The 57671-nt window shown below is 48.3% G+C and carries 58 protein-coding genes (2 of these 58 running past the window's edge); 23 read left to right on the top strand and 35 right to left on the bottom strand.

Annotated features, from left to right (window positions below):
• A protein-coding gene (locus CF168_RS04535; protein ID WP_089067123.1) for an NAD(P)/FAD-dependent oxidoreductase crosses the window boundary here: on the top strand, positions 1-946 show its 3' portion. 530 nt of this gene lie to the left of the window's left edge; the window shows 946 of its 1476 coding nt (coding positions 531-1476); the start codon falls outside the window, past its left edge; it ends in the stop codon at positions 944-946.
• 82 nt (positions 947-1028) lie between these two features.
• On the top strand, positions 1029-1394 hold the full coding sequence (locus CF168_RS04540; protein ID WP_164717890.1) for a hypothetical protein: 366 nt from the start codon (positions 1029-1031) through the stop codon (positions 1392-1394).
• Here CF168_RS04540 and CF168_RS04545 read toward each other — a convergent pair.
• The 7 genes from CF168_RS04545 to CF168_RS04575 all read right to left on the bottom strand — a co-directional run bounded on the left by CF168_RS04545 (position 1391) and on the right by CF168_RS04575 (position 6839).
• Positions 1391-1732 (bottom strand): DUF2956 domain-containing protein, encoded by a 342-nt coding sequence (locus tag CF168_RS04545; protein ID WP_086902707.1) that lies wholly within the window; start codon positions 1730-1732, stop codon positions 1391-1393. The two genes, CF168_RS04540 and CF168_RS04545, sit on opposite strands and share 4 nt — an antisense overlap.
• Before the next feature lie 82 nt (positions 1733-1814).
• Positions 1815-2633: a heme ABC transporter ATP-binding protein gene (locus CF168_RS04550; RefSeq protein WP_089067125.1), complete on the bottom strand. Its 819-nt coding sequence runs from the start codon at positions 2631-2633 to the stop codon at positions 1815-1817.
• An 11-nt stretch (positions 2634-2644) separates the two neighbouring features.
• Positions 2645-3661 carry a FecCD family ABC transporter permease gene (locus CF168_RS04555; RefSeq protein WP_089068898.1) on the bottom strand — a complete coding sequence of 339 codons (1017 nt, stop codon included), beginning with the start codon at positions 3659-3661 and terminating at the stop codon, positions 2645-2647.
• Positions 3662-3678: 17 nt separating this feature from the next.
• On the bottom strand, positions 3679-4602 hold the full coding sequence (locus CF168_RS04560; protein ID WP_089067126.1) for a hemin ABC transporter substrate-binding protein: 924 nt from the start codon (positions 4600-4602) through the stop codon (positions 3679-3681).
• A gap of 91 nt (positions 4603-4693) precedes the next feature.
• A complete protein-coding gene (locus CF168_RS04565; protein ID WP_089067127.1) occupies positions 4694-5131 on the bottom strand; it encodes an ExbD/TolR family protein in 438 nt (145 codons plus the stop codon).
• The gene (locus CF168_RS04570; RefSeq protein WP_167373554.1) at positions 5128-5865 is read right to left on the bottom strand and encodes a MotA/TolQ/ExbB proton channel family protein; all 738 of its coding nucleotides are present in this window, start codon (positions 5863-5865) and stop codon (positions 5128-5130) included. Before CF168_RS04570 ends, CF168_RS04565 begins: the two co-directional genes overlap by 4 nt.
• 83 nt (positions 5866-5948) lie before the next feature.
• Complete coding sequence (locus CF168_RS04575; protein WP_240520060.1) at positions 5949-6839, bottom strand: energy transducer TonB; 891 nt, start codon at positions 6837-6839, stop codon at positions 5949-5951.
• Between the two features lie 248 nt (positions 6840-7087).
• Between CF168_RS04575 and CF168_RS04580 the strand changes: the two genes are divergently transcribed.
• The 4 genes from CF168_RS04580 to CF168_RS04595 all read left to right on the top strand — a co-directional run bounded on the left by CF168_RS04580 (position 7088) and on the right by CF168_RS04595 (position 12440).
• Positions 7088-9175, top strand: a complete 2088-nt coding sequence (locus CF168_RS04580; RefSeq protein ID WP_089067129.1) for a TonB-dependent hemoglobin/transferrin/lactoferrin family receptor — start codon at positions 7088-7090, stop codon at positions 9173-9175.
• Between the two features lie 21 nt (positions 9176-9196).
• Positions 9197-9751 (top strand): heme utilization cystosolic carrier protein HutX, encoded by a 555-nt coding sequence (gene hutX / locus CF168_RS04585; RefSeq protein WP_089067130.1) that lies wholly within the window; start codon positions 9197-9199, stop codon positions 9749-9751.
• 30 nt (positions 9752-9781) lie between these two features.
• Positions 9782-10339, top strand: coding sequence for a heme utilization protein HutZ (gene hutZ, locus CF168_RS04590; RefSeq protein ID WP_089067131.1), 558 nt, complete (start codon positions 9782-9784; stop codon positions 10337-10339).
• Positions 10340-10652: 313 nt separating this feature from the next.
• On the top strand, positions 10653-12440 hold the full coding sequence (locus CF168_RS04595) for an ABC transporter ATP-binding protein/permease (RefSeq protein WP_089067132.1): 1788 nt from the start codon (positions 10653-10655) through the stop codon (positions 12438-12440).
• 101 nt (positions 12441-12541) lie between these two features.
• Here CF168_RS04595 and CF168_RS04600 read toward each other — a convergent pair whose 3' ends face one another.
• The 6 genes from CF168_RS04600 to CF168_RS04625 all read right to left on the bottom strand — a co-directional run bounded on the left by CF168_RS04600 (position 12542) and on the right by CF168_RS04625 (position 19828).
• Positions 12542-14146, bottom strand: coding sequence for an AMP-binding protein (locus CF168_RS04600; protein WP_089067133.1), 1605 nt, complete (start codon positions 14144-14146; stop codon positions 12542-12544).
• 236 nt (positions 14147-14382) lie between these two features.
• Positions 14383-15165 carry a type I methionyl aminopeptidase gene (gene map, locus CF168_RS04605; protein WP_089067134.1) on the bottom strand — a complete coding sequence of 261 codons (783 nt, stop codon included), beginning with the start codon at positions 15163-15165 and terminating at the stop codon, positions 14383-14385.
• Positions 15158-15382 carry a ParD-like family protein gene (locus CF168_RS04610; RefSeq protein WP_011621680.1) on the bottom strand — a complete coding sequence of 75 codons (225 nt, stop codon included), beginning with the start codon at positions 15380-15382 and terminating at the stop codon, positions 15158-15160. The genes map and CF168_RS04610 overlap by 8 nt, the downstream gene beginning before the upstream one ends.
• A 330-nt stretch (positions 15383-15712) precedes the next feature.
• Positions 15713-17143, bottom strand: a complete 1431-nt coding sequence (ccoG, locus tag CF168_RS04615) for a cytochrome c oxidase accessory protein CcoG (RefSeq protein WP_089067135.1) — start codon at positions 17141-17143, stop codon at positions 15713-15715.
• A gap of 161 nt (positions 17144-17304) precedes the next feature.
• Positions 17305-18771, bottom strand: a complete 1467-nt coding sequence (locus CF168_RS04620; protein WP_089067136.1) for a sigma-54 interaction domain-containing protein — start codon at positions 18769-18771, stop codon at positions 17305-17307.
• Positions 18772-19282: 511 nt separating this feature from the next.
• Complete coding sequence (locus CF168_RS04625) at positions 19283-19828, bottom strand: thioredoxin family protein (protein ID WP_089067137.1); 546 nt, start codon at positions 19826-19828, stop codon at positions 19283-19285.
• 203 nt (positions 19829-20031) lie between these two features.
• Between CF168_RS04625 and CF168_RS04630 the strand changes: the two genes are divergently transcribed.
• Entirely contained in the window at positions 20032-21582 is a 1551-nt protein-coding gene (locus tag CF168_RS04630) for a S10 family peptidase (RefSeq protein WP_240520061.1), read from the top strand.
• 86 nt (positions 21583-21668) lie between these two features.
• Positions 21669-22283: a LysE family translocator gene (locus CF168_RS04635; protein WP_089067139.1), complete on the top strand. Its 615-nt coding sequence runs from the start codon at positions 21669-21671 to the stop codon at positions 22281-22283.
• A 119-nt stretch (positions 22284-22402) separates the two neighbouring features.
• Here the strand turns inward: CF168_RS04635 and CF168_RS04640 are convergent, their stop codons facing one another.
• Positions 22403-22720 carry a DUF3144 domain-containing protein gene (locus CF168_RS04640; RefSeq protein WP_089067140.1) on the bottom strand — a complete coding sequence of 106 codons (318 nt, stop codon included), beginning with the start codon at positions 22718-22720 and terminating at the stop codon, positions 22403-22405.
• Positions 22721-23115: 395 nt separating this feature from the next.
• Here CF168_RS04640 and CF168_RS04645 point away from each other — a divergent pair, with 395 nt between their 5' ends.
• The gene (locus tag CF168_RS04645) at positions 23116-23550 is read left to right on the top strand and encodes a hypothetical protein (RefSeq protein WP_011627030.1); all 435 of its coding nucleotides are present in this window, start codon (positions 23116-23118) and stop codon (positions 23548-23550) included.
• A gap of 299 nt (positions 23551-23849) precedes the next feature.
• Complete coding sequence (gene ung / locus CF168_RS04650) at positions 23850-24509, top strand: uracil-DNA glycosylase (protein WP_011621688.1); 660 nt, start codon at positions 23850-23852, stop codon at positions 24507-24509.
• A 50-nt stretch (positions 24510-24559) separates the two neighbouring features.
• Here the strand turns inward: ung and CF168_RS04655 are convergent.
• Together CF168_RS04655 and ispB are read right to left on the bottom strand one after the other, a co-directional pair.
• Positions 24560-25788 (bottom strand): IS3 family transposase gene (locus CF168_RS04655; RefSeq protein ID WP_089067141.1). Its coding sequence is split into 2 segments (ribosomal slippage): positions 24560-25437 and positions 25437-25788, totalling 1230 coding nucleotides; the frame shifts between segments, so codons are not numbered across the junction.
• Between the two features lie 99 nt (positions 25789-25887).
• Complete coding sequence (gene ispB / locus CF168_RS04660) at positions 25888-26859, bottom strand: octaprenyl diphosphate synthase (protein WP_041408978.1); 972 nt, start codon at positions 26857-26859, stop codon at positions 25888-25890.
• A 273-nt stretch (positions 26860-27132) separates the two neighbouring features.
• Between ispB and rplU the strand changes: the two genes are divergently transcribed.
• The 7 genes from rplU to CF168_RS04695 all read left to right on the top strand — a co-directional run bounded on the left by rplU (position 27133) and on the right by CF168_RS04695 (position 31472).
• On the top strand, positions 27133-27444 hold the full coding sequence (gene rplU / locus CF168_RS04665) for a 50S ribosomal protein L21 (RefSeq protein WP_011621690.1): 312 nt from the start codon (positions 27133-27135) through the stop codon (positions 27442-27444).
• A gap of 14 nt (positions 27445-27458) precedes the next feature.
• Positions 27459-27713 (top strand): 50S ribosomal protein L27, encoded by a 255-nt coding sequence (gene rpmA, locus CF168_RS04670; RefSeq protein WP_007650346.1) that lies wholly within the window; start codon positions 27459-27461, stop codon positions 27711-27713.
• Positions 27714-27925: 212 nt separating this feature from the next.
• Positions 27926-29092, top strand: coding sequence for an Obg family GTPase CgtA (cgtA, locus tag CF168_RS04675; RefSeq protein WP_011621692.1), 1167 nt, complete (start codon positions 27926-27928; stop codon positions 29090-29092).
• A 27-nt stretch (positions 29093-29119) separates the two neighbouring features.
• Positions 29120-29881 (top strand): threonine/serine exporter family protein, encoded by a 762-nt coding sequence (locus tag CF168_RS04680; protein WP_011627027.1) that lies wholly within the window; start codon positions 29120-29122, stop codon positions 29879-29881.
• On the top strand, positions 29878-30351 hold the full coding sequence (locus tag CF168_RS04685) for a threonine/serine exporter family protein (RefSeq protein ID WP_011621694.1): 474 nt from the start codon (positions 29878-29880) through the stop codon (positions 30349-30351). The genes CF168_RS04680 and CF168_RS04685 overlap by 4 nt, the downstream gene beginning before the upstream one ends.
• A gap of 22 nt (positions 30352-30373) precedes the next feature.
• Positions 30374-30856 carry a type 3 dihydrofolate reductase gene (folA, locus tag CF168_RS04690; protein WP_089067142.1) on the top strand — a complete coding sequence of 161 codons (483 nt, stop codon included), beginning with the start codon at positions 30374-30376 and terminating at the stop codon, positions 30854-30856.
• A gap of 202 nt (positions 30857-31058) precedes the next feature.
• Positions 31059-31472 (top strand): DUF3718 domain-containing protein, encoded by a 414-nt coding sequence (locus tag CF168_RS04695; protein ID WP_011621696.1) that lies wholly within the window; start codon positions 31059-31061, stop codon positions 31470-31472.
• A gap of 252 nt (positions 31473-31724) precedes the next feature.
• On the opposite strand, the gene CF168_RS04700 is transcribed toward CF168_RS04695, so the two are convergent.
• The 7 genes from CF168_RS04700 to lptD form a co-directional block, all read right to left on the bottom strand.
• Positions 31725-33746, bottom strand: coding sequence for a methyl-accepting chemotaxis protein (locus CF168_RS04700; RefSeq protein WP_089067143.1), 2022 nt, complete (start codon positions 33744-33746; stop codon positions 31725-31727).
• 96 nt (positions 33747-33842) lie between these two features.
• The gene (locus CF168_RS04705) at positions 33843-34667 is read right to left on the bottom strand and encodes a symmetrical bis(5'-nucleosyl)-tetraphosphatase (protein ID WP_089067144.1); all 825 of its coding nucleotides are present in this window, start codon (positions 34665-34667) and stop codon (positions 33843-33845) included.
• Positions 34668-34688: 21 nt separating this feature from the next.
• A complete protein-coding gene (gene apaG, locus CF168_RS04710; RefSeq protein WP_011621699.1) occupies positions 34689-35069 on the bottom strand; it encodes a Co2+/Mg2+ efflux protein ApaG in 381 nt (126 codons plus the stop codon).
• Positions 35070-35124: 55 nt separating this feature from the next.
• The gene (gene rsmA, locus CF168_RS04715; protein WP_011627022.1) at positions 35125-35931 is read right to left on the bottom strand and encodes a 16S rRNA (adenine(1518)-N(6)/adenine(1519)-N(6))-dimethyltransferase RsmA; all 807 of its coding nucleotides are present in this window, start codon (positions 35929-35931) and stop codon (positions 35125-35127) included.
• A 14-nt stretch (positions 35932-35945) separates the two neighbouring features.
• Positions 35946-36932 carry a 4-hydroxythreonine-4-phosphate dehydrogenase PdxA gene (gene pdxA / locus CF168_RS04720; RefSeq protein WP_089067145.1) on the bottom strand — a complete coding sequence of 329 codons (987 nt, stop codon included), beginning with the start codon at positions 36930-36932 and terminating at the stop codon, positions 35946-35948.
• A gap of 6 nt (positions 36933-36938) precedes the next feature.
• Positions 36939-38243 (bottom strand): peptidylprolyl isomerase SurA, encoded by a 1305-nt coding sequence (gene surA / locus CF168_RS04725; RefSeq protein WP_089067146.1) that lies wholly within the window; start codon positions 38241-38243, stop codon positions 36939-36941.
• Positions 38244-38463: 220 nt separating this feature from the next.
• Positions 38464-40761: an LPS assembly protein LptD gene (gene lptD / locus CF168_RS04735; protein ID WP_089067147.1), complete on the bottom strand. Its 2298-nt coding sequence runs from the start codon at positions 40759-40761 to the stop codon at positions 38464-38466.
• A 115-nt stretch (positions 40762-40876) separates the two neighbouring features.
• On the opposite strand from lptD, the gene CF168_RS04740 reads away from it, so the two are divergent.
• The 5 genes from CF168_RS04740 (at position 40877) to CF168_RS04760 (ending at position 45210) form a co-directional block, all read left to right on the top strand.
• Positions 40877-41968, top strand: a complete 1092-nt coding sequence (locus CF168_RS04740; protein WP_089067148.1) for an aminoglycoside phosphotransferase family protein — start codon at positions 40877-40879, stop codon at positions 41966-41968.
• Positions 41965-42633, top strand: a complete 669-nt coding sequence (murU, locus tag CF168_RS04745; protein ID WP_089067149.1) for an N-acetylmuramate alpha-1-phosphate uridylyltransferase MurU — start codon at positions 41965-41967, stop codon at positions 42631-42633. The genes CF168_RS04740 and murU overlap by 4 nt, the downstream gene beginning before the upstream one ends.
• A gap of 89 nt (positions 42634-42722) precedes the next feature.
• A complete protein-coding gene (djlA, locus tag CF168_RS04750; protein WP_011621706.1) occupies positions 42723-43511 on the top strand; it encodes a co-chaperone DjlA in 789 nt (262 codons plus the stop codon).
• A gap of 55 nt (positions 43512-43566) precedes the next feature.
• Complete coding sequence (locus CF168_RS04755; protein WP_086904240.1) at positions 43567-44211, top strand: outer membrane beta-barrel protein; 645 nt, start codon at positions 43567-43569, stop codon at positions 44209-44211.
• 45 nt (positions 44212-44256) lie between these two features.
• On the top strand, positions 44257-45210 hold the full coding sequence (locus tag CF168_RS04760; protein ID WP_089067150.1) for a D-2-hydroxyacid dehydrogenase: 954 nt from the start codon (positions 44257-44259) through the stop codon (positions 45208-45210).
• Positions 45211-45954: 744 nt separating this feature from the next.
• Here the strand turns inward: CF168_RS04760 and CF168_RS04765 are convergent.
• The 12 genes from CF168_RS04765 to purT form a co-directional block, all read right to left on the bottom strand.
• Entirely contained in the window at positions 45955-46314 is a 360-nt protein-coding gene (locus tag CF168_RS04765; RefSeq protein ID WP_089067151.1) for a DUF6559 family protein, read from the bottom strand.
• A gap of 154 nt (positions 46315-46468) precedes the next feature.
• Entirely contained in the window at positions 46469-46951 is a 483-nt protein-coding gene (locus tag CF168_RS04770; protein WP_089067152.1) for a tetratricopeptide repeat protein, read from the bottom strand.
• 535 nt (positions 46952-47486) lie between these two features.
• Positions 47487-47867 (bottom strand): energy transducer TonB, encoded by a 381-nt coding sequence (locus tag CF168_RS04775; protein WP_089067153.1) that lies wholly within the window; start codon positions 47865-47867, stop codon positions 47487-47489.
• A 111-nt stretch (positions 47868-47978) separates the two neighbouring features.
• Positions 47979-48599 carry a hypothetical protein gene (locus tag CF168_RS04780; RefSeq protein ID WP_089067154.1) on the bottom strand — a complete coding sequence of 207 codons (621 nt, stop codon included), beginning with the start codon at positions 48597-48599 and terminating at the stop codon, positions 47979-47981.
• Between the two features lie 94 nt (positions 48600-48693).
• Positions 48694-49065, bottom strand: coding sequence for a hypothetical protein (locus tag CF168_RS04785; protein ID WP_011627594.1), 372 nt, complete (start codon positions 49063-49065; stop codon positions 48694-48696).
• Between the two features lie 137 nt (positions 49066-49202).
• On the bottom strand, positions 49203-49550 hold the full coding sequence (locus CF168_RS04790; protein ID WP_089067155.1) for a hypothetical protein: 348 nt from the start codon (positions 49548-49550) through the stop codon (positions 49203-49205).
• Positions 49551-49661: 111 nt separating this feature from the next.
• Complete coding sequence (locus CF168_RS04795) at positions 49662-49955, bottom strand: hypothetical protein (RefSeq protein ID WP_089067156.1); 294 nt, start codon at positions 49953-49955, stop codon at positions 49662-49664.
• 78 nt (positions 49956-50033) lie between these two features.
• A complete protein-coding gene (locus CF168_RS04800) occupies positions 50034-50348 on the bottom strand; it encodes a hypothetical protein (protein ID WP_089067157.1) in 315 nt (104 codons plus the stop codon).
• A gap of 180 nt (positions 50349-50528) precedes the next feature.
• The gene (locus CF168_RS04805) at positions 50529-50822 is read right to left on the bottom strand and encodes a hypothetical protein (protein ID WP_089067158.1); all 294 of its coding nucleotides are present in this window, start codon (positions 50820-50822) and stop codon (positions 50529-50531) included.
• Between the two features lie 683 nt (positions 50823-51505).
• Positions 51506-53785, bottom strand: coding sequence for a tetratricopeptide repeat protein (locus CF168_RS04810; RefSeq protein ID WP_089067159.1), 2280 nt, complete (start codon positions 53783-53785; stop codon positions 51506-51508).
• On the bottom strand, positions 53775-55283 hold the full coding sequence (locus tag CF168_RS04815; protein ID WP_089067160.1) for a DUF3142 domain-containing protein: 1509 nt from the start codon (positions 55281-55283) through the stop codon (positions 53775-53777). Before CF168_RS04815 ends, CF168_RS04810 begins: the two co-directional genes overlap by 11 nt.
• Positions 55284-55497: 214 nt before the next feature.
• The gene (purT, locus tag CF168_RS04820) at positions 55498-56673 is read right to left on the bottom strand and encodes a formate-dependent phosphoribosylglycinamide formyltransferase (RefSeq protein WP_011623765.1); all 1176 of its coding nucleotides are present in this window, start codon (positions 56671-56673) and stop codon (positions 55498-55500) included.
• A gap of 498 nt (positions 56674-57171) precedes the next feature.
• On the opposite strand from purT, the gene CF168_RS04825 reads away from it, so the two are divergent.
• Positions 57172-57671 carry the beginning of an AAA family ATPase gene (locus CF168_RS04825; RefSeq protein ID WP_089067161.1) on the top strand. It continues 988 nt past the right edge of the window, so the window shows 500 of its 1488 coding nt (coding positions 1-500); its start codon is at positions 57172-57174; its stop codon lies off the right edge, out of view.

Here is a 57671-nt window from a genome sequence, read left to right on the forward strand (position 1 = left end):
GGCACTTTTTACTCCCCATTGCGCGCGAATACATCCGGCGAAACTCGTCTGTGGTTTGGCTGACTTGGTGCAAGGCTTAGGGGTGAAGATCTACGAGCACACCCCAGTAAATCACATGGCGCATCTTGGTGATGCACAAACCCTATTGCAAACACCAAAGGGACGAGTTCGTGCGGCGATTGTGGTGCCCGCAGTGGAAGGTTATCTGCGTCAGCTCAGTGGACTGGGGCGATTTACCTTACCCGTGCAGAGTCTACTTATCGCCACCGAGCCGTTAACGGATGCCACATGGGATGCAATTGGCTTAGCCAATCGCGCGACCTTTAGTGATGCCAGCCGCATAGTGACTTATGGCCAGCGTAGCCCTGATAATCGGCTGATATTTGGTGCCCGTGGCGGCTATGGCTTTGGCGCAAAAATACGCACCGAATTTGGTTTTGACCCTAAACTGTTTAATGGGAAATTTCCTGCAAATCAAAGCCCACCTCAGCGTGCCTTCGAGGGCGAATTTGGCTTTCGTTATCAATTATTATTGGCGTTATTTCCACAACTTAAGGGCGTGCAAATTACCCATGGTTGGGGCGGAACGTTAGCCTTGGCGAGGCGTTTTGCTCCCCATGCCATTTTTGATAAGAGCCTGGGTTTAGGTCTGATTGGCGGCTATGGTGGGGAAGGTGTCGGGGCGGCAAATCTATTTGCCCGCACGCTGGTGGACCTGATATTAGGGCGTGATACACAGCTTGTGTCTATGCCTTGGGCGTTTGATGCTCCAGTCCAACAGGTATTAGCACCCTGGGAGCGCGAGCCTTTACCTTGGCTCGCATACCATGGCATGAATAAGATTTTTGCGTGGGAAGATAGGCTCTACAGTCAGCCAAAGAGTGCGGCTTGGCAAAAAGGCTTAGCTAAGCGGATCGCGAATCGATTAGAAGGCTTAATGAGTTAATCTACTTATAAACCAGTGAGTTAATCTGGCCATTACCGATTTATTTTTATTCACAGACGATAACTACTTTGATGATCCGATTATGTTAACCGAACAGTTTTTTCTACAGGGCCGCTTTAAGCTGGAGACCATTCCCCATGAAATGCGCATGTCCCATTGGGTATATGCGCCGAGAGTAACCGACACGCAAAGCGGGCAAGTGCTGCTCGACCTTGTCGGCCAATGCTGGGATTGTCAGTCTGCCATTGAGCGGGACAATACGCTTTGTCTAACACTCGATGGCTACCCCGACAGAGCCAACTGGCTCGAGTTGGCCTTTTTACCCGAGACGGGGCGAGTCCAGCTAAAGGCTGGCAATATCAATGCTAAGGCGCTAATTGCACAAGCGTTTTTGCCTCAGGAGCTGACTAGCTACCTTGATAGGTTACGCGCGAATATCCTCAGTTAAAGGAAGATATAAGCCCCAAAGCCCAGCCAACTGAGGAGTAACAAGGCGATGGCTGCCCAAGCAACAGGAGTAAATTGAGTCTGCGGCAGCGAAAAATCTTCGCCGTCATCCATCTCGTCGGCCGCGCTGGCTTGTTGGTTTCTAGCTCTTAGCTGTTGTTTTCTTAGTTTATCGCGCTCACGGGCCTTGGCTTTTTGGCGTTTTTTGTATTCGGCAATGCCTTTTTCAATCCCCTGCGCGATAAGCTTAGTCTGTTCCTTCGTTTGCCCCGGTTTTTGCGTGGCTTTGGCAATGCTTAAGGCGTCTTGCTGTGTCTCTGTGGAAATCGTGGTTTTCATCTGCTCAATGTCATGGCGATATCGATTGGCCCGATTATACCCTCAACTTTAAGTGAAAAAGCTTAGCGAGTTTGATTTCGGATTAAAAAATCAATGGATAACCGCCCTGTGGTGCAGGAATAAACTCAGGTTCATAATCCCACACCTGCCGAATTATCTCGGCCGATAAAGCTTCCTTTGCCGAGCCTTCACTGACGATTTCACCCTGCTTGAGGACGATAACTCTATCGCTGTAACGGGCGGCCTGATTGAGATCGTGTAGTACCACAATCACTGTGTAGGCGTGCTTGTGGGCGAGATTTTTTGCCAGCGCTAATACCTTGTGTTGCTGCGCCAGATCCAGTGCCGAGGTAGGTTCATCGAGCAGTAAAATCGGCGGGAAAGGAGATTGGCTCAACTGAGTTAATACCCGCGCCAGTTGCACCCTTTGTTTTTCGCCGCCCGAAAGGGTGGGGTAACTACGCTGTGCCAAGTGCAATATCTCCACCTCAGTGAGCCATTTGGTCACGAGATTCTGTCCCGCCTGTTGGCTCAGCGTGAGCGGATACAGGCCCATGGCGACCACTTCATTCACCTTAAAGGGAAAGGTTAAACTCGCGTGCTGTGGTAGCACCGCGAGCGATTTTGCCAGTTCAGCCCTTGGCCAATCAACAAGCGGGCTGTGTCCAAGCCGGATGCTGCCGCGCGCGGCGGGGATCTCTTGGCACAGTGCCTTTAACAGTGTGGACTTACCCGCGCCATTCGGCCCTAAAAGTGCGGTGACACTGCCCGGTTGAAATTGCACACAAATGTCTTTTAACACCGCCTTATCGCCGATAGCGTAGCTGAGTCTATCAACGCTTAATTGGGTACGTTCAAAATGTTGTTTAGCGACGGGCGCAGCCGATAAGCTCATAGCCATGGAGTTCTCGCTTAGATTAATTTGCTGCGTTGTTGCAGGAGTAAAAAGATAAAGAATGGTGCGCCAATGAGCGCTGTCACTAAGCCAACGGGGAGTTCCGCAGGGGGTAAAAAGGCGCGCGCGCCAATATCGGCAAGTGCCAACAAGGCGGCACCTAACAGAGCGCTCATGGGGAGGAGACGTTGATGATCTGGCCCCAGCAACATACGCACTAAATGGGGTACCACTAAGCCAATAAAACCGATAATGCCCGTTGCCGCAACACTGACGCCGACCCCTAAGGCGCAGAGCAGTATGAGTCTCAGCTTGAGTGAATCAACATCAATCCCTAAATGCCTAGCCTCGGCTTCACCGAGTAGCAGGGCATTAAGCGCCTTAGCATCACGATTAAATTGCCAGCTGAGCAGTGCCAGCACGACTAAACACAAGCCCACATATTGCCATTGTGCGCCGGCAATACTGCCCATTTGCCACAGGGTTAAGTCCCTGAGCGCCATATCATTGGCTAAATAGGTGAGCACACCAATCCCAGCTCCGGCGAGCGCGGCAACGGCGACACCTGATAAGAGCAATAACACGACCGATGTGCCTAAAGCGCTGCTGGCAAGACGATAGACGATAAGAGTAGTGATTAAACCAGAGGCAAAAGCACTGACAGAAATCATGACCGATTCGGCGTGGGGGAATAGCACTATGCAGATGGCCGCACCTAATGCCGCGCCGGATGACACGCCAATAATCCCTGGATCCGCCAAGGGGTTACGAAACAACCCCTGCATCACCGCACCGCATTGGGCCAACATAGCCCCAACGGCAAGGGCGAGTAAGGTGCGAGGTAAGCGGACATTGCTGACAACCAGTTGCTCGTGGGGCGCGAGATTGCCAATATTTTGTTCCGTGGCCCAATTAAATACCGCGCTGAGGGAGTCGATAAGGCTGATATTCACTGGCCCAACACTGACGGAAAGCAAGCTGCTGAGGAGTAGCAGCATTGCCATGGTGGGCCATAGCCAGCGAGGTTGTAACATACTCATCAGCTCTAACATTATTGATCTTGCTTGAGCAAAGTGGCGGCCAAGTCTTCAGCCGCTCCGATAGCGCTAATGCCTAATCCGCCGAGTAAGGCTTGCGGCGCAAGGGTTTGGATATGGCCATTTTTGCCTGCGGGAGTATGGGCGAGTAATGGCATTTCCTTTAACAGTGCTTGCGCGGTTTGTTCATCCGTTTGTGGATCGCTTTGCTCGCTGCGCTTAGAGAGTAAAATCACATCGGGCTGGAGTGAGAGTATGCCCTCTTGGGATAGACTCTTGTAACCTTCAAAGTCGGCAATATTTTTCGCCCCCGCGAGCGCGATAATGGTATCGGCCGCAGTGCCTTTACCGCCGACGCGGGCGCCGCGTCCTTCCTGTAATAACATAAACAGGATTTTCGGCTGGGTCTGCTGTTGGCTCAATTGCTGTTGCTGTTTATTTAGTCCTTCAAGTTTTTGATGTAAATCTTGTTTTAACTGTGTTGCTTGGTCTGTGCGTTTTAGTAGCTGAGCGAGGGTATCAATATTGGTCATCAGCTGTTTCTCATCGGCACTGGAGGGTAACTTCACCACCTCAATCTTGGCCTGTTTGAGCACATTGAGCGTGGTTTCTGGCCCCATCACCTCAGAGCCGATAACTAGAGTTGGTGACAACGCCATAATGCCCTCGGCCGACAGCATTCTGTGATACCCCAATTTGGCAATCGATGCCAAGTGCTCGGGAAGGTAGCTGGTCGAATCCACCGCAACCAGCTCGTCGGCGGCATCGAGGGCAAGCACCAACTCTGTCACTCCAGCGCCCGCACTAACCAGTTTTATCTCCTGTGATAAGGCATTGGTCGAGAACAAGGCTGCGAACGTTGAGAGGGTGAGCGCTTGGAAAAATAGCCGCCACTGATTGACTGATTGATTGGCATGACGATTGGCTTTAAACAACATGGGTAAACTCCTACTTCATCTGTGTGCAAGGCAGACAAAAAGTACTGCCAAGGTAAATAGTTTCGAAAATGTTCAGCTTTAACCTAAGCGATTAATGCTCCATCAAAATTTGCGTCTGGCTGATGGCATTGCCCTGTAAGAGCGCTAACAGCTGCATTAAAGGTTCTACCGGCGCGGCTTTATCTGCGGCGATAATGATACTGGCCTGAGGATGGTGTTTTAGCTGTTCTTCAAATGCCAAACTGAAGGCGCTTAAGTCGGAATAGGTCTCACCGTTTAGCGCCCAGTGGGGAGCGCTTGCCATAATATTGATGGCGATGGATTGTTTCGGTTCGACGGCCGAGATCGCGCTGCTTGGGCTTTGCGGCACTTCCACGGGTAAACTCATCAAACGGCTATTGGCGGTGAGCAACAGAAACACTAAGACGATAAAAATAATGTCAATCAGTGCCGTAAGATCGATACTCGGCAGGGGTTCTAAGGCCGAGATCCCCGCTTGAGGTAATGAGGCTCTATCGGCACTGATCATGGCTGTGACTCAAGTTGAGTGTTAGATGCGGGTTTAGCGCGATTAACGTCGGCAAAAGCCTGATAGTGATTCTGCTCGAGGGCGATATGTTCAACCCCAGATAGCCACAAATTGAGCTGATTCAGCACATGACTTACTTTTACGCACTGACTATGGGCCCAGATCCCAAACAAATGGGCGGCGGTAATGGTCGGCACCGCAATAATCAGGCCCGCTGCCGTGGTGTTCATCGCCAGTCCAAGCCCTGCACTGAGCTGTGCTGGTGTGACTGGGCCTTGTGATTGCCCTAACTGGGCAAACATTTCAATCAGCCCCAGTACCGTCCCCAATAAACCGAGCAATGGGCTAATAATCCCAATCACTTGCAGTAACTTGAGACCCGCTTGTAAGTCCCTTTGCTGTTTGTTCAGCCACAGACTCAGTAATTCTTCTCTGAGCTGCTTCGGCTTATCAGCTTGTTTTAGCAGTAAATTGGCGCCTCTTGTCAGTAAGTCCTGCTGACGGCTGGTGCTATCGATAAGCGCTTGAATGGTTTCACTGCTGGCCTTGGCATCGGATTGACGTAGCGCTTTCACCCAAGCCTGTTTTTTGGGGGACATAGATGCAAAGGATTGCTGTAAAAACAAAGCACTACGTTCGAGACAAATCATTAACGCGAGAAAGGCGCAGATAAGTAGCGGCCAAGTCAGGGCGCCGAGTTGAGCCTGTAGGGTGGAAAAGTCAGTCATGGGCAATTGAGCCTCTTAGGTCAAATTCGTTATCTAATAATGGGTTATCAAGCTATCAGCGATAACTGGAATGCTGCGGCTAGGGACGTTCAATTTAAGGCGAAGCGAATAGGTACTTTCACCTTGTAATGGCTGGCCAGTTTGTTGGTGGGAGCTTGAAATTCCCAGGTCTCAACCGCCTCTAATGCCGCTTGATCTAGCAGCCCAACGCCTGAGCTTTTCACTAAGGTGAGGGCGAGCTGTTGTCCAAATTCGTTAAACATCACTTCTACCGTCGCTGTGCCTTCAAGCCCTTTTTTACGTGCCATGCGTGGATAGGTGGGTTGCGGCGGTTTACTGGCAAAAGTTGGCGTCGCCAGTTCAATAATCTCGGGGGTGGCGTTGCTGCTCTCGCTGGCACTGGTGGACGTCATATTGGTGTTGTTAATGGCGGCATTATCTTGAGCCTTGATTTCTGCCATTTGCGACAACACTCGATCAGAATGTTTTGAAATCTGTTCAGTTTCTTTTCGATGCTGAGTATTAGCGGCCATAAGCGGCATAGCCGTTGTCGGATCAGCTTTCGAAGATGTGTTTGGCGCAGGCTTGTTCTTTCCATCAGATTGAACCGTTCGCGGCTTAGCTGTGGTTGGTGCGGGTGCTTGCCTTTCCATTTCTGCTGTTAGCGTTTCAGTTGGTTTTGGCGCCGTTTGGGGCTTACTGGTTTTAGACGAGCTGGTATGAGGCACATTTGTGGAGGTTGTATCCACGGGAGCGATATTCGCTGGCGTACTTTTTACTGCAGATATGGCCGCTAATTTTTCTGCTGCACGAGGTGCTGCAAAGCTTAAGGTAACCGCTTTATTTGCTTCATTGAATGCGGCCATTTGAGTCGATTCATTGAGGCTACTTGGTAATGGCATAGCAGGCTGCGATGCAATCACACCCGTTTGGATTGCAACGGTTAATGCGCCAAAAACCAGATATCGTTTCGGTGTCACAGTACGCCTTCCAAGTTCAAAAAACAGTCTCTCATCAATCAATGCTAATTAAGATACATAAATACAATTGAGATCGCAAATGATAATGATTTCTATTTGATCAATTTTCCAATCTCAGTTAGAGTGCCAGCAATTACGAAAATGGATGCTCGAAAATGCAGCAGTTCGACCTAGGTTGACGGACTAACCACAAATGGTCGATTCGAATTCTAATCGATTAATATTATTGATGATTTGAGGATGTAACCATGAAAAAGAAGCCGTTAGTTATCGCCGTTGCGATCGCATTAACGACTACGGCGCTAAGTTTTACGTTAGCGGCTGAAGAAGGTGTAACTGCACAGCAAAAGGAAAAAAAGCCGGGAGTAGTCGAGACTGAGTTTGACGAAGTTTTAGTAAGCGCGACACGCTTGAGTGAAAAAGTCTCCCAAACGAGCCGCAGTGTCGCCGTTGTGAGTGAAGAACAGCTCAATGTGGCTCAGGCATCATCGGTTGCTGAAGCATTAAAAAATGAAGCTAACATCACTTTAACCAATGGGCCGAGAGCGACGTCTCAAGGGGTTGAGATCCGTGGCTTAAGCGGCGATCGCGTATTACAAACCATTGATGGCGCAAGACAGAATACCAGTTCAGGTCACCGTGGTTCTTACTTTATGGATCCTGAATTACTCAAATCAATTGAGGTGATTCGCGGTCCTGCCAGTAGTCTCTGGGGAAGTGGTGCCATCGGTGGTGTGGTGGCGCAGAATACTAAATCGGCTCAAGACTTCTTGGCCCCTAACGAAACCTTCGGTGGCTATCTAAAGCAAGGCTATGACACCAATGGCGATCGCACTAAAACCAGCACTGCCGTGTATGGCCAACAAGATACTATTGATTGGTTAATCAATGGATCTTACTTCGACTCCAATAATATCAATACGGGGAATGACGAAACTTTAGCAAATAGTGCTTCTTTGGGGAGCAACGGTTTGGCTAAGTTTGGATGGCAAGCCGATGAGGATTCACGCTTAGAGTTATCGGCAAGAGTTGGCAAGATTAATGAACTGGTGCCGAGTAATCCTTCCGCCGCGGTGAGCAGTTCGGTGCCTTTAGTGCGTCGTAAAACGGACGATCAAAACGTCACCCTTAATTACAGCTTGGCGCCGGCAAATAATCCGTATTTGGACGCCAAAGCCCAAGTCTATTGGAATAGCACGGATTATGACGAAGACAGGGTGACCAAAGGTCAATTCGATAGCACCGAATACCGCACCATCGGGATTAATCTCAACAACAGTTCGCAGTTGGGTAACACTAAGTTGACCTATGGTGTCGATGGTTATCGCGATACCCTTAAAACCGTTAGAGACGACAAAGGCCAAGTGGGGCAACGCCCAGGGGATATTGATGGTGAGACCACAGTGTGGGGTGCCTTTACCCGTGCCGATATTCAATTAACGCAAACCGTTAATCTCGACGCCGCCTTACGTTATGACAGCTTCAAAAACGAGAGTCACAATCTCAATGCCTCTGCGGATGACAATGAGTTATCGCCTTCGCTGGGTTTGAGTTGGCAGGCTCAGCCGTGGCTAACCTTAAGTGCCCGTTACGATCAGGCTTTCCGTGCGCCGACGGTCGAGGAAATGTTTTCTACCGGAACCCATTATTGCATTCCGCCGATCCCCGGTTTTTTACCCCAAGGTCTGTGTAATACCTTTGCGACGAATCCCAACTTAAAGTCTGAAGTCGCCCGCAATAAAGAACTGAAAGCCGATTTTCGTTTCAACGACTTAGCTGGAGATGATGAGCTGGCTTTCACCGTAAACATCTTCCGTAACGATGTGGACGATTTTATCGTTCAGCAAGTCTCCAATCCGTTAATGGGGATCCCAGGATTTGAGCAAACGACCTCATGGAATAACGTGGAAGATGCGCAGTTAACTGGGTTTGAGCTCAGCGGCCGTTATCGCATTGGTCAGACACGGCTGGCGATGAATTACGGTCAGACTCGTGGTGAAGACCGAAAGACTGGCGACTATATCGAAGGTATGCCCGCCAATAAGTTTAACGTCGATCTTTCCCAAGGCATCATGGAAGGCGATATGAAACTCGGCACCCGAGTGACCTATGTCGCCAGCCAATCCAATACGCCCGAAGGTTATCGCGTGGCTAAGTATGACGACTACACCCTGTGGGATGTGTACCTCGCCTGGGAGCCAGCGATGGGGGCTATGTCTGGCCTGAGAGTCGATTTCGCCATTGAAAACATTGGTGACGAGAAATACCAACAGGCATGGCAGACCCTGTATCAACCTGGCCGCAATATGAAGTTGTCAGCACGTTACATGTTCTAGGCCCAGCTTTAGGAGACGCAAATGACACAGACAATCGACACAGAAATTGCTCACCCGAGCCATCAAATCGATGCCGACTCGCAGTCAATGTTAAGGCTGCGCTTTGTCAGCCAGCCCGATTTAATGCCTGCACAACTGGCGAGTGAATCAGGGATTGCCGAGCTTGATGTGGTCGCAGCACTGCCGCAAGCGCAGCGGGTGTTTTTACCTCTAACACAAATCGATGAACTGCTGCAGAGCTTGCCCGAGTGGGGACCTCTGACCACGATAGTGATGCTCTCGGGCAGTGTGTTTGAATTTAAAGGTGATTTCCCTCAAGGGAAATTTGCCCATGGTTACTACAACCTCTACAGCAAAGGCGATGGTCTTCATGGTCATCTCAAGCTGGATAACATGCGAGCTATCGCCTTAATCAGCAGACCGTTCAGGGGCAGCGAGAGCCATTCGATTAACTTTTTTGGCCCTCAAGGCGAGGTGGTATTCAAAGTTTATTTAGGACGAGATAAGCAAAGAGTGCTTTTTCCTGAGCAAGTTCGCCGTTTTAAAACGCTAGCGGGCACCTTTGCTACTCAATAGTCACCGACATAATTTATTAAGGTATCCAATATGAAGCCTGAAATCTCCGAGCAAGAACAACGTTTAAGGGACAAACTGTTACCCGAAATTGAGGCCTTTAAACAGCAGCGCCATACTTTGCAACTCGCCACAGTGGATGCGGATGGGCAACCCAATGCCAGTTACGCGCCATTTGCCTTAGCTGACGATGGTTTTTACATCTTAGTGAGTGACTTAGCCCGCCACGGCCACAACCTTAAACAGTCGACCAAAGTGTCTGTGATGCTGGTGGAGGATGAAGCCGAAGCTAAGTCGGTATTCGCCCGTAAACGCCTCACTTTCGATGCAATCGCTCAAGCGGTTGAGCGCGATACGCCCTCGTTTAGCAAAGGAGTCAGCCTGTTATCAAAACGCTTTGGCGACATGTCCGATAACCTCGCGGCACTGATGGACTTTAATCTGTATAAGTTAGCGCCCCATCAGGGATTGTATGTGAAAGGTTTTGGCCAAGCTTTTAGTCTGACGGGCAGTGAATTACTAGATGTTAACTGGAAGCGAGATGGTCACCATGGCACGCCTAAAGCGCCCGAAGATATGCAAGTAGCTTAAGCACTCGAGTCTTAAACATCAGTGTCTTGAAAGCTTGACCGACTCAAGGTAAAAGCATAAACCCGCTATCTAAGCGGGTTTATTGTTATATTCCTCAAGGCATTTTTACTTTTGCCATCAGCCTTTGCTATTGCTGGCTTTGCAGCGACGCCTTGCTAAAGTCACTTTGTTTATCCTTAGGGCTTTCGGGTATGCTTTGTTGATACTCGCATGTGCTAAGGTTGATGGGCAAAGGATATCAATAGTGAACAAACCGCTAACTGAGCCTACAGAATCGAGTACACTTCCCCCACGATCATTATCAGAGTCCACTATGCCTCACAACGCTGCTAATACCTCGATTCGCCAACGGGCGGTATTGCCCTGGATTTGGCAATTTCTTAAGCCCTATCGCCTGCGGGTGGTTGCGGCGATTGTATTTCTTTTGATTGGCTCCTTGGCCTGGCTATCCCTCGGGCAGGGCGTGCGGCTGATGGTGGACGAAGGTTTTATTAAGGATAACGCCCAGCGTCTCAATGAAATTATTCTGTTGGTACTGCTCATCACCGCCGTGAGTGGCACTGCGGTGTTTTGTCGTTTTTATTTGATGACTTGGCTCGGCGAGCGGGTCAGCGCCGATATAAGGCTAACGGTTTACAATCAACTGCTGAAGTTGTCTCCAGCCTTCTACGCCAAGGTGCGTACCGGTGAGGTGATTTCGCGCTTTACCGCCGACTCGACTCTGCTGCAAACCGTGGTCGGCTCGAGTCTGTCGATGGCGCTGCGCTCCGGCGTGACTGTGATCGGCGGGCTGGCGATGATGGGGATCACCAGCGTGAAGATGACGCTGCTGGTGCTACTGGCCGTGCCTTTGGTGCTGGGGCCTGTCGGTTTCTTTGGCCGAAAAGTGCGAACCTTAGCGCGGGAGAGTCAAGACAGGGTGGCGGATTTGGGGGCTTATGTGGATGAAACCTTACATGAAATCCACACAGTGCAAGCCTATGGTCATGAGGATAAAGACCGCAGTTTATTCAATGGTCGTGTCGAAGATGTGATGACCGCCGCCAGTGGCCGCATTCGTTACCGCGCCATGTTGATTTCCTCCGTGATGTTTTTAAGTATCGCCGCCATTGCATCTGTGACTTGGGTCGGCGCCCACGATGTGATGTCGGGAAAAATGACGGGCGGCGAACTGTCGGCCTTTATGTTTTATGCCGTGATGGTGGCAGGTGCCGTTGCAACCATTAGTGAAGTTGTCGGTGAGATCCAACGCGCCTCGGGCGCCGCCGAGCGCTTAATCGAACTGGCTGAAACTGAGGTCGATATTCCTGCGCCAGTGGTGCCTAAAACACTGCCCACGAAAGTGCGTGGCGAGCTGCAACTACAACAGCTGAATTTTCATTATCCCGAGCAAACTCAGTTAGTGCTCAGCGACTTAGAACTGACGATAACTGCGGGCGAGCGGGTGGCCTTGGTCGGGCCAAGTGGGGCCGGCAAGAGCACGCTATTTCAGTTATTGCAGCGGTTTTATGTACCGTCTTCGGGCAGCATTCATTTGGATGGGATTGATATTGCTGAGCTTTCACCAAAGGATTTACGGGCGCAGTTTGCGCTTGTGCCGCAGGATTCAGTGATTTTTGCTACTAGTGTGCTGGAAAATGTGCGCTATGGCCGCGTCGATGCCAGCGAGCAGGAGGTGATTGATGCCTGTATTGCGGCCCGTGCCCATGAGTTTATCAGCGAATTTAGTGAAGGTTATCAAACCTATTTGGGTGAGCGTGGCGTGCGCTTATCCGGTGGTCAAAAGCAGCGTATCGCGATTGCGAGAGCGATTCTTGCCGACAGGCCTATCTTGCTGCTCGATGAGGCGACCAGTGCGCTCGATGCCTTAAGCGAGCAAAAAGTAAAGCAGGCACTCGATGAATTGATGAAGGGGAAAACCACACTTATCATCGCCCATCGCCTTGCCACAGTGATCAATGCGGACCGAATTATCGTGTTCGATAAGGGACGTATCGTCGCCAGTGGTAAGCATCAAACCCTTTTACAAACCAATGCCTTATATCGTGAGTTTGCCAGTTTACAGCTGCTAACGGATGACGTGAGTGCGCTTAGTGAGTAAGGTTTGGATGGGAATGTCATGCAAATAAAACCCCAGAGTGTTGCTCTGGGGTTTTATTTTGGATTTAAGACTGCTCAAACATCGCTGATGTTTAGCTATGTTTAAGCCTGATGTTTCAGTTCTCGGCGCAGAATTTTACCCACGGTACTCTTAGGTAGCTGTGGCATAAACTCAATCAACTTGGGCAGCTTGTAGGCGGTGAGTTGCTCGCGGCAGAAGTTGATAATGGCGGTTTTCATTTGATCATGATCTTGGCTGTCATCTTTTAGCACAACAAAGGCTTTTACCGCTTCTCCTGAGTGTTCATCCCTTACGCCAACCACGGCACATTCAATGATATTTGGATGGCTGGCGAGCACGTTTTCGACCTCATTCGGATAGACGTTAAAGCCGGAGACAATAATCATATCCTTTTTGCGATCAACGATTTGATGGAATCCTTCCTCGTTCAAAATCGCAATATCCCCGGTTTTAAAGAAACCATCGGCAGTCATTACATTGGCCGTTTCTTGGGGATTATTCCAATAACCCAGCATCACTTGCGGGCCGCGGGCGGCGAGTTCGCCAGCTTCCCCTTGCGCGACTTCATTGCCGTTTTCATCTAGCAGTTTGACCTCAGTGCCGAGAACGGGCTTACCGATAGTGCCAATCTTCTGATATCCGGGAGCATTGAGTGAAATCACCGGTGAGGTTTCGGATAATCCATAACCTTCACTGATGGTATTGCCCGTAGTTTGTTGCCAGATATTAGCTGCGGCCGCGGTGAGTGCCGTACCACCCGAAATGGTGATTTTTAAATGACTGAAATCCAGCGCCTTAAATTCGGGCTGATGGCACAGGGCGACAAAGAGGGTGTTAAGCCCTGCAAAGCCGGTAAAAGGGTATTTAGCCAGTGTCTTGATTAAGCCACTAATATCACGGGGATTGGGGATTAATACCGAGCAACCACCACATTCAAAATACAGTACTAAGTTCACCATAAAGGCGTAGATATGGTAAATCGGCAGTGGCGCGACAAAAATATCTTCCCCTTCGCTGATAACGCTGCCAATGCGGGATTTTACCTGCGCCGCATTGGCGAGCATATTACCGTGGGTCAGCATGGCCCCCTTGGAGAGACCCGTTGTACCACCGGTATATTGCAGCGCCGCTAAGTCACCTGCGGCAGGGGCAACACGGTTAAAGGGCTGCTCGGCCCCTTGTTTTAGCACTTGGCAAAATTCGACATTTTTAAGCCCCGTTTTGGGCTGCACCTGCGGATCGATAAGATCTAACGGGTGAGTGGAAATCACCAATTCAATTGGTGTGGTCGCAACGACTTTAGCAAGGGTTGGCAACAGATCCGACAGCACCACTAAGGCCTTAGCGCCTGAGTCATTAAACTGATGAATAAGCTCTCGTTCGGTGTAGAGCGGGTTAGTGTTGACTAGGATAAGTCCCGCCCGCAGCGCACCATAGGCGGCGATAACAAACTGGGTAATGTTGGGTAATTGAATCGCGATCCGATCGCCGGGTTTTAGATTAGTGTTATTCTGCAAATAGGCAGCAAAATAGCGTGAATCGCGCTCTATATCATTGAAGCTGCTGGTTTTCCCCAAACAAGCATATGCCGTTTTATCACCAAAGCGTTGGCTAGTGCGTTCGATTAAGTCTATGAGTGATGAGTATTTGCCAAGTTCGAGTTGTGACTCTTGATCGTATGCCATGCCTAACTACCTCAAATAGGTTTATCGTTGTTATTATTTTAAAATCAAACGAGTGTTTAGATTAGAAGGATTCAACCTGTCAGGTCAACGTTTATCGTTAAATTATTGTAGCAATTTGCACGGCTATCCAATTGTAAAAATAGAACTTTTACTCTAATGAAGGGCGGTGAACTGCAGTGCAAATTTACTACAGCACACCTGAATTTGAGATGAAAAAGCGAGGGTTAGCGTCGAAATTAACGGGGAGATTGCTCATCGTGGCGTAGGGTGAGCACTTCGTATCCCGTAGGGGTGACAAGTATCGTATGTTCCGATTGCGCCGAGAGTTTTTTATCGCGGGTGACAACCGTCCAACCATCTTTTTTGAGCTTTATCTTTTCAGTGCCCTGATTCACCATGGGCTCAATGGTAAACACCATGCCCGCTTTGAGCTTAAGGCCTTGATTCGGCTTTCCATAGTGAAGGACTTGCGGCTCTTCATGCATTTCTTGACCTATCCCATGGCCGCAGTAATCCCTGACGATGCTATAACCAAAGGATTGCGCATATTGTTGAATCGCATGGCCAATATCGCCTAATGTCGCCCCAGGTTTTACCTGTTTGATCCCCTGCCACATGGCAAGATAGGTAACATCGGCCAGCTTTTGGGCTGGGGCGGGCGCCTGTGGCATCACATACATTTTACTGGAGTCGGCAATATAGCCGTTTTTCTCGAGGGTAATATCTAAGTTAATGATATCTGTGCTTTTGATGACCTCATTCGCTGAGGGTACACCATGACAGACCACTTCGTTAATGGATGAATTCAACACATATTGATAGCCATACTGCCCCTTACTCGCGGGACGCGATTTTAGCTCATTGACGATAAAGGCTTCGACCGTATCGTTGATATCCATGGTGCTGATACCGGGGCGGACATAGGTATCAAGCATTTGAAATACTTGAGCTAATAATTGCCCGGCGCAGCGCATCAGTGCAATTTCTTCGGCAGATTTTATCTTCACCTGATTATTCATCGGCCATTTCCTTTACCTGGGTCACGTTGGCTAGGTTCACATCCGCAGATTTCATCAGATCGGCGACTAACTGATTAAAGGAGAGCTGTGGATGCAATTCTGCCAGCATCCCGATCCTTATCCAGAATTCTGCCTGCGAGTTGATTGAACGTGACATGACCGAACTGGCTTTTCTCAGCTCATCATGCAGTTCTTCGGAAATTTTAACTATGCCCACAAGTATACTTTATATGTGTTTCGTATATTCATTGTATTCGATCTATATGGTGTTCCGTCAATGATAAATCGACATTGGTTTACCGCAATGACAGCCGAGCCTCTTTTGAGGCTGTCGCCGTAAGCGCAAGAGAAGTGGCTAGAAGGCTATGGTTTTGATTTGACGTACTTCATTTTTGTGCGGCGCGAGTTGAGGCTATTTAGCGGACTTTACGAAACAAGCGGAGCAAAAGCCCTGCGAACCACAGTGATTAACGGGCAAGATTTGCGCAAGTGACTAACGGTGATGCAGTGTGCTCGCTTATCGGCGAGCACACTGCCGCATGACGCGCTAAGGGCTAAAGAAGCCGGTTTCTTGGCTAACGCTTTGTTCAGGTTTGCTCACATCCGTTACCGAGAATTCGATAATTTTGCGTCCCGTTGGGATTGCATCCTTATCGGCTAATACTGTCACGGGATAATCCGACTGCTCGCCCGGAGCAAGGGTAATGACAGGATCGGCAATTAAGCTGAAGGGCATTTCGCTGTTGAGCGCGAGTTGATATTGCTTGGTTTGCTGAGTCTTGTTACGGATCTTCAGCTGGTAGGTATTTTCAACTTTATTATCGGCGGTTTCGCGATACAGGCTCTGTCTGTCGCGAATGACGTTAAGCTGAATCTCACTGCGACTGGAGAGATCTAAACCTATCACAACCAACATAATGACAACGGCGGCGCCGTAACCTAAAAAGCGTGGCGAGCGCCAGTTGGAATGGGTGATGCCCTTTAATTCATTCTCGCTGACATAGCTAATTAGGTTTTGTTTGTAGTCGAATTTTTGCATGGTTTCATTACAGGCATCGACACAGGCGCCGCAGTTAATGCACTCGTATTGTAGGCCTTGGCGAATATCAATCCCCGTCGGGCAGACTTCGACACATAAGTTACAGTCAACACAATCACCGAGTTCAGTCTGTTGTTTGCGTTTACGTGGGCCGCGCGCTTCGCCGCGTGCGGCATCATAGGTGACGGTTTTAGTGTTGGCATCGAACATGACGGCCTGAAAACGCGCGTAGGGGCAACAGTGTAAGCACATTTGCTCGCGCATCCAGCCTGCATTTAAGTAAGTGCAAATCGCGAAAAACCATACCCAGCAGGTCGTCCAAAAGCCGGCGTTGCCGGTAAAAATATCTAAATAGAGTTCGCGTGCGGGGATGAAATAACCGATGAATCCACAGCCAGTAATTAAGGCGGCTAACCCCCACAGGCCGTGTTTGAGACTTCTTTTTCCGACTTTATTGGCTGACCACGGCGCCTTATCCAGCAATTTACGTTTGTTGCTGTTGCCCTCAATTCGGCTCTCGAGCCAGACAAACATAAAAGTCCACGCGGTTTGCGGGCAAAGATAGCCACACCAGACGCGCCCCCAAAACACAGTAATGAAAAACAATCCAAAGGCGGCAGCAATAAACACCCAAGCGAGTAAGGTGAAATCCTGTGGCCAGAGCGTGAGGCCGAAAAAGAAGAACTGCTGCTGACTCACATCCAGTAATATCGCTTGCCGACCATCAAATGAAATAAAGGGCAGGGCAAAAAACAGCAGTACTAACAGGCTATTCATTGTGGTTCTTAGGCGCTGAAAATAACCCTTCTGCTCTCGGAAATGAATCTGACCATTCACGGGGGCTGGTTTATCGTCCGCCTGGATATTTTTTACGGGGATAAATTGCTCAGCAGAGGGGCGCTTGGCGTTCTCTCTGTGTTGGGTGTCACTCTTGGGCATATGCTGTCCTAACGGCTTAAATAAGATTCGGCTCCCTATAGCAAACGTTAGGCCAAGAGTTTTTTTTGTTTTAACTTATTGATATTTAATGATTAAGTTTATTTGCGATTTAGTAGGTGTCGCGATATATCGCTAATTGGCGATATATCGCGTTTTTAACGCTATTCTTCCGCGAGGTTTTGGCGTGTAATCCCAAGCTTCTTCATCCGCGATCTGAGTGTACTTGGCGGGACGCCGAGCACATTGGCCGCACCGTTGGAGCCCGAAATACGCCAATTGAGCTGCTTTAATGTTTGTTCTATGTGTTGTGCTTCCGCCTCGGCCAAGGTTTGTAAAGGTGAAGCCGCGGTTTGAGTCTGCAGGTGATGCGTGGGCATGGCATGGATTTGTAAAATATCCGTTTGAGATAAAATGGCCTCCCGTTCGAGGATATTTTGCAATTCACGCACATTACCTGGCCAGCTGTAGGCCATCAGTTTTTGCAGACCTTTTTGGCTCACGCCGCGCAGTTTCTTACCGAGTTTGCGGTTTAGGGAATGCAAAATGTGGCTGACAAGCTCGGGCATGTCCTCAAGTCTTGCCCTCAGCGGCGGCACTTGGATTGGGAAGACATTCAAGCGGTAATAGAGATCCATCCTGAATAAGCCCTGTTCAACGCGCTTGAGTAAATCATGGTGACTGGCGGCGACTAAGCGAATATCGACCTTAATGGTTTCACTGCCGCCGAGTCGTTCGAAGGATTGCTCTTGGATCACCCGCAGCAACTTAGATTGCGCCTCCAAACTTAATTCGGCCACCTCATCGAGAAACAGTGTGCCTTGATGGGCGAGTTCGAAGCGACCCTTGCGCTGCTGCGTCGCGCCGGTAAAGGCACCTTTCTCATGGCCAAACAACTCACTCTCTAACAATGAGGCTGAAAACGCCGCGCAGTTAACGCTGATCATGGGCTTATCTTTACGGCGACTCAGTTGATGTAAGTTACGGGCAACCAGTTCTTTGCCTGTGCCATTTTCACCACAAATCAATACGGTACTGTCAGTATTGGCCACCATATGCAGCTGCTGGATCATATGGCGGATCACCGCGCTGCTGCCCGAAATATCCACATCGCCGGTTTTATCGGCTAACTCGGCTTGGAGATAGTGATTCTCGCTGGCCAGTTGCTCCGACAGGGCTTGAACCTGTGCTAAAGCTTGACGTAGCGACTGCTCGGTTTGTTTCTGAATACTGATGTCGCGAAATATCGCGACTACGCCGATAAGCTTGTTGTCCCGATAGACGGGGGTCGAGCTGTAATGCACTGGAAAGCTACTGCCATCTTTGCGCCAAAACACATCGTGGGTGATTTCCCTTGCTATTCCATCCTTCAAGGTATTGTAGATGGGACAATCTTCTTGGGGATAATGACTGCCATCCGCATGGCTATGATGATGGCAATTATGGATATTTTTGCCGAGTAATTCTTCATTCTTCCAGCCCGTCATGCGCTCGGCGGCGGGATTGATGAAGACGGCATTACCATTTAAATCAAACCCATAAATGCCTTCACCCACGGCATTGAGCAGTAGCTGGTTCTCTGGCAGAAAATGTTTATCCAAGGGCATTGCGGCGGGCTGTGTTGAGGTCATTCCGTTGATTCCTTAATACGAATGAGTGCCCAGAGTATAACCCCTTGAGTCGTGTCGCGATATATCGTGAGTTGCTCGGTAATGCTCGAATTGAATGGCTTAGAGGTATGTTTAGAGGTCTGACCATTAACTTGTTGATAATAAAAAGCTTATATTTTAATCGATCGAAAGTTGTATTTAGTGCTGGCGTAAAAGAGTAAATTGTTATAAAAATGTTTCATAAATATCTTTGGCTAAGTTGACCTGAACAAAGCAGGCTCGCCCTTAAGACTGGGAATTCACGGCAACGCGGAGATGTTTATTGAAGTACGGTGTGAGTGAATGAACGAGTTTAATAGCGTTTTGGGGTGAGATGGCTGTTAAGAGTACGGAGTGATTTTCTGCCCACCTTTCCGGAAAATTACTTTCTACTGATTTGAAGTGTGCAAAAAGGCTGCGATGCAGCCTTTTTTATTGCGCGAGTGTTTTAATCTTAAAGCTTTGTTTTTGAATTTTAATCAAAATCAATTGCTTACAGTGCTTTTGCCTGAGCTAAGCCATTAAGTACAGCTTCTATGGTGAGCGTTGAAGGCAGCACTATGCCGTTAGGCGCCCTTGGACCATAGACCTTATTGTAAGGTGTACCAGGTACGCCTTCATGCCTCATATAACCCGCAATGGTGGAATCGGCTTCGCTCCAATTTCCCTGCATCAAAATAACCTTGTCGGCCATCAGCGCATTCACCACTTGCTCTCTGTGGGTGACTTCAGCCTTGTTGGTTTGGCAAATGCTGCACCAGTCAGAGGTGATATCCACAAACACTGTGTAGCCATCGGCGACCAGCGGCGCGATTTTTTCAGGGGCTAGCGTATGCCACTGCAGCTTTTGATAGGCTTGATAATCTTCGCCTTTATGTACAAAACCGATAATTCCGCCTAGACCTACGGCGAAAAATCCCAATACAAAAATCACCGCCAGTGGAATGCGCTTACCTTTGCTGCGTTGCCAGATTAGCAGACTAATCGCGCCCACGAGTAATGCGAGAATGGCCAGACTGATAAGAGTGATAGTGCCCATAGATGCCTACATAAGTTTCCGATAATCCAATCTATCTTAGCGGCTAACAGCTTAAATCTGCGTGAATTTATGCTTTAAAAGCCGATTAAAGCTTTGACGCATTCGGTTGCAATTGTGCTTTTGCGCCGAGTGCACAGTCTTTGTAAGCTGGTGCACCAATAAAAAGATCACAAAATAACCACTACAGAAGGGAAGGATAATTGATGCGAGCGCTAACAGAAAAGCAAACGCCCTCAAGGCTGAAATGGGCAAGTGTGTTGCTGCCCTTGTTATTCACTGTGTCCATAGTAGGTCATGCCGACCCCGCGCAAAAAAGCGAAGCTAAAGTGGATAAGCTAGTGCCAGAGGTGGTGACGACTAAGCACAGAATGACGATTCAAAATCAAAAGATCAGCTATCAAGCCATTAGTGGAGAAACCATTTTAGAGGATGATAAGGGTGAGCCTCAGGCGAGCATCTTCTCTATTACGTATTTACGGGATGATGTGCAGGACAGCAGTAAACGCCCTGTCACGTTTATTTTTAACGGTGGCCCAGGTTCAGCCTCGCTGTGGCTGCACATGGGACTCTTTGGGCCAAAACGTGTGATTGTGCCAGGTGATGCCAAAGATGATGGTGCGGCGCCTTATCGGATTGAAGCCAACGATTACTCATTACTCGATGAGTCTGATTTAGTATTTATCGACCCTGTGGGTACTGGTTTTAGCCGTGCGCTTGGTGAGAAGAAAGGTGCCGATTTTTGGGGCGTGAAAGAAGATGCCCAATCCATTGCCGAGTTTATGCGCCGTTGGTTGATTGAACATAAGCGTTGGAATTCGCTTAAATATCTTGCCGGTGAAAGTTATGGTACAACACGAGCCGCAGCATTAGTGGATGAGCTCCAAGGCGGTTGGACCGATATCTCGGTCAATGGTGTGATGCTGATTTCATCGATTCTCGACTTTAGCCACGCTCGCTATCAACCGGGTAATAACCAACCCTACATTGGTTTTTTACCGACTATGGCGGCAACTACGTTTTATCACAATAAAGTCAACGATGCCGATAAGGCCTTGGGGCTCGAAGCGTTTGTCGAACAGGCGCGTCAATTCGCCATCAAGGATTATGCCTTAGCCCTATTGCAGGGTAGCCGTTTGGCGCAAAGCGATTATCAAAGCGTACGCAAACAGTTGGCGCGTTTTACAGGCTTGAGTGAGTCTTACCTCGATCGAGTGAATTTACGGGTGAGTGCGAGTCGCTATACCAAGGAATTGCTCAGGGATCAGGATTTAACAGTCGGGCGGTTAGACAGCCGTTACACCGGCAAAGATTACGACAGTGGCGGTGACTCGACCGATAATGACCCTTCAGGATATGGTATCGATGGCGCTTATACGGCGGCTATCCATCAATATCTGTATGAGGATTTGGGGGTTAAATTATCACGCCCCTTCAACGTGCTCTCCACCGATGTTAACCGTGGCTGGAACTGGAATATCAGCGGTAAGCAAATGCATTATGTGAATGTGGCGCCCTATTTAGGGCAGGCGCAGCGCGAGAATAAAGACCTGCGCATTTTTGTTGGTAACGGTTATTTCGATTTTGCGACGCCCTTCTTCGCGACTGAAAATACCTTTGCCGATAATGGTATAGATAATAGCCGCGTCACTATGCATTACTACAAGGCAGGCCACATGATGTATATAGAGCCCGCATCGCTTGCGCAACTGGTACAAGATATCCGCACTTTTTATCATCCTAACGCGGCTAAATGAGAGTGACCGTATTGTTTGGCCAGTGTTAAACTGCCACTCCTGTGAAGGCCCTATTGAGGGCCTTTTTATGCTTTAAAGGGTTAAAAATGAGCTTTAGTACTTGGTTAGGGCTATTGGCGATTTGTTGCTTGGGCGCTATGTCTCCCGGGCCGAGTTTGGCCATGGTGGTGCGTCATACCTTGGGCGGTGGTCGCGGCAAGGGGATTGTTTGCGCTTGGGCACACTCGATTGGTATTGGCATTTATGCGTTAGTGACGTTACTCGGCCTAGCCGTTGTATTGAAAAAAGCGCCGTTGATTTTTAATGGGATCGCGATTTTAGGCGCGCTCTATCTCGCATGGATGGGGATCCAATCATTGCGCTCAAGCGGTGGTATGCAGGCAAAACTTGCGGCGGGGGAGGCGACGGATACGCTCACGGCTGCGCGGGATGGTATCGCGATTTCCCTGTTCAATCCTAAGATTATGTTGTTCTTTTTAGCGCTGTTTAGCCAGTTTGTCATGGCGGCCGATAGCTTGACGGGTCAAGCACTTATTGTGTTAACGCCGTTGGTGGTTGACGGGCTTTGGTATACCTTGATTGCCTTACTGCTGTCCCATTCGAGCGTATTGCCTAAATTGCGGGAAAAAGCGGGGCTTATCGATAAGCTCTCTGGTGTGGTGCTGATCCTGCTCGCGATACGCGTGGTGTATACCCTGTAACGTATTGCAATACGTTTAGAACAGTACGAAGAGATAAATGCACAGAGATAAAAAACGCCATCCTAGGATGGCGTTTTTTATGGGATTTTAGCAGGCGATGCTTGGCCTATAACGCATCATCAGCCTTTAAATATTTGTACCGAATCATCCGCTGCCACCGCTTCTTCCTGCATAACGGGTGGATTGGCGATATGGTCGTCTAAGTTGTCGTTTAGCATTTCGCGGTATTCGGCGCTAAACCAGTCGAGCGCGTTGTCTTTTTCTGCGCCTAAATCAGCAGATTTAATTGCGGCTTCAAAGGCGTTAAAACGGGCTGCGGCAAAACGCAGGGCAGTGCCGACTTTACCGACATCAGCTTCCTGCTGGCTTAGCTGATTGGCTAAGGCAATAAATTGATCGGCAAGTTCAAAAATCGTGGTGTTGCTGGTATCAGTCATAGCGCTTACTCAAAATAATTTATTGGTGGGCGATTCTATCCTAAATTCTGCAGGAAGGAACCGCTTAGGCTTAAGTATTGGGATCTAAATCTGTTGTAGTGAGCCTAATTCTTCGCACGTCACCTATGGCTCAATTGCGGTTAGTTTGATGGTTGATTGGGCGATATTGTATTTGGTATCAATGGGTTTTGCTGCATCGTTTCAAGACGGAAGATATGTAACAGTTCTATCATCGTGATTTAAATTCTTGCCGATTTGGGATGTAGATAGCCTGCCGAAATACAAGGTCTGCATGGCGGTGCGGGGGAAATAATATCTGATTTAGCCTCCTGTGAGGATTCATCTTCTGTTCAGTTAGCCACTCGCATACTGCTTCCATCAACAGGAGAACCGCCATGAAAGCAATTAAACTTACTCTGTCAGCCTTACTACTCGCTGCAGCTTCATCTTCGGCCATTGCGGCAGATGTCGGAGTGTCGATTAACATCGGCGATCCAAACTTTTACGGTCAGATCAATATTGGTAATTTTCCTCGTCCACAGGTGATTTACGAACAGCCTATCGTGATAGAGCAGTCTCGGGTCGTGTATGAACCTATCTATCTGCATGTGCCGCCTGGTCATGCGAAAAAATGGGGTCGCTATTGTGCCTCCTACGGTGCCTGCGGCCGCCCAGTCTATTTTGTTCAGGATGTCTGGTATCGCGATGAGTACGTACCCCGTTATCGCTCCTATAAACAGGATAAGCATCACCACAAACATTACGACAAACATGAGCGCCGCAAAGATAGGGATGACGACCGTGGTCATGGCCACCGTGGTCGCGATTAGTACGGATTATTTGAACAAACGCCCCTGTCACGCTAGCTGATGGCTTATCAGAGCCATTTGCGAATCAAAGCGCGGAGGCGCAACATGGCGCAGCACTCAACTTTGCTCGAGTTAACTTTTGCGATACGGGGCGTTTCTCAATAGCAAGCGATTGCCTTTACCAAAGGGATGGAACGGGTTTAGGTCTTAATTTGCTTGCGATATCTCAAGGTTAGGGAATAAAAACCGGAGTTGGCTTGTCATGTCGCGCTATCACTTTTAAGCTAACGGCATCGTAACTTAAGTAAGAGAAACAGATTTTGGCGACTTGGCAGGCATTTATTGATCATCAACGTTCTCAACCCTATTACCAGCAGTTGATAGCATTTGTGAATCAAGAGCGTGAATTGGGTAAGGTTATTTATCCTCCTAAAGAGGATGTGTACAACGCCTTTAAAACAACCCCATTGGAGCAAGTGCGTGTAGTGCTTATCGGTCAAGATCCCTACCATGGCCCCGACCAAGCCCACGGTCTGTGTTTCTCGGTTAAGCGAGGCATTAAACCGCCGCCATCGCTGGCCAATATGTATAAAGAGTTAGTGAACGATATTCCCGGTTTCCAAATCCCAAACCATGGTGATTTAACCCAATGGGCGGAGCAGGGGATCTTGATGCTCAATACCGTGCTGACGGTGGAGCAAGGCCAAGCCCACTCCCATGCTAATGCAGGCTGGGAAACCTTCACCACTGAGGCGTTAAAGCTGCTAAATGCGCAGGAGCGGCCGATTATTTTCGTACTCTGGGGCAGCCATGCCATCAAAAAAGGGGCGGTAATTACTGCGCCACAGCATCAAATTTTGTCGGGACCCCACCCGTCACCACTGTCGGCCTATCGCGGCTTCTTCGGTTGTGGGCATTTTTCTAAAGTGAATCAACTGCTGATGGCGCGGGGCGAAGCGCCTATCCAATGGCAGGTCTAAGTTCGCTTTAATAAAGAACCTTGTCTCGTCCTAAGATAGGTTGACAGTTTTTAGGCCAGCTCCAGTAGCTGGTCTTTTCTATTGTGCACCTGATTAGGGGAGTCCATATTCAAACTCAGATGCGGTCTCATATTGTTGTATATTGCTATCGATTCTCTAACAAGTATCTTCAGCTCCGCAAATGTCCTACATCGGTGCAGTAAAAACTCCTGCTTCAGTATGCCATTTACTCTTTCTGCTAATGCATTTTGGTAGCAATCATAACCATCCGTCATTGACGGCTGGATTTGGCTCGCCTGAAGCGCATTCTGATAAACGGCTGAGCAGTACTGTAAGCCTCTGTCTGAGTGATGCACCGCGTTGCCGATATAGCGCTTATCTTTGATGGCCATTTTTAACGCTTTCACCACACTCTCGGCTTTCATGTCTTTACTCACGTGATGACCGACTATTTTACGAGAACTGGCATCGGTGATCAGTGACAGGTAGTGCACACCTTGGTCTGACTCAAGATAGGTGATATCGCTGACCAGTACATGCCCTGCATCGTGCAGTCCCTCCTCTTTCAGCAGATTAGGATGCTTCTTCATCCAGTGTTTGCTGAACGTGGTTTTTGTGTAGCTTTTCTTCGGTTTAACCAGTAAACCTTCACTTCTCAAATAGGTAAAGAACCCATCTCGCCCGAGTTTAATATCGTGCTCAACCAGCTTGGATTTTATCAACGTGTAGAGCTTACGGGCCCCTAACCTTGGCATATATTTACGCCAGTACTGGACCCAGTCTTTGATAACCGATAGCTCAGCTCTACGACTTTCCATTCGAGCAACTGCCTGATAAATACCTTGCCTCGACATACCCGCAGCACGACATGCGGCAGCGAGGTTTATTTCTCCGTTGCCTTTTGCTTGCCAGACGTACCGGATAAGTACTTTTTTCTGAGGCCTGCTCCATATTCATTGTCCATGATATCAACCATGCCATTGAGGATTTGGTTACGCAGTTTCTCTTCTGCTAACTCACGTTCAAGGCGCTTGATCGTTTCGGCAGGTGTTTCTTTTGACTTAGTCATAAGGGGATGCTGAAAAGGTTTCGACCAATCAAGTCTACCATGTTTTCTAAGCCAGACGAGTACCGTTGAACGGCCTTGAATACCAAAATGGGCTTGGGCTTGTTTGTACGTCATTTCGCCTTTTTCAACACGCTCTACAACGCCTAATTTAAAGGCTAAGGTGTAATCTCGTTGTGTGCGCTTACGGCTTGAGTTAATTAATGTTGTCATAAAGAAATCCTCTTTATGTCAACGTATTTCAGGACGGGACACCTTAAAAATAAAAAGGCCTTGCTAAGCAAGGCCTTTTTATTGATTTATCGCAGCCAATTAGTGGTTACGATCAACGGAGATTTTTGCCAGCGAAATTAATGCGGTTTTGAAGTCACTGTCGGGTAATACTGCCAACGCTGCAATCGCCTTGTTGGATTCTTCAATGGCTTTTTGCTGAGTGTAAGTGAGCGCGCCACAGTGATGCAGAGCGGCAACAATTTTCTCAATGGCGTGGGTGCCATCACCTTGCTCAATGGCTTGGCGAATGAGTTGCTGCTCTTCTTCTGTGCCATGGGCAATCGCATAGATTAGCGGTAAGGTCGGTTTACCTTCGGCGAGATCATCACCAATGTTTTTACCTAACTCTTCACTGTCGGCGGTGTAGTCGAGTAAATCGTCGGTCAGCTGGAAGGCTGTACCTAAATATTTGCCATAGTCGCCTAATGCGGTTTCTTGCTCGGGTGTGGCGCCGGCTAATACCGCGGCCAGTAACGTGGCGGCTTCGAATAGCTTAGCGGTCTTGCAATAGATCACCCGCATATAGCTTTCTTCTGTGGTATTAGGGTCGTTACAGTTCATTAGCTGTAATACTTCACCTTCGGCCAATACGTTAGTGGTATCGGCTAATACACGCAGTACTCGCATGCTGTCGAGTTCGGTCATCATTTGGAATGAGCGGGTATAAAGGAAGTCACCTACTAATACACTGGCGCTGTTACCAAAGAGTGCGTTGGCGGTTTCGCGGCCGCGTCTGAGGGTCGATTCATCGACCACATCATCGTGCAATAATGAAGCGGTATGAATAAATTCAATAATCGCGGCAAGCTTAAGGTGGGCTTCACCTTGATAGTCGACTGCGCGCGCTGCGAGGACGGACAGTAAAGGACGAAGACGTTTACCACCACCATTAATAATGTAGAAACCTAACTGGTTAATCAGGGCGACATCTGACTCCAGCTGTTTATAGATCAGCTGATTGACTGCTTGCATATCAGTGTCAGCCAGTTGACGAATAGCGTTTAAATCCATAATAGACTCTGGTTGTGGGGCCATTACGTACCCGGCCTCTATTTTAGGCTCACGTGTTATATAGAATGAATTTTACCTAAAATTCCGACATATGACAGTACTCACACTACTAATGTGCGAGTTATTCCGGCCTTTTTTTATTCTTTCCTAATTAGGGCTTGCCAGATAAGGATTCTTCGCGTAAACTCCGCGCCCATTGTCAATAAAGTTTTTGTAGCACCCTGCCTCCCATAGTGTGAGCCAGCGTGTTAGGAATATCGGAGTAAAATAGCTATGTACGCTGTTTTTCAAAGTGGTGGTAAACAACACCGTGTAGCCCCTGGCCACACAGTTCGTTTAGAAAAATTAGAAGTTGCTACTGGTTCAACTGTTGAATTCGATCAAGTATTACTGATCGCTGACGGTGAAAAAGTGCACGTTGGTGCTCCTTTAGTAGCTGGCGGTAAAGTCGTTGCTGAAGTAGTAAGTCATGGTCGTGGCGAGAAAGTAACTATCGTTAAGTTCCGTCGTCGTAAGCACCACGACAAGAAGATGGGCCACCGTCAGTGGTTCACCGAAGTTAAAATTACTGCTATCAACGCATAATAGGAGTCTAACTCATGGCACATAAAAAAGCTGGCGGTTCTACTCGTAACGGCCGTGATTCAGAAAGTAAACGTCTTGGTGTTAAGCGCTTTGGCGGTGAATCAGTTCTAGCTGGTAACATTATCGTTCGTCAACGTGGTACTAAGTTCCACGCTGGTGTAAACGTGGGTATTGGTCGTGACCACACTCTGTTTGCTCTGACTGACGGTAAAGTAAAATTCGAAGTTAAAGGTCCTAATAACCGTAAGTTTATTAGCATCGAAGCTTAATTTTCGAGTCTAGCTTATACTGTAAAGCCCCGCCATTGGTGGGGCTTTCTGTTTTTTATGCTTCTATTTACCTGCGTTTCTGGTGAGTTTGGTAAATCTTTATCAAATTGAGGGCGTTGGCTGGTAAGATTGGGAGCAAGTATCTCGAGTTTTTTGGCGACCGATGAAGTTAAACGGTATAATTCCTTCATTCAGTGATGCCAGGAGTAAGTATGAAGTTTGTCGATGAGGCAGTAATTAGGGTCGAAGCAGGCGACGGCGGTAGCGGTTGCGTGAGTTTCAGACGCGAAAAATATATCCCCGATGGTGGTCCTGATGGTGGTGATGGTGGCGATGGTGGCAGTGTCTATCTGCAAGCCGATGAAAACCACAACACCCTGATTGAATACCGATTTGAACGTTTTCACATGGCAGAGCGCGGTGAAAACGGCCGTGGCCGTGACTGTACCGGCCATAGCGGTAAAGATTTGATTTTAAAAGTGCCTGTCGGTACACGTGCTATTGACGATGAGACCGAGGAAGTCCTCGGCGATTTAACCACTCATGGCCAAAAGCTATTAGTGGCTAAAGGCGGATTCCACGGCTTAGGCAATACGCGCTTTAAGAGCAGTACTAACCGTGCCCCACGTCAAAAGACCTTAGGTACTCCGGGTGAAGTCCGCAGCCTGAAATTAGAGCTACTGCTGTTAGCCGATGTTGGCTTGCTCGGTATGCCTAACGCGGGTAAATCGACCTTTATTCGTGCGGTATCACGTGCAACACCAAAGGTTGCCGATTACCCCTTCACGACATTAGTACCTAACCTAGGTGTGGTTAACCCTCGCCCAGGTCAAAGCTTTGTGATCGCCGATATTCCTGGTTTGATCGAAGGCGCGGCAGAGGGGGCGGGTCTAGGCATTCGCTTCTTAAAGCATTTAGAACGTTGCCGTATTCTGTTGCATATCATCGATATCGAGCCAATTGATGGCACAGATCCTGTGGATTCTGCCCGTGCGATCGTCGGTGAGCTTGAAAAATATTCGCCAAAATTGGCAAGCAAGCCACGTTGGTTAGTCTTTAACAAGGCCGATCTACTGCTCGAAGACGAGCTAAAAGAGAAAGTCGCTCGCGTAGTTAAAGAATTAGGTTGGGAAGGTGACGTTTACACTATTTCTGCCTATAGCCGCGATGGCACTAAAGAATTAGCGACCAAGCTGCTGGACTTCATCCAAAGTCTTCCACCGGAAGATAAAGATGCGAACCCAGATGCAGAGGTTGAGTTCAAGTGGGACAATTATCATCAAGCCAACATTGATGCGATCAATGAAGACTATGACGATGAATTTGACGATGACTTTGATGATGACGACTACGATGTAGAAGTGATCTACCAAAGATAATATCCCAACCTAAGTTTTGAGAGTCCCGTGTACGCAGATACTCAAAATGATATTACTCGGCAGGTTGTGCGTGTCGCACAACTGCTACTGGCCTACGGCGCTGAATCTGATTTAGTTGAAGAAATCAGCCAGCGCCTAGGTCAGGCCTTAGGATTGGCAAGTGTTGAGCTTTCCATCTCCTCTAATTCCCTCGTGTTAACCAGTTTAGTGCATGGTCGCTGTATCACGACGACGCGTCGGATCCGCGAGCATGGCATCAACATGACCATAGTCTGCGAGTTGCAGCGCATCTGTTTGTTGGCGGAAAAAGGTCTCTATGGCCCCAACGAAGTGCGTAAACGCTTAGCGCGGATTGAACCTAAGACCTATCCGCCGTATCTCGTGATCTTGATGATAGGCCTGTCCTGCGCCAGTTTTTGCCACCTGTTTAATGGCGATGTTGCCGCATCAGTCATCACCTTTTTTGCCTCTGCTGTCGGGATGTCGGTGCGCCTTGCGATTGCCAAGCGGCATTTTAATTTGCTGGTCAATTTTGCGGTGACGGCATTTGTCACTAGCATGCTGGCGCAAACGGGTTATGTATTTCACTTGAGTGAAACCCCGCAGGCGGCCATGGCGGCCAGTGTGTTGATGCTGGTGCCGGGTTTCCCGATGATCAATGCGATTTCTGATATGGTCAAAGGCCATATGAACGTGGGCATTTCCCGTTGGGGTCATGCCACCTTGCTCACAGTGTCATCCGTTATCGGCATCACCATTGCGATGCAGATTGGGGGGATCTTCCTATGATCGCCTTATTGTGGACGCTGTTGCACGATGCCTTTTTTTCGGCGATTCCCGCAGTGGGCTTTGCCATGGTGTTTAACGTGCCAAAACGTTTCTTACCCTACTGCGCGCTCGCAGGCGCCATAGGGCACAGCTCACGCACGCTAATGCTGCAATTTGGCTTGCCTATCGAATGGGCGACCTTTGCCGCCGCGGCTTTAGTAGGGACTATCACTATCGGTTTTGCTAAGCGCCATCTCGCGCCGCCGTTGATGTATGCCGTTGCGGCGATTATCCCGATGATCCCAGGCACCTATGCCTTTAATACTGTGATTGCCTTAGTGCAATTAACGGCGCAGTCACAGGTCAGCCAAGAGCTGACTGGGCAAGTGATCAGTAACGGCTTAAAAACGGTATTTATCTTAGGAGCACTGTCGGTGGGCCTTGCCTTACCGAGTCTGCTGTATTTTAGAACCCGCCCTGTTATTCAATAAAAACAATACCAAAGGAGTGCTCATGCGCATTGCTATGATAGCCGCGATGGCAAACAATCGAGTCATCGGAAAAGACAACAAAATGCCATGGCATCTGCCCGAAGATTTACGTCACTTTAAAGCCATGACCTTAGGCAAACCTGTGGTCATGGGACGTAAAACCTTTGAGTCCATCGGTCGTCCTCTGCCTGGGCGCCACAATATTGTGATTTCCCGCCAAGCGGATTTACAGATTGAGGGTGTGACCTGCGTGACCTCATTTGAAGACGCTAAACTGGCGGCGGGTGATTGTGAAGAGTTAGTCGTTATCGGTGGTGGGCAGTTGTATCAGCAATTACTACCTCAAGCCGACACACTCTACCTGACGCAAATTAGCTTAGATGTTGAAGGCGATACCTTTTTCCCTGCTTGGGATAGCGATAAATGGCAAGAAACCGAATCGGTAACCGCTATAAATGGCGATGGGCTGGAATATCGCTTTATCAATTTGACAAAAAAATGTTAAATTACGTTGTTCTGTTGTGTACCCTGTGCGTATGGATTGTCAATATGTCTAAGGTATTAGATCCGATAGGCCTGACTTAGTTGAGATAGCGGTTTTTTACGGCTTCTTTACTGATGATTCCTAGGAGGCCGATATCCGCTAGAGATAGACGCAAACCATACAAAACATAATAAAACTATAAGAAAGTATTAAGGAGTATCGGATGCGTCTTATGCCTGTAGCTTTGGCTGCACTAATCGGATTTAGCTATGTTTCTGTGCCAACCACGGCAAAAGCCGAAGCTGATCCACTTGTCGCGAGTATTTGTGATTACGTAAAAGCGAACGATAAAAACCGTTTACGTAAAAAACTAAAAGAAAGCCGTGTTAAGTTACGCCAAGTGTACAGCGGGATTAGCTGTGATGGTCAAAGCTTGTTGCGTACTGCCTATGCCGCGAATGCGAATGATGCCGGTGAGTTTGTGGCTAAGCGTTTATCAGTTAACGAACTGAGCGTACCAGAAGCCGATGGCATGACGATTCAAGCTTGGGCTGAAGCCAATGGTCACGGTGCTAGCCCTATCACAGCGGCAGTCAAAGAGCGTTTAGGCGCTGCTGCTGGCGGTGAAGAAGAGTAATCATCTGTCCCATCATTTTTTAATGTGCGTTTACACAAGGAAAAAATGATAGTTAAAAATGCCGAACTGAGTTCGGCATTTTTTATGGGTGTCGTTTAGGCCGTTTTTACCGGATATTGAGCAGGGTACTTGGGTGTTGATGCTGATAAGTGTCAAAACTGAGTTTATTGCTTGAGCTATTGTTTTCGCCGCGAAAGCGCAAGCCAAAGAAAAGGGCCGCAATCGCGACCCTATTGATACCTGAGTGTATGCTTACACTCTAAATTCACCGACAGAAGCTTGTAGCTCTTCGGCAAGCTTAGCCACTTGATGGCTCGATTGCGCGGTTTGGTCGGCGCCGATGGCGGTCTCTTCCGAAATGGCCGCGATATGCTCAAGTTTCTCAGATACTTGCTGACTTACTAGATTCTGCTCCTGCGCAGCATGGGCAATGTGCGTACCCGCATCATAGGCCTTGTGTACCGACTGACTGATGGTCTCTAGGGCGAGGTTAGCTTGCTCGGTTTTGTCGACGCAGGCATTGGCTTGGGCACGACCCATATCCATTGCTGCCACGGCTTGCTGGGCGCCCTGTTGCAGCACTTCGATCATTTGTTGGATCTCGCGGGTCGACACTTGGGTTCTCGATGCAAGGCTGCGCACCTCATCGGCAACGACCGCAAAACCACGGCCCTGTTCACCGGCGCGCGCCGCTTCAATGGCTGCGTTTAATGCCAGCAGGTTAGTCTGCTCGGCAATACCACGAATAACATCGAGGATCGAGCCGATTGAGGCGCTGTCCGATTGTACTTTGTTGATCACTTGGCCAGCTTTAGCGACTTCGTCAGCGAGGGCTAAAATGGTGCGCTTATTCTCTTCGGCGATAGTGCGCATGTGTTTGGCTTCTTGATCGGCCTGCTTGATTTGCGCCAGTGCATCATCGGCGCTCATCGACACTTGTTGTGCGCTGGAGCTTAACTCTGTGGTTGCAGTCGCAACTTGGTCAACTTGGTTCTTTTGCTCTTGAATTCCCGTCGTGGTTTGCGCCGTGATTGCCGAGGTTTGCTCGGCCGCCGCAGCGAGCTGGTTAGAGCGGTCCAAGATACCGACGATTAGGCTGCGTAAACTGTCTACTAAACGGTTACAGTTTTTTGCCAGTTCAGCAAATTCATCGTGGCCAGAATCATCCAGTTTATGAGTTAAATTGCCAGAGGCTAACACGTTAAGTGCATTGTTAACTTGGTAGAGTGAACGCTTCAATGGCGCAACCACTGCAAAACTGATGATGACGGCGGCAACGATAGCGATTAGCACCACGATAATGGTACGGATACTGGCTGCATCAATCTTGGATATGGTGGCTTGGCTCATTTCTGCGGCAGCTGACTCAATGTTATTACTTACATCTTCCATATTGCGGTCAATAACTTTGACATCTTTCTCAATGATGGCCAGTTGATTTGCCGCCGCCTGAGCGTGGGTTAATTGGCTCGCCTTAAGTTGCACCATAGAGTCAGAGCCTTCGAGCAGCCCAAGGACTTTTTTAATATCTTCGTTGACTGATTTTAAGGTGTCCGCATCCACAATATCCTGCGCATGGCGGTTGACGTACTCAAGCTTGTTTTTGCTCTCGCTCAGGATGTAGTCGAGTTCTTTAGAAATAAGCTCATGCTTACTCATTTCGTCATTGGTGACTAAATCGGTAATGGTGGTGATGATATTACCCATGCTGGTATCGATGGCGCTTGCCGATGCGGCGAGACTCTGAGCATCGGGGTTTTGGCTGTTTTCTAGGTCGATAATATCAAGCAATCCCGATGAGGCGTCATCGGCGGCATTTTCAAGCTTTTTCTTTAATCCGATGAGTTGCTCTTGTTTGCTGAGAGTGGCTTCGCGCTCATTGAGCATGGCGAGGCTGTCACGTTCAAAGGTCGAGAAACTGCCATCGAGTTGCGAGATCAACGATGAAAGGTTCGCTTGCCCTTGCACCAGTCGCGTTAGGTTACTGATCTCATTTTTAAACTGGCTACCGTGGTCGCTAAAGACTTTACGGATATCAGGAATGTTAGAGGATTTTGGCGTATGAAAGGCAATGAGCACTTGGCGCTGTTGTTCGCTCAAGGATTCGGTTAAATGAGTGGTTGCCTTCAGGGCTGGCAAGCTTAACTCTTGCATCATAGCCGAACTATCTTTGAGGCTAATGTTCGTCAGGTACGAGGTAAATCCTAACAACACAAGTAAAAGTGTAACAACACTAAACCCGCCAATGACTCGGGTGGCTACATTAACTTTCATAGGATACTCCGGTTATTATTATATTATTCCGAATGAAAAGATTATTAAATTCAGGGCATAGGGTACTGTCGTATATCGACCACTCTCGGGCTTAGTTTAACCCTTTTTTAACTTTTTTTGGGTAATTTTTTGGTCTTTTTCAAGATGCCATAGGGTTAGATATTCGCCCCAGCAACAGCCTGTGTCTAGCGCTTTTAATTTGGGATCGTTCACTTTACCCATCAATGCCGCCCAATGTCCAAACACTAAAGTGTGACTCTGGCGTAACGCAGAGGTAAATTCAAACCAAGGGCGTAGCTGTGGATTGTTACAGTCTTCGGGTGGTTGTTTACAGTCAAAATCTAAATGACCATCGACATACAGATAACGCATGCGGGTCAGGGCATTGATACAAAAGCGCAGGCGGTTTAAGCCTATGGCGCTTGGATCCCAGCGCTCCGCAGTATCGCTGTACATTTGGCTTATCAGTGCCTCGAGGTAATCACTCTGCTTGAGGGCTTGGCTGACGAGTTGCGACTCTTGCCTTAAGACGTCTAATGACCACTGTGGCGGCACACCAGCGTGGGTCATGATGACCTTGTGCTCTGGCAACTCCCGCATTAAGGGTTGCAGCCTTAACCAATCGATTAAACTGGCAATATCGGGCGCATTTAACAGCGGCGCGAGGTTATCGCTGGGTTTATCCCGCTTGAGTTTGCCATGGAGAGCGAGCAGATGCAGATCGTGATTACCGAGGACGGTTTTACCCGCATCCCCTAGGGATTGAAAATAGCGCAGCGTGGCTAATGAATCGGGACCTCTGGCGACCAAATCGCCCACCGCCCAGAGTTCATCGCGTGATGGGTTAAAGTCGACCTCAGCAAGTAATCGTTTTAATTCGGCAAAACAGCCTTGGACATCACCAACAAAATAATGGGCCACAATATCCTTTCTATTTATAAATCAGTGTAATAAACCGGGGAGTGCTAAACGGAAGGGCTTAATCGTTGCCTTAAAACGTTCGCCAGATTCGCTGACCATACCATAAGTGCCATACATAATGCCAAGGGGCGTATCGAGTACGGTACCGCTAGTATATTGGTAGGCGGTATTGGGGGGAATCGTTGGGGTTTCGCCGACGACGCCTGCGCCTTGCACTTCACTGATTTTGCCGTTAGCGTCGGTAATAATCCAGTGGCGGGTTTCGAGTTTGGCGGCTTGTTCACCGAGGTTAACTATGGTGATAGTGTAGCTAAAGAGGTATTTCTGATCCTCGGGCGAGGACTGTTGTTCAATGTATTCGGTTTTGACTTCGACTCGGATTGAGTCATCCAATGCGCTCATGCTGCTCCCTTTAATAAGATAGGGCACCCTAAAGTGCCCATCAAACTGATATTGCTTAAGCCTGCTTATCACACACCATATTCGCCATGGCGACATATTGTTCAACGCTGATTTGCTCAGGGCGCAGGTTAGGATCTATGCCTAGTTGCTCAAACTCTTCATCGCTCAATACTTGCTTGAGGTTATTACGCAGTGTTTTACGGCGCATGTTAAAGGCCGTGGTGCACAGCTGGCGCAGTACATTCACATCCTTACAAGGGAATGGTTTTTCGGCATAGGGCAGTAGACGTACTACGGCCGAATCGACCTTAGGCGGTGGCGCAAAGCTATGGGGTGGCACTTCGAGTACGGGAACTACTTGGCAGAAGTACTGTGCCATTACAGTTAAGCGGCCATAGGCCTTGTTGCCTGGGCTTGCCGATAAACGCAGCACCACTTCTTTTTGCAGCATAAAGTGCATGGTTTCAATCTGCTCGGCAAATTCGAACAGATGGAACATCAAAGGGGTTGAAATGTTATAGGGTAAGTTACCAAACACTTTGAGTTTTTTACCCGGTACCACCAACTGGCTAAAGTCGAACTGCAACGCATCGCCTTGGTGAATCGTGAGCTTATCCTTAAGTACAGGGTGATTCTGCAAGCGCTCAACCAGATCGCGGTCTAACTCAACCACGGTCAGGTTATCTATCGCCGTGGCGACAGGTTCGGTTAAGGCGCCAAGGCCGGGGCCGATTTCGACCATCACATGGTCATTATCGGGGGCGATCGCACCCACAATGCGGTTAATCACATTGTCGTCGGTTAAGAAGTTTTGTCCGAAACGCTTTCTGGCCGTGTGGCCTAAATGTACTTTGCTACTCATTAATATCTAATCGTTTAGTTTTTTGAGGATAACTCAATGGCTTTATTCAAGGCGCAGACAAAACTGCCAATATCGGCTTTGCCAGTTCCCGCAAGATCGAGCGCCGTACCATGGTCAACCGAGGTACGGATATAAGGTAAACCTAAGGTAATGTTTACCGATTTGCCAAATCCCTGTGACTTTAGAACGGGTAAGCCTTGGTCATGGTACATGGCCAACACGACATCCGCGTCCTGTAAATATTTAGGTTGGAACAGAGTATCGGCGGGTAGGGGGCCGACAATGTTCATTTGATATTCTTCACGCAGTTCGTTCAGCGCCGGAATAATCACATCGATTTCTTCCCGGCCAAGATGGCCGTCTTCACCCGCGTGTGGGTTTAAGCCACAGACATAAATTTTAGGTGAAGCAATGGCAAACTTACTGATAAGGTCTGCGTGTAAAATCTTGATAATATGATGCAAACGCTGGCGAGTAATGGCTTTTGCCACATAGGCCAGAGGGATATGGGTGGTCACCAGTGCCACCTGTAAACCTTGGGTTGCTAACATCATGACCACATCGGGGCAGTTGGCCTGATGGGCAAAAAACTCGGTATGGCCGCTAAAGGAAATCCCCGCTTGGTTGATGATCCCTTTGTGGACTGGGCCAGTGACTACGGCATCAAATTCGCCGCTCATGTTTTTTTCACCCGCATAACGCAGGGTTTCAACCACGTAAGCACTGTTCTGATCATCGAGCTGGCCACAAACGGCGTCGGTCACCAGTTTGAAAGGCGCAATGGTGAGTGTGCCTGCTTCCTGCGGTTTAGGAGGTTGCTCGGGCAAGTAAGGGCGAAACGTGACATTCAGGCCGAGTCGTTTAGCTCGGCTGGCTAATAATTCGGGATCCGCACAAACGACTAACTCAGCAGGCCAAGCCTGCTGAGCGAGTTGCACGACTAAATCGGGGCCGATACCCGCAGGTTCTCCGGGGGTAACGGCAATACGTTTAGTGGTCAATTTACCTTAACCTCGGTTTGACTCAGGCTGAAAGACTTCAATGTATGCGTCGGCACGCATTTCGTCTAGCCAGTTTTGCAGTTCTTCATTAAATTTGCGACGGAAGATCAGTTGGTGCGCACGGTTAGTATTAAATTGATCCGTGGCATCGGTTTTTCTGCGCTCTTCCAGCTGTGTGATATGCCAGCCGTGGGTCGTACGGAAAGGCTCACTGATTTGATCTTGGCTTAAGCTATTGAGCGTTTGCGCAAACTCTGGCACATAAATGCTTGGCTCTGCCCAACCCAGCTCACCACCTTTGGCTGCCGAACCTGGATCTTCAGAATATTGACGCGCTAAATCTTCAAACTTGGCTTCGCCAGAGCGAATTTGTTTTAAGAACTGCTCTAACATGGCCTTAGCACGGTCTTCCGACAGAATTGGCGATGGCTTGAGCAGGATATGGCGCGCTCTAACTTCTTCAATTTCTTTGGTTTGTAAACCACGGGCATCCATGATCTTGATGATGTGGAAACCCGCGCCACTCTTGATTGGGCCGATAATATCGCCTTTCTTGGCGCCGTTGATGACTTCCGCAAATAGCGTTGGCATCTCGTTGATGTTCATGTAATCCCAGATACCGCCTTCCAGCGCTTTAGGACCCGATGAAGAGGCGATGGCAGTGCGGCGGAAATCTTCACCACTCTTTAAACGCTCGAGTACGGCGTTCGCGCGCTTGCTTGATGCTTCCAGTTGTTCACTGCTTGGGTTGTTAGGTACGTCAATCAGGATATGGCCGATTTGGTATTCGACGTCCTTCATGCCTTGCTCTTGGATCAGTTTTACCAGGCCAGTGATTTCCTGTGGTGACACTTGGATACGGCGTTGAACTTGGATACGTTGGATTTCACCTAGGGTGATTTCTTCACGCAGTTGCTCACGGTATTGGCTGAAGCTTAACCCTTCGCTCTCGATTTTTTGCTGCATTTGCGCCACGGTCATTTTTTGTTCGCGGGCAATGTTTTCAATCGCTTGGTCTAACTGTAAGTCACCGATATGCAGACCGATACGATCCGCCATCTGCAACTGCAAGCGGGTGAGGATGAGTCGCTCGATAACCTGAGTACGCAGTGCACTGTCGGATGGCAACGATTGATTCGCGGCTCTCGCATTGGCTTTTACAGTGTCAATCATGTTGGTGATTTCACTTTCGAGCACAATACCGTCGTTGATTTGAACGGCAACACGGTCGATTGGCTGAGGAGCGGCCATAGTAGGCTGGCTGATAGCGAGTGCAAATAAAGCAAAAATCAGATGTTTACTGGGTTTCATCCACAAAATCCTTGGCACGTTCTAAGGTCAAATTCGACGGCTTATTTAAGTTAACTTTACCATTTATATCGAAATTACAGTGAGTTGCCTAAATGTTCTTTTGTTAGTAACTCTAAAAGCGTGCGTTCCGAGACTTTTTTGGGGAGGAGCGCACGGCTTTCATTAACCTGTTTGGACTCTCAGTCCTTGTTGAGGTTCAGCAATCTACCACAAATCTTTGCTAATTCCTCAGATAAAGCGGTTTTCTGTAGTTAAACAGACCGTCATTGAGCATATCCGATACGCCTAATGGGCCTGAACCACCGAGTCCTTTGATGACTAAATTCAGGTAAACACCGCTTTCAAATTGCTCGCGCTCATCGATAACGGCCGAACCAATGTTGTCATCGTAATTGGTCTTAATTCGGTAGTGATAGCTGAGGCGGATTGCATAACAGCATGATTCATACTGAAAACCTGTATAGGTTTCTATGCTGCGGCTCTCGTTGAGGTCGTAGTACCAGTTACCGACAAAATACAGGCTGTCGTTAATCGGCCATGCACCACGCACACCCGCTTGGGAAATATTTACTAGATCGTTGGTGTTGGAGTTCAATAGATCCGGCACATAACGATAACTGAGCTGCAAGAGTTTATTGGCTTCGGGGCGGAAGTCTAAGGTGACTTCGGTCTTCTTGTTATCGCTCGAGTTGGTATCATATTGAATCGCGGCACCTAAATACCAATCATGGCTTAAGCGGGTATCTAACTCGGCGGCCAATACTGAGGTCGATTGATTTTGCTCGAAGAGGTTATCTTCGTAACCCAGTTTGCTGTCCTGCAGATAGAGGATCTGACCTAGGCTGAATTTAGTCGCCTCTTGGTTGTGATCGTCGAAGAAACGCGTGGTCACACCTAGGGTGACTTGGTTTGCATCGGCGATACGGTCAAGGCCTGAGAAGCGGCGGTCACGGAACAGACCAAAGTAGTCGTCCTGTAACTGGGCAGTATCGTAAATGCCGATGCCACGTTGATCTTCATAACCTACGTACAAATACTGGAACTGAGGTTCGAGCGTTTGACGATAGTTTTGATCGAACAGTTCGGTAAAGCGCTCGAAGTTAATCTGACCATTGATCCGCACCTGTGGAATCGTGCGGCTGACAGTGTCGTCTAAGCCATCGAAGGCACTGTTATTTTGTTCCTGCCAATAGTTGGTTTGCATCAACTTTACTTGACTGGTCAATGAGCCCGATGGACCATGAATAGGCAGCGTCAGGCTTGGTGCCATATGCAGACGGGTAGCGGTATTCATGTCGCTGTCTTGATGGGCGAAATTGGTCAGCTCCGAGTTAAAGCCAAAGTCCAAGTTGTTCCAAAAGTCGGCGGCGCGGTAGTTAAAGTTGACCTGTGGCATCACTTGATAAGGCTTTTCGTCCTCACCCAACACTTTAATGTCTTGTACCCGCGTACTGATATCCCAGTTACGCTCAAAGTAGCTGACTTCACCAATCCGCGATAACTGGTTATCGGTGGCGCGGTTCACATCAGACTTTAAATCGTTGAAATAGTTGTTATCCGACACTTCGGTAAAGTTGGCGAGTACCCGCCAGTTTTTATCGATAGCGCCTTGATGTTGCCAGTTATAGAGGTAACGATTTGGGCTACCGCTGATCATCTGGTCGTTGCCCAAATACTCTAAATTCAAGCGGCCACTCTGGGCCTCACCCGCGAGATAACGAAACTCTGTCTTGGTGAATAAACCACGGCTAGACATATAGTTAGGTGTAAAGGTGAGGTCATATTCCGGCGCGATATTCCAATAATAGGGTGCGGAAACTTCAAAACCGTTGGTGGTGCTGGTGCTAAAGCTTGGGTAAAGGAAGCCAGTTTTACGTTTATCGGAAACTGGTACCGTCATATACGGAATGTAGAACACCGGAATATCGGCGACTCTCAGCTTAGCATTCCAAATCTCGCCCCATTCTTCTTCACTGTTGATCTTGATTTTTTCTGCCTCGAGCAACCAAGAAACATTATCTGGCGGACAAGTAGTGAAGTTAGTGTTGGTTAAGATAAGGTTGTTGTTCATGGTGATTTGCAGCTTTTCGGCATCGCCGTGAACCTGCTGACCATGTAGCCAATACTGGGCACCCTTTAGGGTTGCGCGGTTGCTGCGCATCTGTGCCTGCAGCGAATCGGCGGTAACGGTAAAAATACTGTCTTGGAAAACGAGGTTGCCGTTGGCATCGAACTGCTCGGTCGCTTGGTCGAGAATCGCCTCATCGGCGGCAATATGTCTGTCGCCCTGACTGAAGACCACATCACCGGTAAAAATGGCTTGTTTGCCCATTTCGGCGTTGGAGCGGTCCGACACGATACGAATTTTCTCTTGATCGGCGGCGCTCAGGCCGGGCTCAGATACGATACGAGGTACTGGCGGTTCAATGACGCATTGTGACGCTGAGGCTGTGGGAGATTCGTCTGCCAGGACAACTTGCGGTAACAGGCTCAAGGCCAGAAAGTAACGGATCTGCATCTTAGGTCAATAATAATGATTTCTTTGTCTGGACAAGTATCGACGGGGAAAGTTGCAAACTACAAGTGCAACGCAGCAAATAAATCTCTCAATTTCTTAGCTGTTTCCAAATTATATGCCAGCTATAATAAAGCAATTTTTCTATAAGAGCCATGAAATGACTTTATCCGACTCGAGATTTATTTCCCTTAATCAGTGGCTGAACCGTTATTTTTCCTATGATGTGACCCCGATTCTGATTTCCGGTGACGCCAGTTTTAGGCGCTATTTCCGGGTCACGGACCGCGATGCAAGCTACATTGTTGCCGATTCACCACCCACCTTAGTGCCTATCGCACCTTTTATCGCCCTCGCCAGTGCCTATGCGGCGGCGGGACTGACAGTTCCAAAAGTCATCGCCTCCGATGCCGAGCAAGGCTTTATGCTTCTGAGCGATCTTGGGGATACTCAGTTGTTGTCTGTGCTGACCGATGCGAATGTGGCGGACTACTATCGCCGCGCCTTGGCATTATTGCCTCAGGTGGCCTCAGTGGTTGAGAGCCTTGACCCTGTTACTGGCAGCACGCAGCCATTGCCTTTATATGATGAGGCGTTTGTGCGCCGTGAGCTGGGGATCTTTACCGAGTGGCTTTTAGAGAGACATTTACAGCTCGAACTTAGCGACGAGGAACGCTCGCTTATAGAAGAAAGCTTTGACCTATTAGTGGAAAATGCCCTCGCGCAACCTAAGGTGGGCATGCACCGCGATTACCACAGCCGCAACTTGATGTTAAAAAATAACGAGCTGTGTGTGATTGATTTCCAAGATGCGGTGCTAGGGCCAGTGACCTACGATGCAGTGTCCTTACTTCGGGATTGCTATGTGCGTTGGCCGCAAACCATGGTGCAGGAATTAATGCGACAGCATTATCAACAAGTGCTTGAGTTGGGGCAAATCCCGGCGCAGACATCTTTTATCCAGTATCAAACCTGGTTTGATTTAATGGGATTGCAGCGCCATATCAAGGCGGCGGGGATTTTTGCGCGTTTACACTATCGTGATAACAAGCCCGCCTATATGGCCGATATTCCGTTAACCTTGTCCTACATTGTGGATATTGCCAGCCTTTATCCAGCGCTCACGCCATTTTCCGCTTGGGTGCAATCGCGCGTTGTGCCTGCGTTTGCGGCTAAGGGAAAGAATTCTCTGCAGGGAGATAAGCAATGAAGGCCATGATCCTCGCGGCAGGCAGGGGAGAGCGTTTACGCCCTTTGACCGACACCCTGCCCAAACCTTTAGTGCCCGTCTTAGGTAAACCGCTGATTGTGTACCATATCGAGAAGTTGGCCGCGGCGGGGATTGTCGATATCGTGATAAATCATGCTTGGCTTGGGCACAAGCTGGTCGAAACCTTAGGGGATGGTCAGGCCTTTGGGGTGAACATCCAATATAGCGCCGAAGCATCGGCTCTCGAGACCGGTGGCGGAATTAAGCAGGCATTGCCCCTGCTGACTGACGGCGACTCGGATGCACCGTTTTTAGTGCTCAATGGCGATGTGTTTATCGATGCCTTGCCGACGATTGCTCCCTTAGCGGATACTGCTCAGGCGCACTTATGGTTGGTGCCGAATCCAGAGCAACATCCTAAAGGCGACTTTGCCTTAGAGCAGAGCCTTGTACGTGAACAGGGTGAGCAAAAATACACTTTCTCTGGCATGGGATTATATCGCCCATCATTATTTGACGGCACGCCGGATAGTGCCTTTGCCCTTGGGCCTTTGCTGCGGGCTAAAATGGCCGATGGCCTGATCACCGGAGCACACTTTAATGGACTCTGGTGCGATGTTGGGACTATTCCACGTCTGCAAGCATTAGAGTCAGCGCTGGCGTAATGGCATATCGCTTAACGTTTAGCGCCCTGAGTGAACGGTTTCACTCGCCATGTCGATTGACTGAATAAATTATCAAATTGGGAATTAAGATGCGCCTTTGGGGTAAGTTTTTTGGATTTGTTATCGGGTTTATGTTTGGCCGTATTTTCGGTGCACTACTAGGCTTATGGCTTGGGCATCTCTACGACAAACGCGCTGGTGGTGGCGCCAGTTTTAGTCAGATCTTAGGTCAGGCTAAAAATCGACAGGGGATATTCTTTAACACCACCTTCGCCGTAATGGGCCATGTGGCCAAGGCGTCGGGTCGAGTGACTGAGACCGATATTCGTATCGCGACTATGTTGATGGACCAGATGCGCCTAACGGGTGAAGCCCGTAAAGAGGCGCAGCAGGCGTTCCGTGAGGGTAAAGAGCCAGACTTTGACCTACGTAGCAGTCTGCAAGCCTTTCGCGCCGTGACCCAAGGTCGCCAAGAACTGGTGCAAATGTTTATCGAGATCCAAATTCAAACCGCCTTATCGGACGGTGAGCTCGATCCCGCTGAGCATGCAATCCTGATGACGGTGGCCCAAGAGTTAGGTTATGGTCGTGGGCAACTCGATGAATTACTTAAACGTTGGCAAGCGGAATACCGTTTCCACCAGACCTCTAATGGCAACAAAACCTCGATTACCGACGCCTATCATTTGCTCGGCATTAATGCCGAGGCAACGGATCAAGAGGTGAAGCGAGCTTATCGCAAGTTGATGAATGAACACCATCCCGATAAGTTAATCGCTAAGGGATTACCACCCGAGATGATGGAAATTGCCAATCGTAAAGCGCAGGACATCCAAGCTGCGTACGACAGGGTGAAATCGGAGCGCGGCATGCGCTAACGCTTCGGTTAACGTTGTCGACGCAAGGAATAATAACGACAGATAAGGGATTAAGATGAAATACGTTAACCGATTAACTGTGATTGCTGGTTTGTTACCGCTCGCTCTCGCATTACCAACCTATGCTGAACCCGAGCTGTTTGTCGCCCCCTACGGTGGTTACAGCTTTGGTGGTAGCTCGTTCGATATCAATGAACTCGATGCGAACAAGGCTGAAACCGATAATAAGCAGAGTGTGGGTATCGAAGAGGCGAGCCATTACGGCATCATGTTAGGGATTGGCACTAACGATCCCGGCAATATTTACCTGCTCTACAGTCGCCAATCCTCCGAGCTGAAAAGCGGCGGCCTGTTTACCCCTGACTTAGTCGCTTCCTTAGATGTGGACTATATCCACCTTGGCGGTACCTTATTCTTCCCCAGTGGCGATTTTCAGCCCTACATTACCGCCAGTGCCGGGGTGACTCGGATGATGCCTGATGATTGGTCAACGGAAACCCGTTTCTCCATGGGCATTGGTGGTGGCGCCGAATACCGCATGACGCAAAACTTCGCGCTGTTTGCGGATCTGCGTGGCTACGCGACCTTTATCGACAGTGACAGCTCACTTTTTTGTAATGAAGACCAATGCCTATGGCATGTCACATCGGATGTCATGTGGCAAGTGCAAGCCAATCTTGGGGTCAAACTCAGTTTTTAATTTCTCAGCTTTCGGGCAAGGTGCAAACGCAGTTAAGAGGTAAAGATGAAAATAGTCGTACTCGATGGTGAAACCTTAAACCCTGGGGATTTGACCTGGCAAGCGGTCAGCGCATTAGGGGAATTTAGCTGTTTTGCCCGCACGCCCTCGGCGGAGATTATCCCGCGCGCTCAGGATGCCGAGATAGTGCTCACCAACAAGACGCCCCTCGATGCCAACACCTTAGCCCAACTGCCTAAGCTTAAATATATCGGCGTGCTTGCCACGGGTACTAACGTGGTGGATCTTGCCGCCGCAAAAGAGTTAGGCATAGTGGTCACCAACGTGCCCGCCTATGGCCCCGATGCCGTCGCGCAAATGGTGTTTGCCCATATTTTGCATCACACGCAAGCCGTTGCGGCGCACCATCAAGCCGTTGCCGCAGGGCAATGGAGCAATTGCAGTGACTTTTGTTTTACCTTAATGCCGCTGCAATCCCTTAAAGGCAAAACCTTAGGCTTGATTGGTTATGGGGATATTGGCCAGCAGGTGGCTAAACTCGCCTTAGCCTTTGGCATGAAGGTATTAGTGAATACCCGCACCGAACCTAGCGATTTACCCCTAGGCGTGAGTTGGACATCCCGTGATACGGTATTTAAGGAGTCGGATATTCTCTCGCTCCACTGCCCACTCACCCCAGAGACAACCGAGTTGATTAATGCTCAAACCCTCGAATTAATGAAGCCGCAGGCGTTACTGATCAACACCGCACGCGGCGGCTTAATCGATGAGGCGGCGCTGGCGACCGCATTAACGCAGGGCAAAGTCTTTGCTGGCGTCGATGTTCTCTCTACCGAACCACCGAGTGCGGATAATCCGCTACTAACAGCGCCCAATATCAGTATCAGCCCCCACAATGCTTGGGCGACCAAAGAAGCGCGGCAGAACTTACTCAATATCGCGACGGCAAATCTCAGCGCTTATCTAGCTGGCGATAGAGTGAATTGGGTAAATCCATAAGGCCGAGTTAGCTTGTTCATGTTTAAAGGGAATAGGCTGCTACTCCAGCGTAAATTATGCAGGGATCGTAGGTAGTTAAAAATGTTGGCACCAACTGATAGGTGCGTCATGGTATTCGCTCACCGACACGCAGCGAGTCCATCCTTGGATGCTCGACCGCCCCGTCCATGGGGCGGACGGTCGTCTCGCTAATCACCATGGCTCACCTGTTTAGCATTAGCGTAGTCTGTAAGTTTTAAAGAAATACGAAGCACGCTTTGGGACAAATTCGAGTTTAAGTCTTAACTCTAACGCATCTGCTTCGGATAAAAATATCTATGGGTTAACGCCCAACTTTGGGGCTGCTATAGCTTGGCTTAAATGTGTAGCGAAGCGAAGCGGAACCGAGCCAAGCTTTAGCAGTCCCACATAAGTTGTTTGTTATATTACGGGTTAAAGTTTTAATACCCAAACTAATATAAGTAACGGTATTGCCAAGCCAAATACAACAGACACCAAAGAGCTCAAAATAATTAGAAATTTACCAAAAATGCCTGATTTTCGATATTCAAAAAAACAGTTTTCCCGAAACATTTTACTGAATATAAATAGCCAAAAGCCTAATGCCAGTTCAAGTACTTCCATGTTTTACCATTAATACAAAATTACATTGGTTAACGAGTAACATCACGCCGCCAACACGGGCCGACCGAAGGGAGTTCCGGCCCCTGCGCAGGAGGGTAAAGTGCTTGGCTTTGTTAAGCATCAGTCGAAAATATCAAAGATTGATAGAAAATCGAAATCAGGCCAATCCAACCATGAAAGATCAAAATCGAACCATGAGTCTGAAGCCCCATTCGTTATGGCATGTGCCATTTGACCTTTCATTGAGGCGTAATCACACACCTCACCGATTGATTCGTGATACCGATTGAAATCTCCTGGTGATGTATAAAGGCACATAGCCCAACAATGCCAATCGATATCCCATTTAGTTTCCTTCGACGCCAGCTTTACACGATGAGGGCTGTAATACTTCTGCTTCCCATATTTTTTTACGAGAACCTTCCCTACATCTTTCGCATATTGTTTCTTTTCTTTTTCCGTTAAAGTTCTCGCTACCATGTGATCTCCGTATGCTTAACGCCCGCCTAAGGGGCTGACAACGCATTACCACTAAACTCAAACACACCAACCGTAACCACTACGACTCATTGGGACTGGAAACGCAACGCGTTGACAGTCCCTCTTGAGGCGTTTGTTATAAGCGTGGTTATTCTTACCATTTTCTATCTAAATCCTCGGCGTACAAAGAGATAGCACGATGATACTCTTTGATCGCATCGCTACTTGTTGTCGAAAGTAATAACTCAAGTAACAAAGACATGGCTTCTTTGTGACGCCCCAGATTGTACAGGCACATAGCATAGAAAGGTCGAACCTCTATCGCATCTGGATACTCACTGATTGCCTGTTCAAAGTAACCCAACGCCTCTACATAGTTGCCAAGACTTCGATAGGTGCTCGCTAAACCAAATAAAGCATCAAACCGTTCTACTGGAGAAAGTATCCCTGATAAAGATGATAAGTAATGCCCTACCGCCTCCTGCTCTCTACCTTCATTGTCATATGACCACGCGATTTGCAAATGAGCTTTAGCCGCATAACTTTCGTTGTTTAATAGAGTCGCTAACAAATCTCTCGATTCTTGAAACTTAGCTTCTTTCCGTAAATCAATGGCTTGCTTGATAATAGTTTCCATGTTTTCCTCGAAGCTTATAACATTTTATTCATGCGCATGCGCGTTTACCTCGTTAGACCAGTGAAAGCGCGCACAGTTAACTATCTGTATGCAAAGAACTTATCAGCATTCTATTAGATATACCATCTGGAAAAACGCGCATGCGCGTTTTCCAAACCTATTAACTAAAAATCTGTCACCATAGTTAATTGATTTGATAGAATTTTATTTATTGCGGATGTGATTAGTGCGCACTGATTTTGTCTAAAAATCATACCAAAAAACCTAAATTTAAATACGACTGTATACCCATACATTGTTAGTCGCTTTACGTTAGGTCCAAACATTAGGTAAATGGATGAGATTTTATATGGCAACAAGAGTAGGAGTTTTCTATTGAGCCAACGAAACGAAACAAGGAATGGGGCACGAACGTGTTAGATCCCCAACATTAATTTTTGAGTTTCGGATTAAAATTTCTATGGGTTTAACGCTTTAAACAGCGGAAAACGCGCGCGTAGCGAGTGGTTTTCCGCTGCTTTAACTTGTTATATTTTTAAAATTCGAAAGTGAACTCTTCAACGACATAGACCGGCACTTTTACTGAATTTTTCTCAGCTGCTAAATACTTCTGGCTTTTAACTGCTCGAAGAGCGAACTCATCCCAGCCACCTTCCGGTTGAGATTCTATAATTTGGGTATCGAAAACCTCTCCATTTGAATCTATAAGGCATCTAACTTTCACATACCCATTCGAATTTGGTGGAACCAAACCGCTATCGTCGACACTGTAGCTATTCGAGGGCAAAACCCAATAATTCTCTAACTCCTTCAACTCAACTTCTATTGGTTCCTTAGCTAAAAAAGGGGACTTTGTTGCTGTGAAAACGCAGGCACTCAAACCTAATATGATTAATAGTGACGCCCAAAACTTCATATTAACTCCATTTAAAATATAACGCCTCTAACACCGGCTTGGTGAAGTTGGCGGCTTTTTTGCGCAAGCGAAAAAGGTGACAGCTTTACCAAGTCCGAGTGTTTTGACTTGTTATGCGTGAATGGCACGAAGCTCATTTACCAAGCCTTTATATTCTTTGCCCACCAAGCCAAGGTTTTGATGGAACCGAAAACCAGACTTCTTTATTTGAGCAGCGTCAAATGCTTGTCCGGCATGATTGGCAGCCTCCTCAGTGTTGCCACTTTCTGCGGAAATTATTGCCTTTGCTGCATGCCAACGAAAATGGTCAACTGGAAACATTAACCGCTCCTGATGTTCATCTAGGACTAGGTTGGCAGACTGATATAACTTAGAAAGTTTGTTCTCAACGATCACTAGCGGATAAAGAATATATGCATCGGTCTTTAAATTTGGAAATACCGACTCTCTTTCTAAAGCCTTGCCATAAGAGTTGATTGCATTTTCGAGCTCACCCTTAGCGATATATGCAGTTGCCATATCACAGTAAGCCTGAGCATGGTCGAAGTCATCGTTAAGCTCGAAGTATTGTTTGAGTAGCGAAAGTGCAATATCAGGTTCTGTACTGGCAATGGTGCAAGCCTGGATTCGCAAATACTGCTCTTTTCGACGAGCACGCTTTAGCTTCTCGAAGAACTTGCTTTCAATTTCTTCGCTCCACTCTTTGTTTCTATACCAGTCTTCGCTACTCACTCGGTATTTCCTTTACGCATAACGCCGCCAACACGGGCAGCCACGCAGTGGCTGTCCGGCCAGCGTTTTTCGCTGGCTTAAGTGCTTGGCCTTGTTAGTTGCTTGCATGACGACGAAACTCGCTGATTAATAATGTTATTAAAGCTATAGGAACCAAGATGGTTACTGCTAGGCCAATTTTGTCGTAATGATAATAAGTGACGCCAGTTTGAATGCTCATAATTGGGGCAAGTAAGCCTGCAAGATTAAGCTTCCAGAATTTGGCGCTGCACTTACCAGATTTGCTAAGTAGAAACAGCCAAAGTGTGGTAACTACAATAACTGGTGTAGTTACGAAAACGTGCATAAGCAGTTGCATGCCGCTTGGCTCATGTTGAACGAGCCAGCCATGAAGAGACAGATAAATTACAGCAGCATAAGCCATATTGATGATTGTTAATAAGACTGCTGAACTAAGGTTTAACATGATGCTCCGTGCAACTAACGCCCGCATAAGGGGCAGCAAAACTTAAGCGGCGATTGGTTAAACTTGGGCGAAGCACCAAACTAATCGCCGCGTAGTTTTGGTGTCCCAGCGAGCCTGCGAGTGCCTTGATGCGTTTGTTATGTGCCTTTAAATGACTTCATTGCTTCAATCAGATCTTTGATTTTATGTTGTGATAGTCCCTTACCTTTAAACTTTATACCTTCAACGTCCAGCTCAAACTCTTGTCCTTTGTATGGCTTAGTATCAAAGTTAAGCGCAATGATGATTATAAACCCAACAAAAATGACCAGTAGACCTAAAGAGCCAGTCTCTAAAGATCCTTCTATAAAGGCTGATTTAACATTGATCTTCCCATCCACTGACATATCTTTAGCACACATGACAACCCCACTGATAATGAGAACCAGAGCGGAGATCATCGATAAACTTCTTGTGTGTATTTTATTTTTAAAAAAATCTTTCAAAAGAGACTCCATGTAGGCACATAACACTTTGTTAAGGGGCTGGCGCCATGCGCCAGTCCCACGGAGCCAGCCGAGGCTGGCGGAGTAAACTTGAGCAACAGGTTATGTGGGCTAATGATTTGCAACAACTTTGCCCCAATCACCGTTCAAAACTTCATCGATAAATTCCTGAGCACTACCTTCCGTTTCAATGTTGAAACACGAATAACCATAACCAAGGCTGGCAATTTCAGTGCCGTAAGTAGCAAATTTATGACCATCACTGTCAATCAACATACCTTGGGTGGCTCCGTAACCGCGAATCAAACATGTAAACGTTTCAAAACCGTGAGATAGAGACAATTGAAAAGGGCTGACTATATCGATACTTGGATGCTCAATTAATTGGCGAAGCAGAGTTGTCATAGTTTACCCACATAACGCCGCAAGCAGCGGCGAGCGTTAGCGAGTCCAGCACCGAAGGTGCGATGCTGACTTGCCTTGTTAAGTGTTTGGTTCTGCATTTACTTGAACCCCTTTACCCGCATATATCCAACCACTAATACCAACCTGACTAACCTTAACTGCCATAAAGTCTTTACCATACCGAATTCGTTGAACGGGATAACTTTTGTTAACTTCGGTTTCAAATACAACTTTGCAGTCCAACGTATGCTGATAACCACATTCCCAGTCGCTATAAGCGGCAACAGACTCAGTGACTTTTACAGAATTACTTTGGTCATTTAATAAATCAGCTAACCATATACCTAAGACTATTAAGAAAACTGTGACTGCTACGCCGATGCTTGATTTCATAGTGACACTTAACGCCGCGTACAACGGCAGTTTTTAAGTCGTAGTTTTGTGGGTTACTTTTGCGCAGCAAAACCACAAAACCGCGACTTAAAAACTGTCCAGCGCACGAAGTGCGCGGGTTGCTACGCTTTGTTAGCCAACTTTATATTTGGCAGGCTTTAATAATTTAAAAATACAAAACTATGAATTCCACAATTCGCTTTTGGGTAGAAACTGCTTTAATACTGCTAGCGAACTGACGTCGATGTTCCAACGATGAAACGTTTGCAATAAACCTCCAACCGTTTTTTCTTCTATAGGAAGCTTCAACTCAAGATAAAGAGAAGTTCCTTTTCCCACAATTTTAGAATATTGAGGAAGATCATATATGGCTTGAAAAAAACGATCTTCATCCTCTTCAGACGAAAACCAAGGCCCTTCGAAAACAATTTCCATATCTCTACTCATACTGGCTAACATTTTATTCGTGCGCATGCGCGTTTACCTCGTTGGACCAGTGAAAACGCGCACGGTTAACTATCTGTATGCAAAGAACTTATCAGCTTTCGGCCAAATACACCATCTGGAAAAACGCGCATGCGCGTTTTCCAAACCTATTAACTAAAATTCAGTTACTATATCCACCTGATTTTATAGAGTTTTATTTATTTCGGATGGAATTAGTACGCACTGATTTTGTCTAAAAATCATACCAAAACACCTAAATTTAAATACGACTGTATACCCATACATTGTTAGTCGCTTTACGTTAGGTCCAAACATTAGGTAAATGGATGAGATTTTGTATGGCAACAAGAGTAGGAGTTTTCTATTGAGCCAACGAACCGAAACAAGGAATGGGGCATTAGCTTTTTAGCCAGATGAACAATTCGATGGTCGTAAAGATTGCCATTGTTGCAACAGTGACCTTCTAAAACATGGATGTTTTAGTAGAGCCCTCATGGAAGAGTTCATGGCGTGTCACTGGGGAAGCAATGGCAATTAATAGCAGTGTTAAGGTTCGTTAGAGTATTTCTAATCTTGAAATAATTTGAGTCTTTAATATTCAGAATCATGCTTTATAACTTCTGCACTTAACAGCATAAGTGTAGAGGCTGGAATGGTTCGCTCTGCTTTAGCGCCTTTCTTTGGTGATATAAGAAAGGCGCTTTGTGTTTTTACTGTTTACGCTTTCTTCTGCGCCACGCGTAAGCGCCGAGTAGGGCGGCGATGATGGCAAAGCTAACGGCCACGGGCTTTTTCAGTTTGTGGTAAATCGCATTCCACTCGGCGATTTGGTTGGCTTTTTGCCGTTCGACGGCGCGGTCAAAGTCTGGAGTTTCACACTGAGTACCAAAATTCTCCGCCCAAGGCACGAAGGGGCCGTTGGCGACGTATTTTTTATAGTAGCGTTGGGCGAGTTCATCATCGCGATATAACACCCAACCTGTGGCTTGGCACAATAGCGCCGCATAGGCTTGGCTGTTGTGGGGGACTAAGTCGGCGGCCTTGCTTGCTAGTTCGGCGGCTTGGTAGCGATAGTGGAAACGTTTGTCGGGAATCGCTTGGCTGGCGCTGATGCGTTGCTGCTCTTTATCGCTGAGCTTATCCGCTGCATACCAATCCCTTAAGTCGAACATCCCAGCATAAATCGAATAATCCGGTGCTAATTCAAAGCCTAAGATTTCCATGCCTTGATGACGCGCGAGTTCGGCGGCAGACCAATAGGCGCGGGCGCTCTCAATGCCCTTGCTATTCTTGGCTGTGGTCAGTGCCTTGCCATACTCCTGCACGTTGGCATTAAGTGTGGGATTACTGAAATAAGCTGGAGCCTCGGCAATTGCGCCTTCACGCAGTAAGCGACGACCCAGTAAGTAACGTAGGCGATTGTTGAGTGGCTCGACACTGTCGTACCAATCGCTGTCTTTGGGATACTCGAAGTTCATTACCGGCACATGCTCGTCGATAAACAGCTTAAGCTCGGCGGTGGTGAGCACGCGCTCGGCCACATAGGCAATATCCTGCCAATACTCATCACCACTGGCGAACAGTTGGCTTAGGGCATCGACATATTCGCCCCGTTCAAGGGATAGCACGCCCTGCTCGGCGCGAATACGGCAATAGGTGGCTTGCTCGGCATCGGCTTCAATGGCCTGCTGCTGGGCATCCTGTTGGCTGCCTGTTGCGGCAGTAGCGTTCATATCCGTTGGAAAATGGCGCACCGCTTCGGCATAGGCTTTGGCGGCTTGGGCTTGATCGCCCTTTTGCATCATTAATTTTGCCGTGAGCCACCAAGTCAGGCCGCTGGGTTTTGCGAGGGCAATGAGGCGTTCGGCACTGGCATAGTCGCCCAATTGATAGTAAATCGCGGCTAACTTATCGCCTTGGCTCAGCATCAGGCCGTCGGTTGGGAAGACGGTCAGCGTTTTAGCGACCTGTTGACCCATTTCTGTAAGCTGTCCATCAAAGGCTAAGTCATTGGCGCTGCTCTGCCAGTAGGCGATAAGCAACTGCTGCACACTTTGTTGCTGCAATAAGGGCTTAATTTCAGTGATATCTTTTGCCATTAAGGTGCGGCTTAACATCAACAGCGAATCATAACCGCTGCTGTCGCCCTCGGCCGATTGAGTGGCATAAAGCTCGATAATCTTATCCAGCGTCGCGGGATTTAAGGCCACATCAATTTTTGGCGGCTCATATTCCCCACGAGCCACTTGGATTTGAGCTTGGCCTTGATGCAGCAGAATATAAGCCTGTTCGCCAAGGCCGGCTAAGCTCAAGCGTAGCGGATCGGCGGCGCCTTGGGTCACCTCAGTTTGTAGCTGCTGCAAGTAAGCATTAGCTTGGACAAAGTGACTATTATCGCTCGCGGTTTTGCTCTTAATCAGCTCGATACGAGACAAGCTATACAGCGCCCATAGGCTGCGACCCGCGCGTTCAGTCTCGGGGAGGGCGATGACTTTTTTAAAGTAATCGCTGGCTTTATCGTACTCTTTGGCATCAAACGCCATGGCGCCAAGGCTGTACCAGGTTAAGGCAGGCGCTAAGCTCTCTTTTAACTGCGCGGCCAGCTGTTCGGCCTCTGCAAAGCTTTGCGCATCACGCAGACTATTGACCAGCGCGAGCTGCGCCTCGGATAACTCGCTGTTTTCATAGGCGCGAGTCTGGGATAGATAGCGACTATGCACCTCATTCCAGAGATATTCCTGCGCCGCTGGCTCATCTTGAAATTGCCAAGCTAACGGCTTAGCAAGCCCATTTATTTGCTGGCTAAAGCTGGTTTGCGGTAAATAGCTTAAGTTGTATTGCCTGTCTTGGGTTAATTGCAGCGGAAAGTCTGGGCCGCAGGCTAATAGCGCAGGGGAGAAGAGACTTAAGCCAATCAGGCTGGTTTGTTTGAATTTGGTTTTCCAGCGAGGGAGAGGATTCGCTGGCAATGAATGTGGCTTATGGCGCATAAATTCCCTGTAAATGTAATGACTCACAACGTGCCCAGCCTATGACTCTGCGTCCGTTTGGGCTTAGCTCGACCGCTGAGATTAAATTCGGCGCAAACTGCGAGGAGGCCGGTGCGGCTGCGCGCTCCGTTGAGGTGGCTTGCGGTAACTGCCACACTAATGTTCCTTGGGTTAATTTAGCTTGATAACCGTTTTGCGCATCATACCCGCTGCACGCCTGCGCCGCTAGGGACAACTGGTTCGGTAACTTGCCCGCAAGATTGCCCTTATTGACTAACACCAATTGAAATAAACGGCTTCCCGGCGCCTCATGTTGGGCCGAATCGGTATTGGCTTGGTTTAAGATTTCTAGCTCAATGTGCGGGGCGAGTGGTTGCTGCTGGGCGACTGCAATCAGGGTCGAGAGTGGCCAAACCCGTTTATCCCCTTCTAGGGGTAATCGAAACCAAATCATCCCCTTAAGCCTTGGGTCAGCAAAGGTGTGCAGTTTTTTAACGAAGGACTGCAACACCTGTGGATCGGCCATCAGCTCTTGGCGAGCAACATGCTGCGAAGATGCGGTATCTGCCAATGGCATTCGCATCGGTACTTCACTCTCCACCCGATAACCCGATGTCGTGCTATACACCGCCGAGCCGTAGGACGGCAGGGCGATGAGATAGGGCACCTTGGCTAAGCGTGACAGCTGCTCGACCCAATGCCAACCTTGGGTGGCGTCGAACAGCCCTAAACGCGGATCGCTGACACTGTGAATTTGCAGTACCAGCTCATCGATATTGTCAAACAACGGCGGAAACTCTGGGCTGCTCAACCAAGCGGGCAATGAGGTAATGCTGAGTTTTAGCGTGTGGGGTAGTTGGCTTTTTAACTCGCGCAAAAAAGCGTTATAGGCCGCGAGTTTACTGCTGGCGCTATCGTGATCGATTTCAATTCCCGCAAGATTGGTGCCCTTTGTTTGCCAGTCTTGAACGAGTGCGAGGATTTTTTGGATGACTTCGCGATTATTTAGGCGTGTCATTTGACCATCTAATCTTATCACCGCCACTTTAGGGCGAGGATCGGCCTGTAACCAGGCATGGTTGACCTGCACTTCAAACCAGATATCCGCGCCATTGGGTTTAGGGTGGGCTTGCAATGCCAGAATGCGCACGCCATTAAACGCGCTTTGACTTTCGACCAAGGCGCTTTGATTGGCATCGCGCCATTGCCGCTGCCACACATACACCTCTTGGGTTAATTCACGCGGGGCGGTGGTGGCTGTTTTGATACTCGATGTATCTTGATTCGCAGGCTGACAGGCACTAAGGAAAACTAAGCCAAAGGATAACGTCAGTAGCTGGGATAACCTGAGCAAAAGGGAAAGGGGGCGATGTATCGCTTTCAAGGATTTTGAGCGCTTGGGCTCAAAGTGCTTAGACTGAAAGCGCCTAGAGTGAAAGCGACTAGACTGAAAGCGCTTAGAGTGAAAGAGAGTGGAATAACGACTGCGTAAATCCATGGGATAAGTGTAAAAGCCTAGCGTGGGGCATGCCAAATAGAGGACTACTATGCCTCAAAACCACCTTGGATTGCATCAGGCTTTTGCATTAGACGCGAAATCAATTTGACTGAATAAGAGATGGCGGTTAACTCGGTTTAAATGCCTTAAAAACGCGCCCAGCAACAGGGCTGGGCGCGGTGATTGTGGGCGACAAGTCGTTAAGCATTCAAGCCTAGAAAATCACTTTTACCTTAGATGCACTATCCAGCGCTTTATTGACTGCGCTTTCGATATCTTTATCGCGGGCGAGGGCAACCCCTAAACGGCGGCGACCATCGATTTCAGGCTTAGCGAATAATCTGAGCTGAGTATTTTCCGCCGCCAAGGCATCGGCAAGACCTTGATAGCGAATGTTTTTCGATTTGCCTTCCACCAATACAACCGCCGAGGCGCTGGGGCCATGTTGGTGGATATTCGGAATAGGTAGACCAAGAATCGCCCTGACATGCAGTGCAAACTCGGATAAATCTTGGCTAATTAAGGTGACTAAACCGGTATCGTGCGGACGAGGCGAGACTTCAGAAAAGTACACATCGCTCCCCTTCACAAACAGCTCGACCCCAAATAAGCCGTAACCGCCGAGGGCTTCCACCACTTTGCTGGCGATTGCTTGGGATTTTGCTAGCACGTCGGCCGACATGGCTTGAGGTTGCCATGACTCGCGGTAGTCGCCGTCTTCTTGTCTATGGCCAATTGGCGCGCAGAAGTGGATGCCATTCACTGCGCTAATGGTCAGCAGGGTAATTTCGTAATCGAAGGGGATAAAGCCTTCGACAATCACACGACCACCGCCCGCGCGGCCGCCTTCTTGGGCGTATTGCCAGGCTTTGGCGCTTTGGGATACATCACGGATAACACTTTGGCCCTTGCCCGATGAACTCATCACGGGTTTGACCACACAGGGCACGCCAATCTTGCCAATGGCTTGATTAAACTCGGTTTCAGTGTCGCAGAAGAAATAGGGCGAGGTCGGTAGACCTAAGGTTTCGGCGGCGAGGCGACGAATGCCTTCCCTGTCCATGGTCAGCTGAGTCGCGCGCGCTGTCGGCACCACATTGAGGCCTTCGGCTTCCATCTCAACTAAGGTTTGAGTGGCGATAGCTTCAATTTCGGGGATCACTAAGTGGGGCTTTTCTAGCTCGATAATGGCGCGAAGCGCTTTAGCATCGAGCATATTGATCACATGGGAGCGATGGGCAATTTGCATGGCAGGGGCATTGGGATAACGATCGACGCCAATCACTTCAACACCTAAGCGTTGTAGCTCGATGGCGACTTCTTTACCTAGCTCACCGCAGCCAAGCAACATGGCGCGTCGAGCGCCCTCTGTGTAGGGAGTTCCTATCATGGTGTGGGTACCTTTTTATATTGGGATAATTGACGCCTTTGGACGTTCTTGGGCCATAGTCTACCCCGATTGGCGCTAAAGCATGAGACTGAAATTAACAACTGTGTTTTCGATCAAGCTATTTAAGGGGGATTAGGGCGTGTTGACGTTTCGAGATTAGATTTTGTTCGTTCTGGCAAGCACGTGCTCGCGAAACGAGGAATGATGTGTAGTTACTCTACTCAAATAACGAGCGGCTCTTATGACAGAAAGTAAGAGCAAGGGCTTGCCAGACGAACCCTTCGGGCAGCATTTGGCTGGCTTTTCTGCCGCGTTATCGTCCGTTTATGTAGAATAACTACACTGCACGGACTTTACCTTGCATAAAAGCCTGCCACATTGCTGCAAAAATAACCCTGAAACGTCAACACGCCCTAGTGCTTGGGCATAGTAAAAATCCTGTTTGTGGCGGTGTTTTATGTTAACTTTTCGTTTCATAACTGATTATGGAAACCTAAGATGCAAGACATTCGTGATTTGACCGCCGTACTACGCTCTAAAACACCTATCGTAGTGATTGAAACCTATGAGGAATACCGTGTTGTAGACATGCTTAAGCGGGTGGCGAATGTGCTCTATCAGCCCTTATTTACTTGGAGTATTACCCAAGGGCTGACGCGGGTCGATAAACCCATGGCGGCGCAGAAATTTAATACTGAACCAAGCGATATCCTTGGGCAGATTAAATCGACGACCCAGCAGGGCATCTATGTGCTCTGTGATTTTCATCCCTTTGTGGTTGATGCGCCAAAGAATGTCCGTTTGCTTAAAGAAATCGCCCTCGAATACGATGCGCTGCAACATACGTTGGTGCTAGTGAGCCATGCCTTTGAGATCCCGCCCGAAATTAAGCGTTATTGCGCCTATTTTCAGCTTACCCTGCCGAGTACCTCCCAGCTTGAGAACTTGATTTACCTTGAAGTGGATAAAGTACGCGGCCAAGGCATGCCGCTTACTGT

The organism is Shewanella bicestrii, assembly GCF_002216875.1.
Classification (GTDB): Bacteria; Pseudomonadota; Gammaproteobacteria; order Enterobacterales; family Shewanellaceae; genus Shewanella; species Shewanella seohaensis.

What these genes read in the sequence shown, in the direction of transcription:
- CF168_RS04805 (WP_089067158.1), bottom strand. Translation starts at nt 50,822, where the DNA reads ATGCGCACGAATAAAATGTTAGCCAGTATGAGTAGAGATATGGAAATT.
- CF168_RS04565 (WP_089067127.1), bottom strand. Translation starts at nt 5,131, where the DNA reads ATGATCAGTGCCGATAGAGCCTCATTACCTCAAGCGGGGATCTCGGCC.
- CF168_RS04580 (WP_089067129.1), top strand. Translation starts at nt 7,088, where the DNA reads ATGAAAAAGAAGCCGTTAGTTATCGCCGTTGCGATCGCATTAACGACT.
- lptD (WP_089067147.1), bottom strand. Translation starts at nt 40,761, where the DNA reads ATGCAGATCCGTTACTTTCTGGCCTTGAGCCTGTTACCGCAAGTTGTC.
- cgtA (WP_011621692.1), top strand. Translation starts at nt 27,926, where the DNA reads ATGAAGTTTGTCGATGAGGCAGTAATTAGGGTCGAAGCAGGCGACGGC.
- CF168_RS04800 (WP_089067157.1), bottom strand. Translation starts at nt 50,348, where the DNA reads ATGAAATCAAGCATCGGCGTAGCAGTCACAGTTTTCTTAATAGTCTTA.
- CF168_RS04625 (WP_089067137.1), bottom strand. Translation starts at nt 19,828, where the DNA reads ATGGGCACTATCACTCTTATCAGTCTGGCCATTCTCGCATTACTCGTG.
- CF168_RS04760 (WP_089067150.1), top strand. Translation starts at nt 44,257, where the DNA reads ATGAAAATAGTCGTACTCGATGGTGAAACCTTAAACCCTGGGGATTTG.
- CF168_RS04600 (WP_089067133.1), bottom strand. Translation starts at nt 14,146, where the DNA reads ATGGCATACGATCAAGAGTCACAACTCGAACTTGGCAAATACTCATCA.
- CF168_RS04810 (WP_089067159.1), bottom strand. Translation starts at nt 53,785, where the DNA reads ATGCGCCATAAGCCACATTCATTGCCAGCGAATCCTCTCCCTCGCTGG.
- CF168_RS04645 (WP_011627030.1), top strand. Translation starts at nt 23,116, where the DNA reads ATGAAAGCAATTAAACTTACTCTGTCAGCCTTACTACTCGCTGCAGCT.
- CF168_RS04700 (WP_089067143.1), bottom strand. Translation starts at nt 33,746, where the DNA reads ATGAAAGTTAATGTAGCCACCCGAGTCATTGGCGGGTTTAGTGTTGTT.
- CF168_RS04740 (WP_089067148.1), top strand. Translation starts at nt 40,877, where the DNA reads ATGCCAGCTATAATAAAGCAATTTTTCTATAAGAGCCATGAAATGACT.
- CF168_RS04770 (WP_089067152.1), bottom strand. Translation starts at nt 46,951, where the DNA reads ATGGAAACTATTATCAAGCAAGCCATTGATTTACGGAAAGAAGCTAAG.
- CF168_RS04635 (WP_089067139.1), top strand. Translation starts at nt 21,669, where the DNA reads ATGAGCTTTAGTACTTGGTTAGGGCTATTGGCGATTTGTTGCTTGGGC.
- CF168_RS04595 (WP_089067132.1), top strand. Translation starts at nt 10,653, where the DNA reads ATGCCTCACAACGCTGCTAATACCTCGATTCGCCAACGGGCGGTATTG.
- ispB (WP_041408978.1), bottom strand. Translation starts at nt 26,859, where the DNA reads ATGGATTTAAACGCTATTCGTCAACTGGCTGACACTGATATGCAAGCA.
- hutX (WP_089067130.1), top strand. Translation starts at nt 9,197, where the DNA reads ATGACACAGACAATCGACACAGAAATTGCTCACCCGAGCCATCAAATC.
- CF168_RS04795 (WP_089067156.1), bottom strand. Translation starts at nt 49,955, where the DNA reads ATGACAACTCTGCTTCGCCAATTAATTGAGCATCCAAGTATCGATATA.
- CF168_RS04785 (WP_011627594.1), bottom strand. Translation starts at nt 49,065, where the DNA reads ATGTTAAACCTTAGTTCAGCAGTCTTATTAACAATCATCAATATGGCT.
- apaG (WP_011621699.1), bottom strand. Translation starts at nt 35,069, where the DNA reads ATGAGCGCATTGGATGACTCAATCCGAGTCGAAGTCAAAACCGAATAC.
- rplU (WP_011621690.1), top strand. Translation starts at nt 27,133, where the DNA reads ATGTACGCTGTTTTTCAAAGTGGTGGTAAACAACACCGTGTAGCCCCT.
- folA (WP_089067142.1), top strand. Translation starts at nt 30,374, where the DNA reads ATGCGCATTGCTATGATAGCCGCGATGGCAAACAATCGAGTCATCGGA.
- map (WP_089067134.1), bottom strand. Translation starts at nt 15,165, where the DNA reads ATGAATAATCAGGTGAAGATAAAATCTGCCGAAGAAATTGCACTGATG.
- CF168_RS04755 (WP_086904240.1), top strand. Translation starts at nt 43,567, where the DNA reads ATGAAATACGTTAACCGATTAACTGTGATTGCTGGTTTGTTACCGCTC.
- hutZ (WP_089067131.1), top strand. Translation starts at nt 9,782, where the DNA reads ATGAAGCCTGAAATCTCCGAGCAAGAACAACGTTTAAGGGACAAACTG.
- CF168_RS04545 (WP_086902707.1), bottom strand. Translation starts at nt 1,732, where the DNA reads ATGAAAACCACGATTTCCACAGAGACACAGCAAGACGCCTTAAGCATT.
- rsmA (WP_011627022.1), bottom strand. Translation starts at nt 35,931, where the DNA reads ATGAGTAGCAAAGTACATTTAGGCCACACGGCCAGAAAGCGTTTCGGA.
- rpmA (WP_007650346.1), top strand. Translation starts at nt 27,459, where the DNA reads ATGGCACATAAAAAAGCTGGCGGTTCTACTCGTAACGGCCGTGATTCA.
- CF168_RS04620 (WP_089067136.1), bottom strand. Translation starts at nt 18,771, where the DNA reads ATGACCTCAACACAGCCCGCCGCAATGCCCTTGGATAAACATTTTCTG.
- purT (WP_011623765.1), bottom strand. Translation starts at nt 56,673, where the DNA reads ATGATAGGAACTCCCTACACAGAGGGCGCTCGACGCGCCATGTTGCTT.
- CF168_RS04540 (WP_164717890.1), top strand. Translation starts at nt 1,029, where the DNA reads ATGTTAACCGAACAGTTTTTTCTACAGGGCCGCTTTAAGCTGGAGACC.
- CF168_RS04630 (WP_240520061.1), top strand. Translation starts at nt 20,032, where the DNA reads ATGCGAGCGCTAACAGAAAAGCAAACGCCCTCAAGGCTGAAATGGGCA.
- murU (WP_089067149.1), top strand. Translation starts at nt 41,965, where the DNA reads ATGAAGGCCATGATCCTCGCGGCAGGCAGGGGAGAGCGTTTACGCCCT.
- surA (WP_089067146.1), bottom strand. Translation starts at nt 38,243, where the DNA reads ATGAAACCCAGTAAACATCTGATTTTTGCTTTATTTGCACTCGCTATC.
- ccoG (WP_089067135.1), bottom strand. Translation starts at nt 17,143, where the DNA reads ATGCCCAAGAGTGACACCCAACACAGAGAGAACGCCAAGCGCCCCTCT.
- CF168_RS04640 (WP_089067140.1), bottom strand. Translation starts at nt 22,720, where the DNA reads ATGACTGATACCAGCAACACCACGATTTTTGAACTTGCCGATCAATTT.
- CF168_RS04815 (WP_089067160.1), bottom strand. Translation starts at nt 55,283, where the DNA reads ATGGATTTACGCAGTCGTTATTCCACTCTCTTTCACTCTAAGCGCTTT.
- CF168_RS04775 (WP_089067153.1), bottom strand. Translation starts at nt 47,867, where the DNA reads ATGAAGTTTTGGGCGTCACTATTAATCATATTAGGTTTGAGTGCCTGC.
- CF168_RS04550 (WP_089067125.1), bottom strand. Translation starts at nt 2,633, where the DNA reads ATGGCTATGAGCTTATCGGCTGCGCCCGTCGCTAAACAACATTTTGAA.
- CF168_RS04695 (WP_011621696.1), top strand. Translation starts at nt 31,059, where the DNA reads ATGCGTCTTATGCCTGTAGCTTTGGCTGCACTAATCGGATTTAGCTAT.
- CF168_RS04765 (WP_089067151.1), bottom strand. Translation starts at nt 46,314, where the DNA reads ATGGTAGCGAGAACTTTAACGGAAAAAGAAAAGAAACAATATGCGAAA.
- CF168_RS04685 (WP_011621694.1), top strand. Translation starts at nt 29,878, where the DNA reads ATGATCGCCTTATTGTGGACGCTGTTGCACGATGCCTTTTTTTCGGCG.
- CF168_RS04555 (WP_089068898.1), bottom strand. Translation starts at nt 3,661, where the DNA reads ATGTTACAACCTCGCTGGCTATGGCCCACCATGGCAATGCTGCTACTC.
- CF168_RS04560 (WP_089067126.1), bottom strand. Translation starts at nt 4,602, where the DNA reads ATGTTGTTTAAAGCCAATCGTCATGCCAATCAATCAGTCAATCAGTGG.
- djlA (WP_011621706.1), top strand. Translation starts at nt 42,723, where the DNA reads ATGCGCCTTTGGGGTAAGTTTTTTGGATTTGTTATCGGGTTTATGTTT.